The organism is Burkholderia pulmonis, from assembly GCF_984667975.1.
In genome coordinates this window covers 56602-114109 of record NZ_OZ480186.1, presented here as the reverse complement: position 1 = coordinate 114109, position 57508 = coordinate 56602, and the positions used below count along the sequence as shown (strand labels likewise).

Genomic DNA, 57508 nt, shown 5'->3' with positions numbered 1-57508 from the left:
GACCGTGATGCCGAGCTGCTTCGCACGCCACACGGCGAGGTCGCGCGCCGAATAGCGCAACCCTTCCTGCTGCTTGTACGCGGGCTCGTGCTCCTCGTCGACGACGATCAGCGCGAGTGTCGGCATCGACGCGAGCACCGCGAGGCGCGTGCCGAGCACGATCCGCGCGCGGCCCGTGTGCGCGGCGAGCCAGTTGCGCGCCCGCTCGCCCTCGGCGAGCCCGCTGTGCAGCGTGACGATCCCGTCGTCGGCGAGCGCGCCCGCGAAGCGCGCACGAAATGCGGCCTCGAACTGCGGTGTCAGGTTGATTTCCGGAACGAGCACGAGCGCCTGCGCGTCCGGCCGCGCGTCGAGCAGCGACGCGAGCGCATGCAGGTAGACCTCGGTCTTGCCGCTGCCCGTCACGCCGTGCAGCAGGAACGGCGCGAAGCCCTGCGCGGCGCGGATCGCGTCGAGCGCCTCGGCCTGCTGGTCCGTCAGCGCCGGCGGCACAGCTCGTCCACTGCTTGTCGACAGGTTATCCACAGCTTTGGCCACAGGCGCATCGGCCCAGCCGATCTCCTCGACGTCGACCCAGCCGCGCGCCGCCCAGTCGTCGAGCGTCGCGGCCGCCTTCGGATGCAGCGCGCGCGCATCGGGCAGCGTCAGCGACCCGGTGTCGACGAGCGCCTGCGCGAGCCGCCGCAGCGCGGCGCCGCGCGCGGGCAATGCATCGGGCAATGCCGCGCGGCCGGCTTCCGTCGGCTGATAACGCACTTCGGGGGCGAGCAGCCGCCCCCAGCGTCCGGCATCGCGCAGCGCCTGCGGCAAGGCCGGCAACGCGACCTCGCCACGCCCGCGCTGATAATAATCCGCCGCGAACGACACGAGCGCGAGCCAGTCGGTCGACAGCGGCGGCAGGTCGGCGCAGATCGCGTCGACCGCGCGCAGCCGCGACGGCGGCACGTCGGTGTGAGTCGTTACTTCGCAAACGAGCCCGACGGCCTGGCGCTTGCCGAACGGCACCTGCACGAGCGTGCCCGGCACGGGTGTCGGCTGCGCGTCGCAGCGGTAGTCGAACAGGGTGGCGAGCGGATGGTCGAGCGCGACGCGCAGGTAGGTGCCGCTCATCGCGGCGCTCCGGCAGCAGCGTCCCGCACCGGACGGACGGCTTGCATCCGCGCCCGCATCGCGGCGGCGAACTTAAAGTAAAACGTCAGATTCGGCGCTAAGTTTTGGATTCGCATTAGGAATCGCCGTATACCCTGGCCAGCCTGTGGATAACTTTGTTGAGAACTCGCCGCCCAATGGCCGCAACGCGCGCGGGGCCGTGCTTTCCGCTGTTTTTCGCCGCTTGCTGCGGTGCCCCGCGGAGCCTTATTCCATAAGGCTGCTATTCAAATTACCAAACCATAGCGAGACAATTTGACCGATACGGGGCTCTACCGCGCTGCAACGTGGAAAATGTGTATAAGTCAAGTCTTGACAAGCACCGAATCGGCAACCGGTGCGGGGTTGCGCCCTGTTTAGTGCGCGCAACGAAACGCTGTCACCCCGCAATGCAGCATGACAGCGCTTGCGTTCAGCCTGCGGCTCCGCTACGGATCGCGCGGCTGTGACTATGCACTTCGTCGACGAGTTCGGCGACGTGATCGGGCGACGTGAACTGCGAGATGCCGTGTCCGAGGTTGAACACGTGGCCCGGATGGTTGCCATAGCTGTCGAGCACCGCACGCGCCTGTTCGCGCACCGCGGCCGGCGGTGCGAACAGGATCGTCGGGTCGAGGTTGCCCTGCAGCGCGACGCGCCCCGCGACGCGCTCGCGCGCGGCGCCGAGGTTGACCGTCCAGTCGAGCCCGACCGCGTCGACGCCCGTCGCTGCGATCTCTTCGAGCCACAGCCCGCCGCCCTTCGTGAACGTGATCACCGGCACGCGCTCGCCGTCGTGCTCGCGCTTGAGCTGCGACACCACGCGGCGGATGTAGTCGAGCGAGAAGCGCTGGTACGCGCCGTCGGCCAGTGCGCCGCCCCACGTATCGAAGATCATCACGGCCTGCGCGCCCGCTTCGATCTGCGCGTTCAGGTACGCCGCCACCGACTGCGCGTTCACGTCGAGGATCCGGTGCATCAGGTCGGGGCGCGAATACGCCATCGACTTCACCGTGCGGAAATCGTCCGACCCGCCGCCTTCGACCATGTAGCACGCAAGCGTCCAAGGGCTGCCCGAGAAGCCGATCAGCGGCACGCGCTGGCGGCCCTCGCCGTCGGTGAGCGCGCGGCGGATCTCGCGCACGGCGCCCGTCACGTAGCCGAGCGTCTCCTCGATGTCCGGCACCGCGAGCTTCGCGACGTCGGCCTCGGTGCGCACCGGATGCGCGAACTTCGGCCCTTCGCCGACCTGGAAGTCGAGGCCGAGCCCCATCGCGTCCGGAATCGTCAGGATGTCGGAAAACAGGATCGCGGCGTCGAGCGGGAAACGCTCGAGCGGCTGCAGCGTCACCTCGGTCGCGTAGTCGGGATTCTTCGCGAGACCGAGGAAGCTGCCGGCACGCGCGCGCGTCGCGTTGTATTCGGGCAGGTAGCGGCCGGCCTGGCGCATCAGCCAGATCGGCGTGTAGTCGGTCGGCTCGCGCAGGAGCGCACGCAGGAAGGTGTCGTTGAGCAGGTTATGGGCCACGGTAGGAGCGACGATGCGAAGGCAAAGCGGCATTTTACCGGACAGCCGCGATCGGGCTGCGCATACCGACGCGATGGCGGCCATATGACGCGCGCGATGGCTCCGTTATGATCGGACGCTCATATCGAACGAAACGAAGGAGGAGACCGATGAAGACACTCGCCACGCTCGCCGCGGCCGCGCTGCTCTGCTGCACCGCCGCGCACGCGCAGACCGCCACGGGCGCCGCCGCAACCGCGCCGGGCGCCGGCTCGCGCCTCGACGACGTGCTCGCGCGCGGCACGCTGCGCGTGTGCACGACGGGCGACTACAAGCCGTATTCGTACTACCGCGCGGACGGCCGTTTCGAGGGGATCGACATCGACATGGCCGAATCGCTCGCGAAGTCGCTCGGCGTGAAGACCGACTTCGTGAAGACGAGCTGGCCGAACCTGACCGCTGATTTCGTCGCGAAATGCGACATCGCGGTGGGCGGCGTGTCGACCACGCTCGAGCGCCAGAAGCGCGCGTTCTTCACGCAGCCGTACGTGGTCGACGGCAAGACGCCGATCGTGCGCTGCGCGCATACCGGCAAGTACCAGACCGTCGCGCAGATCGACCGGCCCGAGACGCGCGTGATCGTGAACCCGGGCGGCACCAACGAACGGTTCGCGAAGCAGTTCTTCACGCACGCGAACCTGACCGTCTACCCGGACAACGTGACGATCTTCAAGCAGATCCTCGCGGGCAAGGCCGACGTGATGGTGACGGATGCGTCCGAGACGCTGCTGCAGCAAAAGCTGAATCCGGGCCTGTGCTCGGTGCATCCGGACAAGCCGTTCCAGTTCGGCGAGAAGGCGTACATGGTGCCGCGCGGCGATGTGGTGTTCCAGCAGTACGTCGACCAGTGGCTGCATCTCGCGCTGTCGACCGGCGAATACCAGGCGATTTCGGACAAGTGGCTGAAGTAATCACACCCGCGCGCGGCGTCCGATAACGGGCACCGACCCCGTGGCGACTGCGCGCGAAAACCGTGTCGTGACGACGGCAATCATGCCCCCGTTACATGTCGCCATCGCGCCGCCGCGCCCGTCACCGGCGCAAAACCGCCCGGATCGGCCCAACGGCCGACTTCCTCGCGCACCAATCACGTTTCAAAATCTTTCCGACGAATGGATCGTCATGCGCGGTATCGGTCGCGCCGCGCACTTTCTCGCGTGAAAATCGGCAATTCATCGCGCCTGATACGCATGAAAAACGCATCGTGCGCATCCCCTGAAAACGCTGCGGAAAGTATGAGTAAAAATGACCTTTTTCAGGATCCCGAAAACAGCAAAAAATCCCGGAAAGCCTTATCCGGCGGGCGTTACAACCTGAAACACTTTGTTACCGCGACGGGTCATTAATTCGCCCACAATGGCCTCAACGGTTTCAACACGGATGCGGTCTCGTGTGCCAAGTGTGAGCGGACGCGAAGCGCTGCGAGCCAGTCGGTCACGTACCGAAGCCCTTCCGAGGGGCATCCTTGTTGGAGTCGTTTCCGGCCCCCCGCCGGACTCGGTTTCATCTTTGGTCTCCTCGCGCTAACCCCGTAGCGTGTGGTTTTTAGCGGGCTAATAAGCCCGCTTTTTTTCGTCCATCGAAAACGCAACGGCCCGCAGGCCGCCACGTTTTTCCGCCGCCGCGCCGCCTGGGCCGCTTTATGCGGTCCTCTGCACGTCGAGCTTCAGCTCCTCGATCATCCGGTCGCGCATCACGAACTTCTGCACCTTGCCCGTCACCGTCATCGGCAGCTCGTCGACGAAGCGGATGTAGCGCGGAATCTTGTAGTGGGCAATCTGCCCGTTGCAGAACGCACGCACGTCGTCCTCGGTCATCTGCTCGTCCGCGCGCAGCACGATCCACGCGCACAGCTCCTCGCCGTACTTTGTATCGGGCACGCCGAATACCTGCGCGCTCTGGATCTTCGGATGCCGAAACAGGAATTCCTCGATCTCGCGCGGATAGACGTTCTCGCCGCCGCGAATCACCATGTCCTTCAGGCGGCCGACGATATTGCAGTAGCCGTCCGCGTCGAGCGTCGCGAGGTCGCCCGTATGCATCCAGCCGTCGGCCAGCACCTCGCGCGTCTTCGCGTCGTCGTCCCAGTAGCCGAGCATCACCGAATAGCCCTTCGTGCACAGCTCGCCCGTCGCGCCGACCGGCACGATGTCGCCGCTCGGGTCGACGATCTTCACCTCCAGATGCGGCTGGATGCGGCCGACCGTCGTCGTGCGCTTTTCGAGCGGATCGTCGGTCGAGCTCTGGAACGACACAGGGCTCGTCTCCGTCATCCCGTACGCGATCGTGATCTCCGACAGGTGCATCTGCGACACGACGCGCTTCATCGTCTCGATCGGGCACGGCGAGCCGGCCATGATCCCGGTGCGCAGCGTCGACAGGTCGAATGTCGCGAATGCGGGATGATCGAGCTCCGCGATGAACATCGTCGGCACACCGTGCAGCGCGGTGCAACGCTCGTCGGCCACCGCCGCGAGCGTCGCGACCGGGTCGAACGCTTCGCCGGGGAACACCATCGCGGCCCCCTTCGACACGCACGCGAGGACGGCCAGCACCATCCCGAAGCAGTGATAGAGCGGCACGGGGATGCAGAGCGAATCCTGTTCGGTGAAACGCATCGCCATCGCGATCGAGCGCGCGTTGTTGACGACGTTGCGGTGCGTGAGCGTCGCGCCCTTCGGGCTGCCGGTCGTGCCGCTCGTGAACTGGATGTTGATCGGGTCGTGGGCCGTGAGCGTCGCGCCGATCGCATCGAGCAGCGCGGAATCGACGGCCTGGCGGCCGCGCGCCATCACGTCCACGAAGCGGAACATGCCGGCCGGCGCGACGTCGCCCATCGACACGACCGTACGCAGGGTCGGCACGCGCGCCGCGTGCAGGTCGCCCGGCGTCGCGGTCGCAAGCTCCGGCGCGATCGTCTGCAGCATCTCGACGTACGCGGACGTCTTGAAGCGCTCGGCCGCGATCACGGCCTTGCAGCCGACCTTGTTCAGCGCGTATTCGAGTTCCGACAGCCGGTAGGCCGGATTGATGTTGACGAGCACTGCGCCGATCCGCGCGGTCGCGAACTGCGTGAGCAGCCATTCGCTGCGGTTCGGCGACCAGATGCCGACGCAGTCGCCCTTCACGATCCCGAGCGCGGCGAGCCCCGCCGCCAGCACGTCGACCTCGTTCGCGAACTCGCGCCAGGTCCAGCGCACCTGCTGCTCGCGGAACACGACGGCCGGGCGGTCGGGAAAGCGGCCGGCCGTGTCGAGCAGGAACCGGCCGATCGTCGCGTCGGATAGCGGCACGTCGGTCGCGCCGCGCACGTACGACAAGCCGTTCTCGGGCGCGATCAGCGCGCCCACGCCAAGGTCTGCTGCCATGAATGTCTCCGTCCTTTTGGTCTGATCGGCCCGCGCGCGCCTGCTGCGCCCGCCTCCGCCGCCTGAGTCGCGACGGACGGCCTCACCGCGGATGATGCCGCGCTCCGCTGACGACACTCTGACAGCAAATCGCGGCGGACGGATGAAATAGCACGACCGGACGGAATGATCCGGCCCGTAAAAACGCGGACGAAAAAAAAGCAGCCCGAAGGCTGCTTTCTTTCGCGGGATACGCGGCGCGGCTCAGTGCCGGCTGCGGATCTTCGCCAGACGCTGGATCGCTTCGAGCTGCGCCATCGCGGTCGCGAGCTCGGATTGCGCCTTTGCGAGGTCGAGATCCGACTTCGCGTTCTGCAGCGTTTCCTCGGCACGCTTGCGCGCTTCCTCGGCTTTCGCCGCATCGAGGTCCTTGCCGCGGATCGCGGTATCGGCGAGCACCGTCACGGTGCCCGGCTGCACTTCGAGAATGCCGCCTGCGACGAACACGAATTCGTCGTTGCCGCCCTCGACTTCGATGCGCACCGCACCCGGACGAATCCGCGTGATCAGCGGCGTGTGGCCCGGCAGAATACCCAGCTCACCCGTTTCGCCCGGCAGCGCGACGAATTTCGCCTGGCCCGAGAAGATCTGCTCTTCCGCGCTGACGACGTCTACTTTGATGGTTGCCATATCGAACTCCTGTCGGCGGGAGTGAGTGCTTTGGCACTTACTCCCGCCCCATGCCGCAGTTGGCGGGAGTTAGCGCTTCAGCACTTACTCCTGTCCTGCGGCGGTCGACGGGAGTAAGCGCTTCGGCGCTTACTCCGATCCCTTGATCCTTACGAGATCTTCTTGGCCTTTTCGAAGGCTTCGTCGATCGTGCCGACCATGTAGAACGCCTGTTCCGGCAGGTGGTCGCACTCGCCGTCGACGATCATCTTGAAGCCGCGGATCGTTTCCTTCAGCGGCACGTACTTGCCCGGCGAGCCCGTGAACACTTCAGCAACGTGGAACGGCTGCGACAGGAAACGCTGGATCTTACGCGCGCGCGCGACCGACAGCTTGTCTTCCGGCGACAGTTCGTCCATCCCCAGAATCGCGATGATGTCGCGCAGTTCCTTGTAGCGCTGCAGCGTCTGCTGAACACCACGGGTGATCGAGTAGTGCTCTTCACCGATCACGTTCGGGTCGATCTGGCGCGACGTCGAGTCGAGCGGGTCGACCGCCGGGTAGATACCCAGCGAAGCGATGTCACGCGACAGAACGACGGTTGCGTCCAAGTGGCCGAAGGTCGTAGCCGGCGATGGGTCGGTCAAGTCATCCGCAGGGACGTACACGGCCTGAACCGACGTAATCGAGCCCTTCTTGGTCGACGTGATGCGCTCTTGCAGCTTGCCCATTTCTTCAGCCAGCGTCGGCTGATAGCCCACTGCCGACGGCATACGGCCGAGCAGTGCCGACACTTCGGTACCGGCCAGCGTGAAACGGTAGATGTTGTCGACGAAGAACAGCACGTCGAGGCCTTCGTCACGGAAGTGCTCGGCCATCGTCAGGCCGGTCAGCGCGACGCGCAGACGGTTGCCCGGCGGCTCGTTCATCTGGCCGTACACCAGCGCGACCTTGTCGAGAACGTTCGAGTCCTTCATTTCGTGGTAGAAGTCGTTTCCTTCACGGGTACGCTCGCCCACGCCCGCGAACACGGAGTAACCGCCGTGTTCCTTCGCGATGTTGTTGATGAGCTCCATCATGTTGACGGTCTTGCCCACGCCAGCACCGCCGAACAGGCCAACCTTGCCGCCCTTTGCGAACGGGCAGATCAGGTCGATAACCTTGATACCCGTTTCGAGCAGTTCGGTCGACGGCGACAGTTCGTCGAACGCCGGAGCCTTCTGGTGGATCGAACGCGTCACGTCGCTCTCGATCGGACCGGCTTCGTCGATCGGACGGCCGAGCACGTCCATGATACGACCGAGGGTCGGCTTGCCGACCGGCACCGAAATCGGCTTGCTCGTGTTCTTCACGGTCAGGCCGCGGCGCAGGCCGTCGGATGCACCCAGACAGATGGTACGGACCACGCCGTCGCCCAGCTGCTGCTGGACTTCGAGCGTCAGTTCCGAGCCATCGAGAATGAGCGCGTCGTAGATCTTCGGCATGCTGTCGCGCGGGAATTCCACGTCGATAACGGCGCCGATGCACTGTACGATCTTGCCTTCTACCAAAGCAGCAGTACTCATCGCTTTTCCTTTAAATACCTGATTCTTTACTCGCGCAAAGGCGCAGTTGTCGTCCCGGGCGCGCGCTTAAACAGCGGCTGCGCCGCCGACGATCTCCGACAGTTCTTTCGTAATCGCGGCCTGACGGCTCTTGTTGTACACGAGCTGCAGTTCGCTGATCACCGTCTTCGCGTTGTCGGACGCGGCCTTCATCGCGACCATGCGCGCCGATTGCTCGGACGCCATGTTTTCGGCGACGGCCTGGTACACCAGCGCTTCGACGTAACGCACGAGCAGTTCGTCAACGACTGCCTGCGCGTCCGGCTCGTAGATGTAATCCCACGACGTAGCCGGCGTACCGTCATCGGCTTCGAAGTGTTCCGACGACAGCGGCAACAGCTGCTCGATTACGGCTTCCTGCTTCATCGTGTTGACGAAGCGCGTGTAAGCGATATAAACCGCCGACAGCTTGCCTTCCGAGTACAGATCGAGCTGCGTCTTCACGGCGCCGATCAGCTTGTCCAGATGCGGGGTGTCGCCGAGGTGCACGACCTGCGACATCACCTTCGCGCCGAAGCGGTTCAGGAACCCGAGGCCCTTGCTACCGATCGCGGTGGCTTCGACCTTCTGGCCCTTCTCGTTCAGCTCCTTGAACTTCTGCACCGTCGCACGCAGCACGTTGGTGTTCAGACCGCCGCACAGCCCCTTGTCCGTCGTGACGAGGATGATGCCGGCCGTCTTCGCGCCGTCGTTCGCCACCATGAACGGGTGGCGGTACTCCGGGTTCGCACGGCTCATGTGCGCGGCGATGGCACGGACCTTGTCTGCATACGGACGAGCGGCGCGCATGCGTTCCTGCGCGCGACGCATCTTCGATGCAGCCACCATCTCCATCGCCTTCGTGATCTTGCGCGTGTTCTGCACGCTCTTGATCTTGCCGCGAATTTCCTTCATTCCAGCCATAGCTTGCTCCTTGACCGAAGCGGCGCGGGCGCATCAGCACCCGCGCGGCCTCAGTGTGTCACTCGCGGATCAATAGGCACCGGACTTCTTGAAGGCTTCGATCGCCGAGCGCAGTGCGCCTTCGTCGTCCTTCGAGAGATCCTTGGTGTCTTCGATGCGCTTGATGAGGTCAGCGTGGCTGGTCTTCAGGTTGTCGCGCAGGCCCTTCTCGAACGCGAGCACTTGCTTGACGTCGAGGTCGTCGAGGTAGCCGTTGTTCGCGGCGTACAGCGACACGGCCAGTTCCCAGACCTGCAGCGGCTGGTACTGCGGCTGCTTCAGCAGTTCCGTCACGCGGCGGCCGCGCTCGAGCTGCTTGCGGGTCGCTTCGTCGAGGTCCGATGCGAACTGCGCGAATGCGGCCAGTTCACGGTACTGTGCGAGGTCGGTACGGATACCGCCCGACAGCTTCTTCACGACCTTCGTCTGAGCGGCGCCACCGACGCGCGACACCGACACGCCGGCGTTGATTGCCGGGCGGATGCCTGCGTTGAACAGGTCGGTTTCCAGGAAGATCTGGCCGTCGGTAATCGAGATCACGTTCGTCGGAACGAACGCGGTCACGTCGCCAGCCTGCGTTTCGATGACCGGCAGTGCCGTCAGCGAACCGCTCTTGCCCTTGACTTCACCGTTCGTGAACTTCTCGACGTAATCTTCCGACACGCGAGCAGCACGCTCCAGCAGACGCGAGTGCAGATAGAACACGTCGCCCGGGTACGCTTCACGGCCCGGCGGGCGGCGCAGCAGCAGCGAGATCTGACGGTATGCCCAAGCCTGCTTGGTCAAGTCATCATAAATGATCAGCGCGTCTTGGCCGCGGTCGCGGAAGTATTCGCCCATCGTGCAGCCGGCGTACGGTGCGAGGTACTGCATCGCAGCCGAATCCGATGCCGAAGCGGCGACGACGATCGTGTATTCCATCGCGCCCGTTTCTTCGAGCTTGCGAACCACGTTCATGATCGACGAAGCCTTCTGGCCGATCGCGACGTAGATACAGATCAGGTCCTTGCCCTTCTGGTTGATGATCGCATCGAGCGCCACTGCGGTCTTGCCGCACTGACGGTCGCCGATGATCAGCTCACGCTGGCCACGGCCGATCGGCACCATCGCGTCGATCGACTTGATGCCCGTCTGCACCGGCTGCGACACCGACTTACGCCAGATCACGCCCGGGGCGATCTTTTCGATCGCGTCGGTCAGCTTCGCGTTGACCGGGCCCTTGCCGTCGATCGGGTTGCCGAGCGCATCGACCACGCGGCCGACGAGTTCCGGACCCACCGGGACTTCGAGAATGCGGCCCGTCGTCTTGACGATGTCGCCTTCCGAGATGTGTTCGTATTCGCCGAGAATCACCGCGCCGACCGAGTCGCGCTCGAGGTTCAGCGCGAGACCGAACGTGTTGCCCGGAAACTCGAGCATTTCGCCCTGCATCACGTCCGACAGGCCGTGGATACGCACGATACCGTCGGTCACGGAGATCACGGTGCCCTGGTTGCGAACGTCTGCGCTCGCTTCAAGGCCCTGGATCCGGCTCTTGATCAGCTCGCTGATCTCAGAGGGATTGAGTTGCATTATTCGCTCCTGATAGTCAATTCTGTTGCCTGCCGGCGGCCTGGGCGCTCAAGCGCTCAAGGCCGTCTGCATGCTGACGAGCCGCGCGCGGACCGAGGTATCGAGCACTTCGTCGCCGACCGTCACGCGCACGCCGCCGATCAGCGACGCATCGGTCTGGACCGTCGGCTTCAGCTTGCGCTTGAACTTGCGTTCGAGGCTGGCGAGGAGTTCGGTGAGCTGTGCGCCTTCGAGCGGAAACGCGCTGACGATCTGCACGTCTGCCGCGCCTTCGCGCGCATTCTTCAACTCGTCGAACTGCGCGGAGATTTCCGGCAGCAGTGCGATACGGTGATTTTCGACCAGCATCTGCACGAAGTTCTTCGCTTCCGCACTGGTCGCGAGCGGCGATTTCACCGCGGCGAGCAGCAACTCGTTGACCTGCGCGCGGCCCACTTTCGGGTTCGACGCGATCGACAGCACTTCGGGCAGTTGCGCAACCTGAGCCAGCTCTTGCACGAGCGTGGACCAGGCGGCGATATCACCACCCTCGGCCACGCGGAACAGCGCTTCTGCGTAAGGGCGGGCGATGGTTGCAAGTTCGGCCATGATCAGAGCTCGGCTTTCAGTTGATTCAGCAGTTCGGCGTGGGCCGTTTGATCGACTTCGCGCTTCAGGATCTGCTCGGCGCCCTTGACCGCCAGCGTGGCGACTTCGCCGCGCAGCGTTTCACGCGCCTTCACGATTTGCTGATCCGCGTCCGCCTTCGCCTGAGCGATGATGCGGGCGGCTTCGGCATGGGCTTGAGCCTTGATTTCTTCGGCCACCGACTGCGCGCGCTTTTCAGCGTCGGCAATGCGTTGTTGACCGTCGTTACGGGCCTGCGCGAGTTCCTGGTCGACGCGCTTGTGCGCCGCTGCGAGTTCCGCCTGACCCTTTTCCGCGGCCGAGAGGCCATCGGCAATTTTCTTCGAGCGCTCGTCGAGGGCGTTGATCAACGGCGGCCACACGAATTTCATCGTGAACCACGCGAGGATCAGGAACACGACCATTTGCGCAAACAGGGTTGCGTTGAGATTCACGGTGTTTCCTTATCTGCAATTCCGGAAATTGAAACGAGGAGGAGCGCGTCGAAAATGAATTCGATTGGCGCTCGTCATCCGTTCCACCCTGCGCCTGCGATCGCCGGCGCAAATCTTCCGAGGAACCTTAGCCTGCGAGCTTCGACAGGAGCGGGTTCGCGAATGCAAACAGCATTGCCACACCAACGCCGATCAGGAATGCCGCATCGATCAGACCAGCCAGCAGGAACATCTTCGTTTGCAGCGGGTTGATCAGCTCAGGCTGACGTGCGCATGCTTCGATGTACTTGCCACCCATCAGACCGATACCGATACAGGCGCCGATCGCACCCAGGCCGATGATGATACCGATACCGATAGCGGTCAGACCCTGGATGTTGGCGATGAAAGCTTGCATGATCACTCCTTTGTGAAAAGACTTGGAACTGGAATTAAAAGAAAACTAAAAACAAACCTGCTTGATTGTCCGGCTGCTTAGTGCGATTCGTGAGCCTGGCCGAGGTACACCAGCGTGAGCATCATGAAAATGAACGCTTGCAGCAAAACAATCAGGATGTGGAAGATCGCCCAGATGCTACCCGCGAGGATATGGCCGATGAAGCCGAGCACCGATGCGTCCGCACCGAAACCCCACATGCTGCCGAGCAACGCGATCAGCAGGAACAGCAGTTCGCCTGCGTACATGTTGCCGAACAGTCGCATGCCGAGCGAAACGGTCTTGGCAACGTATTCAACGATGTTCAGGCCCAGGTTCGGGATCCACAGCAGCGGATGCGCACCGAACGGAGCCGACACGAGTTCGTGCACGAAGCCGCCCGCGCCCTTGATCTTGATGCTGTAGTAGATCATCAGCACGAAAACGCCAAGTGCGATGCCGAGCGTGCCGTTAAGGTCGGCCGTCGGGACGATGCGATGATGCGGGATGACTTCCGACAGGCCCAGCCAGCCGATCACGCGGCCCGGCAGGTCGACGGGGAGGAAGTCGAGCGAGTTCATCAGCGCGACCCAGATGAACACGGTCAGCGCGAGCGGCGCAATGAAGGTACGATTGCCGTGGACCACCGCCTTCGACTGGTCTTCGACCATCTCGACGATCATCTCGATCATGCACTGGAAACGACCCGGTACGCCCGGCGTGGCCTTGCGGGCAGCCATGTACAGAATCAGGATCGTGGCGAGACCGCAGACGATCGACCAGAACAGCGTGTCGAGATTCCAGACGTGGATATCGAAAATCGACGTCTGATGCGCGGTGGAGAAGTTCTGCAAGTGGTGCGCAATGTACTCGGACGGATCCAGAGCACGCGAGCCTTCGCTGGTTGCCATATCGTTAGTGCCACCCAAATTGTCGAAAATCGGTCTTCCGCTTCACCGCAACACTCTATTGCGGGAACGCGCCTGCGCATGTTCGTGTCGAACCGCGCAAGGTCTCACAGCCTATCGCCAGGCCAGCGCAATCCAGTACGTTTTCAGCACGAGCAAGTACGTAATGAGCAAGGGCACCCAGTGCACACCGGGGTACCACACGGCGATCGCGACAAACAGCGCGATCGTCGCACCCATCTTGAGTACTTCGCCGGTCACCCATCCCATCACGGTGTCGGCACCGCCCCACTTCAAACGCACCGCGAACAATGCACTCGGCGCCCAGCCAATCGCTCCGCCCAGAAATGCGGATTGCGCAGCGGCGCCCGGCGGCTTCGAAGAAAACAGCCACCACGCCAGCGTTGCAACCAAGGACAAAGCCACTTGCGCAATCACGACCCGATAGGGCGTGACCCGCGAGGGTCGGCTTACATCCGGCCCGAACAGCGTTTCCGCTTCGGCCCGCGTAAGCGGAACGATTGTTGTGTCGTCTTGCTGCCCGGCATCCCAGTCGTCGTCGGCTGCGTGCCGCCGCTCGACGGTCGGTTCGGTACTGCGGCTTGCGCTGTGCTTGTCGTGTCCGTTGATCGGCTCGTCCTGACCCGCCATCGCAATTTCCCGCAAAATCCGTATCCGCCCCGAAGAAACTTTCTGAAAGCTTTCGGGGGTGCCTAGCTAACAAATCCGGGCGATTGTAAGCGATAGTTGCAGGTGATTCAAGGCTTTAGACGCGACAAAAATCTGCGTAAAACGCCACCCCATCATGTGAAAAACCGCCCGATTCGACGACGTACGATGACAGTTGTAAGGTCGGTTTCTTGCGCCGGTATTTCTTGCTCGAAAAAATCCGGCGACGCGGATACCCGTGGAAACGACGCCCGATGCAGGCCTGGACGGTGCGGCATGGGCGCCGCCGGAGCTTCGCTGCAATGTCGTCGTCCGCAACCATTCGTTGCGGCGAGCCGGAACCGGCGGGACGCTGCGGCCGACCTGCCGAGCACAACGCGCGAAATTCGACCGGACGCTCGTGCACCGATATGTCCAATCAGTTGTCGCGCCGCCACAGAAGTTCGACTGTGGGTTGCGGGACTTATCAACAACCTTTAATCACCGCGAACGCTGTGCGCCCTGCCCGCCAATCCAGCGGCATGTCTGTGCCGCACGCAGCGGCCTCGTTCAACCACGCACCAGCAACCACGCGCCCAGTGCCGCGCTCGCGAGCGCGAACGGGATCGACACCAGGTGGAACGGCAGCCACATGCGCGGCTCCTTCGCGAGACGCACGGCGATCAGGTTCGCAAGCGAGCCGATCGCGAAACCGAAGCCGCCCACCGATACGCCGAATGCAAGCGCACGCCAGTCGTGCGTGAATTCCGACAGCAGGATCGCGGCCGGCACGTTGCTGATCGCCTGTGACAATACGGCACCGGCGGCATAGACGCGCAGCGGTGAATCGAGTTGCGCATTGGCAATCGTGTCGTGCACGACAGGCAGCGCAGCCGCGCTGCGCAGCACGACGAACATCAGCACGAAGATCAGCAACAGCAGCCAGTCAATCTTTAGGACTGCGTCACGTTTGACGGCGAGCAGCACGATGGCGACACCGACGAGGCCCGGCAGCGGATGATGCGCATCGGCGAGCAGTACGAACGCGGCAAACAGCACCGCCGCGATCAGCGCGTGCATGCGTTGTACGGGAAACGCGGCGGCATCGCCGGACAGGTCGAGCGGCTTCGCGCGGAACATGAACGCAGTCACCACGAACAGCAGCACCATCAGCGCAAGCGCGAGCGGCCCGAGCGTCACCACGAAGCGGCCGAACGACACGCCGCTCAGTTGCCACAGGAAAAGATTCTGGGGATTGCCGAGCGGTGTCGCGACGGACCCCGCGTTGACGGCCAGCGCGACGACGATCACGAGCCGCCGGAACGGCAGCGGTGTCAGCGCGCGAAGCGACACCATCAACGGCACGACGACGAACAGCGCGACGTCGTTGGTGAGCCACATCGACAGCACTGCGGCGAACCCGACCAGCAGCATCGCGAGCCCGCGTTCGGAATGCACGTGATGGACGATGCGGTGCGCGAGCCACATCAGGCAGCCGGACAGCTCGAGCGCCTTGGTCAGCATCAGCAGGCCCGCGAGCGTCGCGACCGTCTGCCAGTCGACACGACCGGCGAGTACCGCAAATGATTGCGGACGCACCCATTGCAGCACGATCAGGCCAAGCGCAAGCACCGACAGAACCGGTTCCTGCGCAAGCCAGCCGAGCCACCGGCGCGGCGCCGGTGCGCCCGTCTCCTCCATGGGCCGCCCGTTACTCTTCGGTCGCGACGTTGCCGCGCAGCCGCACGAGAATGCCCTCGAGGGCGTCGAGGTTGCCGAAATCGATCGTCACCTGCCCGCGCCCGCGGCGGCCAAGCTTGATCTTCACCGTCGACGCGAGCAGGTCGGACAGTTCCTCTTCGAGACGACGCGTATCGCGGCCGCCGTCGTCTTTCGCGCGCGCCTTCACAGCCGGCGCTTCCTTCGTCGTGTGGGTGACGAGTTTCTCGGTCTCGCGCACCGACATGCGCTTGTTGACGACCTGATGCGCGAGCGTGATCTGCGTGGCCGCATCGACGGCGAGCAGCGCACGTGCGTGCCCCATGTCGAGATCGCCGGCCAGCAGCATCGTCTGCACCGGCGACGCGAGGTTCAGCAGGCGCAGCAGGTTCGACACCGCGCTGCGCGAACGGCCGACCGATTCGGCCGCCTGTTCGTGCGTGAAACCGAACTCGTCGAGCAGGCGCTGGATACCGTGCGCCTCTTCAAGCGGATTCAGATCCTCTCGCTGGATGTTCTCGATCAGCGCCATCGCGGCGGCAGCCTGATCGGACACGTCCTTCACGAGCACCGGCACTTCATCGAGACCGGCCAGGCGCGCCGCGCGGAAGCGCCGCTCACCCGCGATGATCTCGTATTTGTCTGATGAAATGGGCCGTACCAGGATCGGCTGCATCACGCCCTGTGCGCGAATGCTGGCCGCGAGCTCCTGCAGGCTGCCCTCGTCCATCCGCGTCCGCGGCTGGTACTTGCCGGCCTGCAGCTTGCCGAGCGCGAGCGTGTTCGGTGCCCCTTCGATCTTCACCGCTTCGGTGATATCGGCACTGCCGCCGAGCAGCGCTTCGAGGCCACGTCCCAAGCCCTTCTTCTTTGGTACCGCGTTCATGTCTTTCTTCCTCGCTTCGCTCATGTCCGGATCACGACACCTCGAACGCGCGCACGCGTTCGATCATCTCGGCGCCGAACTGGAGATACGCTTGCGCACCACGCGAGCTGCGGTCGAACACGACGCCCGGCAGCCCGTAACTCGGCGCTTCCGCCAGGCGCACGTTGCGCGGAATCACCGCGTCGAACACCTTGTCGCCGAAGTGCGCTTTCAGTTGATCGGAAACTTGCTGCTGCAGCGTGATGCGCGGATCGAACATCACGCGCAGCAAGCCGATGATCTTCAGGTCGCGATTCATGTTCGCGTGAACCTGCTTGATCGTGTTGACGAGGTCCGACAACCCTTCCAGTGCGAAGTACTCGCACTGCATCGGAATCACGACGCCATGCGCGGCACACAGCCCGTTCAGCGTCAGCAGTGACAGCGTCGGCGGGCAATCGATCAGCACGAAATCGTAGTCGTCGGCCACGTGCTCGAGCGCGGCCTTCAGTCGGCGTTCGCGATTGTCGATGCTGATCAGTTCGATCTCGGCACCGGACAACTCGCGGTTCGCGGGCAGCACGTCATAGGTGACGCCGTCCGGGCGGATGCGCGCGTCGGTCACCGACACGCCGTCGATCAGCACTTCGTACACGGTCGCTTCGCAGGAGGCTTTGTCGATCCCGCTGCCCATCGTCGCGTTGCCCTGCGGGTCGAGATCGATCAGCAGGACTCGTTGCTCCTGCGCTGCAAGGCTTGCGGCGAGATTGACCGATGTCGTCGTCTTGCCGACGCCCCCCTTCTGGTTCGCAACGCAGAAGATCTTTGCCATCGTTGGTGTGTTCCCTTTACCTTCAAACAAACGGCGCGCTACCGCGCGCCTTCAATTCGCCTCGTCGACGGCCACTTCGAACAGATGCCGTTCGGCATCGAGCAGCGGTACCGCCAGCCGGATCGTCTGCTTCACGCGACTGCCTTCCGGCAATCGCGCAATCTCGTCGTCCGGGTGAACGCCCTTCATCGCCCAGATCGATCCGCCCGGCGCGACCAGATGTCGAGCAAGTTTAACGAAGTCGGACAGATCCGCGAAAGCGCGGGATACGATCATGTCGAATTTTTTCGGCACTTCGACACCCGGCTGCAGCGATTCGACGCGCCCGGTGACGACCGACAGGTTCGCGAGCTTCAGCTCCGCGCGCATCTGCGTCTGGAATGCAGACTTCTTCTGCACGATATCGTTCAGCGTGATCTGCCATTCCGGCTCGACGATTGCGAGCACGATACCGGGCAATCCGCCGCCCGAGCCGACATCGAGCACGCGCGCCGATGTACGGCCGCGCAGATGCGGGACGATGGAGAGCGAATCCAGGATGTGCTGGATCAGCATCTGCTTCGGGTCGCGGATCGCCGTCAGGTTGTAGACCGCGTTCCACTTGCCGAGCAACCCGACGTAGTCGAGCAGCTGGTCGCGTTGTGCATCCGTCAGTGCGAGGTCGAGCGCCGTCGTGCCTTCGACAAGCATCCCTTCCAGTACATCCCGATTAACCGCCGGCGCGCGACGCGCCGTCATTGTTGCGTCGGGACGGTGCCGTCCCCCTGCTCCGTTGCCTCTGCGGCCGTGCCATTCCGGCGCCCCAGGCCGCGGCGCTTCAGGTGCACCATCAGCAGCGAGATCGCCGCCGGCGTGACGCCCGAGATACGCGACGCTTGCCCGATCGTTTCCGGCCGGAACTCGTTGAGCTTCTGGCTCACCTCGAACGACAGGCCACGGACTTCGCGGTAATCGATACCGTCCGGCAGGCGCGTGTTCTCGTTCGCGTCATTGCGTTCGATCTCGGATGCCTGGCGCTCGATATAGCCCTGGTACTTGATGCCGATCTCGACCTGCTCCTTGATCTGCTCGAGCAGCACCGGATCGTCGGCCAACGGCTCCGCCGGGCCGCATTCGCCCCCCTTCAGTCCACACACGCCGTCGTAACTGATGCCCGGGCGGCGCAGCAGCTCGGCGAGGCTGTATTCGTGATCGATCGCCTTGCCGAGCAACGCGGTCGCCTCTTCCGGCGGCAGCGTCTTCGGCGTGACCCACGTAGATTTCAGGCGTTCGGTTTCACGTGAAACAGCGTCGCGCTTCCGGCTGAATGCGTCCCAACGCGCGTCGTCGACCAGCCCCAGCTCGCGGCCGACTTCGGTCAGACGCATGTCGGCGTTGTCTTCGCGCAGGCTCAGGCGATACTCGGCACGGCTCGTGAACATCCGGTACGGCTCGGCCACACCACGCGTCACGAGATCGTCGACCAGCACGCCCAGATAGGCCTGATCGCGACGCGGGCACCATGCATCCTTCTCCTGCACGTAGCGGCCCGCATTGAGGCCGGCCAGCAGGCCCTGCGCGGCAGCCTCTTCGTAGCCGGTCGTGCCGTTGATCTGGCCCGCAAAGAACAACCCGTTGATCGCCTTCGTCTCGAGCGACGCCTTCAGCGCGCGCGGGTCGAAGTAGTCGTACTCGATCGCATAGCCGGGGCGCAGGATATGCGCGTTCTCGAGGCCGCGCATCGAATGCACGAGCTCGAGCTGGACGTCGAACGGCAGGCTCGTCGAGATCCCGTTCGGGTAGAACTCGTTGGTCGTCAGCCCTTCCGGCTCAAGGAAGATCTGGTGCGACTCTTTCGACGCGAACCGGTGGATCTTGTCCTCGATCGACGGGCAATAGCGCGGGCCGACGCCTTCGATCACGCCTGTATACATAGGCGAACGATCGAGACCGCCACGAATGATGTCGTGCGTGCGCTCGTTCGTGTGCGTGACCCAGCACGGCAGCTGCTGCGGATGCTGCTCCGCGCGGCCCAGGAACGAGAATACGGGGATCGGATCGAAGTCGCCCGGCTGCTCGTCGAGCTTCGAGAAGTCGATCGTGCGACCGTCGATACGCGGCGGCGTACCGGTCTTCAGGCGCCCCTGCGGCAGCTTCAGCTCCTTCAGGCGCGACGACAGCGACACGGCCGCCGGATCGCCTGCGCGACCGCCCGTGTAGTTGTTCAGGCCGACGTGGATCTTGCCGTCGAGGAACGTACCGGCGGTCAGCACGACTGCACGGGCGCGGAAACGGATGCCGATCTGCGTGACGGCGCCCACCACGCGGTCGCCTTCGACCATCAGGTCGTCGACAGCCTGCTGGAACAGCCACAGGTTCGGCTGGTTCTCGAGCCGGTGACGGATCGCCGCCTTGTACAGGATGCGGTCGGCCTGCGCACGCGTCGCCCGCACGGCCGGGCCCTTCGACGAATTGAGGATCCGGAACTGAATACCGCTCTCGTCCGTCGCCGCGGCCATTGCGCCGCCCAGCGCGTCGACTTCCTTGACCAGATGGCCCTTGCCAATGCCGCCGATCGACGGATTGCAGCTCATCTGCCCGAGCGTTTCGATGTTGTGAGTCAGCAGCAGTGTCTTCGCGCCCATACGGGCGGACGCCAGCGCGGCTTCCGTGCCGGCATGACCGCCACCGACGACGATGACGTCAAATTCTGTGGGAAAAAGCATGGTGGATTCCGCACGCAGAGCTGCGCACGAACCTATCAGAGAAATGTATGGGCCGAATTATAGCGGGTTCGCTTTTCACCCGAATGCCGTCCGAATGGTAGGGTCTGTGCATTTCGTCGATTTTTTAGCTGTGGAGGGGTGAATCCCGGGTGCCGAGCCTGTGCCGGCATGCATCGAACGGCCCGCCGCACATCATCGCGCCTGTGCAAAAACCGGCTGTCCGGGAGCCGCATGCGGCACACATAACCCGTTCGATGCCTGTGACCTGTGCGACAACCGGGACACGACACCCTGTGCCCATCCGCGTGCTCACAGCATTTCCGGCGGTTGCCCGGACACTTATCCACTGAGATACGGCCACCTTGTCGGCCGGTGAAGCACGCCACCACCCGATTCATCTGCATGCTGTGGATAGCTTATTCACCGTCCCTGCACAGGGTTTGAGATGCTTCCCCCGCCACTTATCCCACGCCGCCCGGCCATCAAGCCCTGCCGCTCAAACAAAAACGGCGTGTTTCACGTGAAACACGCCGTTCGTTTCCCGCCATCTGCCCGACTATCAAGCCGTCTTCTTCGCCAACCCGAGGTACGTTTCGATCACACGCGGATTCTGCGCAAGTTCGGCAGCCGGCCCTTCCAGGGCAAACTCACCCGTCTCCAGCACATAGCCGTAGTCGGAGATCTGCAACGCCGCCCGTGCGTTCTGCTCGATCAGCAGCGTCGCCACTCCCGTACTGCGTAACGCGCTGATGATGTGAAAGATCTCCTTCACGATCAGCGGCGCGAGCCCGAGGCTCGGCTCGTCGAGCATCAGCAGGTCGGGCTTGCCCATTAGCGCGCGGCCGACCGCGAGCATCTGCCGCTCACCGCCGGACAGCGTGCCGGCCGCCTGCTTGCGGCGCTCCTTCAGCCGCGGGAACAGCGCGAACACGTGGTCGAGCTGGTCGAGGAAGTTCGATTCCCCCGCCCGCTTGCGCCGATACGCACCCAGCACGAGGTTGTCTTCGACCGTCATCGTGCTGAACAGCTCGCGCTTTTCCGGTACGAGGCACATCCCGCGCGCGACGCGCTGCTCGACCGGCAGCGCACCCACGTCGTTGCCGCGATACAGGACCGCGCCTGATGCGTGCCCGGTTACCGGCAGCGCACCCATGATCGCGTTCAGCAGCGTCGACTTACCGGCGCCGTTCGGTCCGATCACGCTGACGATCTGTCCGGCGCCAACCTTGATCGCCGCGCCGTGCAGCGCCTCCACCTTCCCGTACCGGACTGCCAGCCCGCGCACTTCGAGAATCGGCATCGTCGTGTCCGTCATCACTCCACCCCGCCCAGATACGCTTCGAGCACCGCCGGGTTCTGCTGCACGTCCTGCGGCAGCCCTTCCGCGATCCGCGTGCCGAACTCCATCACCACCAGCCGGTCGGTGAGATTCATCACGAAATCCATGTCATGTTCCACGAGCAACACGCTCATGCCTTCGGCCTTCAATCGCCGCAGCAGATCGGCGAGTTGCTGCTTTTCCTGGTAACGCAACCCGGCAGCCGGCTCGTCGAGCAGCAGCAGCGTCGGGTCGCAGCACAGCGCCCGTGCGATTTCGAGAATCCGCTGCTGGCCGAGCGCGAGGCTGCCCGCTTCGTCGTACATGTGCTTCTCGAGCCCGACGCGGCGGATCTGGCGTGCGGCCTCGGCGAGCAGCTGCGCTTCCTCGTGTGCGTTGAGCCGCGCGATGCTGCGCCAGACGCCTGTATGGCCGCGCAGATGCGCGCCGATCGCGACGTTCTCGAGCACCGTCATCGCCGGCAACAGCTTCACGTGCTGGAACGTGCGGCCGATGCCGCGGCGGACGATCTGTCGCGACGTCAGCCCGTCGATACGCTCGCCGCGGAACGTGATCGTGCCGCCCGTCGGCTTCAGCACGCCCGTCACGAGGTTGAACGTGGTCGACTTGCCGGCACCGTTCGGGCCGATCAACCCGATGATCTGCCCCGCCTTCACGTCGAAGCTGACGTCGTTGACGGCCACGAGCCCGCCAAACTGCTTGCGTGCGTTGTCGACGACGAGCAGCGGCTCGCCGGCCGTCGGCTTCGCACGCTGGGGCAACGGATCGGCCTGCTCGGGCACATGTGCGCGCGGCCCGCGCGGGAACAGCCTCGCGACGAATGGCCATACGCCCTGGCGCGCGTACTGCAGCAGCAGCACCATCAGCACGCCGAACACGATGATCTCGAAGTTGCCTTCCGAGCCGAGCAGCTTCGGCAGCAACGTCTGCAGGTAGTCCTGCAGCACGGTGAGGATCGCCGCGCCGAGCACCGCGCCCCAGACATGCGACACGCCGCCGACCACAGCCATGAACAGGAATTCGATCCCGTGGTTCAGCCCGAACGGGGTCGGGTTCACCGCACGCTGCAGGTGCGCATACAGGAAGCCCGACACGGCCGCGAGCACGGCCGCGTAGACGAAGATCACGACGCGCATCCACGCGGTGTTCACGCCCATCGCCTCGGCCATCACGCCGCCACCGCGCAGCGCGCGGATCGCGCGGCCCGGGCGGCTGTTCAGCAGGTTCTGCACCGACACGATCGCGGCCAGCACCACCGCCCAGATCAGGAAGTACAGGCTGCGGCCGCTTTCGAGCTCGATGCCGAACAGGCTCAGCGCCGGAATCCCGTTGATCCCGTCGTACTTGCCGAGCATGTCGAGGTTGCCGAACAGGTAGAACAGCGCGAGCCCCCACGCGATCGTGCCGAGCGGCAGGAAGTGCCCGGACAGCCGCATCGTCACGGCGCCGAGCACGAGCGCGACGAGCGCCGTCAGCACGACGCCGACGATCAACGCGAGCCATGGCGAAACGCCGTATTGCGTCGTCAGGAATGCGGTCGCATACGCACCGATCCCGACGAACGCGGCCTGCCCGAAGCTCGTCATCCCGCCAACGCCCGTCAGCAGCACGAGCCCGATCGCGACGATCGCATAAAGGCCGATGTAATTCAGCAGCGTGATCCAGTACTCGGGCACCTGCAGCGCGCCGGGCAGCACCGGCAGCGAGAACAGCACCACGAGAAACACCCAGAAGGTCTTGTTGCGTACCATCGTCTTCATCGCGTCACTCCTCTTCCTCTTCCGCGTGCGGCGTCACGAAGCTCCGCCACAGCAGCACCGGAATGATCAGCGTGAACACGATCACCTCCTTGTAGGCGCTCGCCCAGAACGACGAATACGATTCGAGCACGCCGACGAGCAGCGAGCCGGCGGCCGCGAGCGGATAGCTGACGAGCCCGCCGATGATCGCGCCGACGAAGCCCTTCAGGCCGATCAGGAAGCCCGAGTCGTAGTAGATCGTCGTCAGCGGGCCGACGAGGATCCCGGACAACACGCCGAGCCCCGCCGCGAACGTGAACGCGAGCCGCCCCGCTTCCGTCGTGCCGATGCCGACGAGCTGCGCGCCGAGCCGGTTCACCGACGTCGCGCGCAGCGCCTTGCCGGCGATCGTGCGGCCGAAGTACACGTAGAGCGCACCGATCAGCACGAACGCGGTGACGACGACCAGGATGCTCTGCACCGATACCGTCATGCTGCCGATCGCGACCGATGCGTCCGAGAATCCGTTGGTACGCGAGCCTTCCGCGCCGAACATCACGAGCCCGAGGCCGACCATCGCGAAGTGGACGGCAACCGACACGATCAGAAGCAGCAGCGTCGTGCCTTCGGCGATCGGCTGGTACACGAGCCGGTAGACGAACGGCCCCATCGGCACGACGATCGCGAGCGTCAGCGCGATCTGCGCGAGCATCGGCATCGGCTGTGCGGCAAAGCTGCGCGTGATCACGAACACCGCGAGCGGCAGCAGGATGTAGCGGCTGCCGAGCGTCGCGAGCGTGCGGCCGAGCTGATGGCGACGTTCGCGATGCCGGATCAGCCCGCCGACATCGAGCAGGAAGCACGCGATGCCCATCACGAACAACAGCCAGCAGGTGGCGGGAAATTTCTGCGCCTGCAACGCGGCCAGCGTCAGCGCACCGTAGGCGACGAATTCGCCCTGGGGAATGAAGATCACCCGCGTGACGGAAAACACCAGTACGAGCGCCAGGGACAGCAGTGCATAAATGGCGCCGGTCGTGATGCCGTCTTGCGCGAGGATCGCCGCAATCGAGAGATCCATACGTTTCGTGTATCGAGAGTGCTGCGAAGAAACGAAAGACGGGAACAACCGGGGTACGGACGACACGAGGCGCATCAGGCGCCGCGCGGCGGGCCCCGGCGGTTCCAGGCGGCACGGGCGCGGCCCGTCAGGCCCGGCGCCCTGCCGACGGCGGGCACGGCGCCGTTCGCGCCGCCCACGCCGGTTTCACGTGATGCTTACTCGGCCAGCAGCTTCCACTTGCCGTCGACGATCTGCACCATCACGCGCGCACGCGTGTCGAAGCCGTTGTGATCGGTCGCCGTCATGTTGATCACGCCGTGCGACACGGGCAGATCCTTCACGCTTTCGAGCGACGCGCGCAGCGCCTCGCGGAATGCCTCGGTGCCCGGCTGCCCCTTCTTCAGCGCTTCCGGAATCGCACGCTGCAGCAGCAGGCCCGCATCCCACGCATGGCCGCCGAACGTCGCCAGCGAACCCGCGCCGTAGGCCTTCTCGTACGCAGCCTTGTAGCCGAGCGCCGGTTTCTTCACCGGGTTCGAATCGGGCAGCTGGTCGGTCACGAGCACCGGGCCGGCCGGCAGGATCTCGCCCTCGCAATCCTTGCCGCACACGCGCAGGAAGTCGTTGTTCGCGACGCCGTGGGTCTGGTACACCTTACCCTTGTAGCCGCGCTCCTTCAGCGTCTTGGCCGGCAGCGCCGCCGGCGTGCCGGAGCCCGCGATCAGCACCGCATCCGGGTTCGAGCCCATCAGCTTCAGCACCTGCCCCATCACCGACGCGTCGGTACGGTTGAAGCGCTCGTTCGACACGACCTTCAGGCCGTTCTTCGCGGCCGCCGCGTTGAACGTGTTGTACCAGCTGTCGCCGTACGCATCGGCGAAGCCGATGAAGCCGACCGTCTTCACGCCATGCTTCGCCATGTAGCCGGCAATCGCGTCCGCCATCAGCTGGTCGTTCTGCGGCACCTTGAACATCCACGCGCGCTTCGCGTCCATCGGCGCGATGATCTGCGCGCTCGCCGCGAGCGAGATCGTCGGCGTCTTGCCCTGCGACACGGGGTCGAGCATCGCGAGCGAGTTCGGCGTGACGGACGAGCCGATGATCGCGTCGACGTGATCCTCGTCGATCAGCTTGCGCACGTTCTGCACCGCACGGCTCGTGTCGGACGCATCATCCAGCACGATGTACTGCACGCTCTTGCCCGCGATTTCCTTCGGCAGCAGCGCGATCGTGTTCTTTTCCGGGATCCCGAGCGATGCGGCCGGCCCGGTGGCCGACAGCGTCACGCCGATCTTCACCTGCGCCGACGCCGTTGCCGCCGCGCACACGAGGCCCGCGGCAAGCACGGCCTCCATCCATCGATTCATCTTCATTTACGTTGTCTCCAAACGCTGCTCGAAAAAGCCACGGGTCGCTCGGGCGGCTCCCGGTCCCCAAAACAGTTAATATCTTAATTATCTCGCTCGGCCGCGCCCATGCTCGTTTTCCCGCGAGGCGCCGCACCCATGCGCCGCATGCCGGCCGAAACGGTCGTTCGACCGTCACGATGCGCAACGGCAATGTCGTCAGGATGAAGGGGGCGAAGAAATGCGGGATCCTGCGGGAGATCGATGCGTGCGCAACGATAGCGGGAACGCATGCCGATCCGGCCTGATAAGGCCCGGCGGACAAACGGTGAAACGTCGGAAAGCCGGCGGCTCATGAGGATGTCGATACGGATGCGAGCACAACGACCCGCGACGGCGCCGGAACGCGCATACAGCCCGCACAACGGCTCGGGAAGGCCGCGACGACCCACGGCGCACCCCACGACGAACGAACGGCGCCAGCCGCCCTTCCTGCCCCGATCCATCGTCCCGCGCTGCTCATCCAACCGTACTCCCTCTTCTGCATTCTGCTTGTAGGAGAACTGCCGACCGATTTTCCCGACCGCCCGGTCGGCGAAAGCCGAGTGTAACGGACGCATTTTGCGCACGCCAACCGGGTAAGCCCGGACAGCCTGCGCATGCATGCGCGCCGTCGGCGAACGGATTGCGGGAAAGGGAAAGACGGGGGGACGCGGCGACGCGCGGAAGAGATGCGGTGCGAGTGCAGGCGCGGCATACGACGATCGCGCAGGCCGATGCACCACCGGTGGAAATCCGTGCACGCAAATGAAAAAGCGCTGTTGGATTCCGTCCAACAGCGCTTTGGGGTCCGGGCACTTTGTGCCTCGATTGTCTCCTCGTTCTCCACCTGCAAATTCGTTTCGCGGTGCATCAGAACTAGGACGAAGATTAAAGGACCTTTCACACTGCGACAACTTAGCATTTACCCCTATGGTGCATCGCCGCACGAAAATGGGGCACCAGCCTGCCGCGCGGCGCCGGCCCGAGCCCGCTGCGACGCCCTTTTGGAGCATGCCGGATGGTGCTCCGCATCAACGCCCGGTGACGCGCGGCGCATGCTCAGGACGATGCCCTGAGCGGCTTGACCCGCGCGACGATCTCGCCGACGATGCCGCGCCGGAACGCCAGCACGCATGCGATGAAAATCAGCCCCGTGACGATGGTCGCCGATTCGCCGAGCGAATGGAACCACGCGACGCCCGTCGTCGACGCGAGCCATTCGCCGATGTCCCCGAGCCGGTCTTCCAGCGCAACGATCAGCGCGGCGCCCAGGAGCGGCCCGAACAGCGTGCCCATCCCGCCGACCAGCGTCATCAGCACGACGAGGCCCGACATCGTCCAGTACGCGTCGGACAGCGTCTCGAAGCCGAGCACGAGCACCTTCAGCGAGCCGGCCAGCCCCGCGAGCCCGGCCGACAGGACGAACGCGAGCAGCTTGAAGCGGTCGGTGTCGTAGCCGAGCGAGATCGCACGCGCTTCGTTCTCCTTGATGGCGACGAGCACCTGGCCGAACGGCGAATGGACGACCCGCACGATGAACGCGCATGCGGCGACGACCACCGCGAGCACGACGTAGTACAGCGTGACGTCGTTCGACAGGTCGAGCAGCCCGAACAGGTGGCCGCGCGGCACGCCCTGCAGGCCGTCCTCGCCGTGCGTGAACGGCGCCTGCAGGTAGATGAAGTAGACCATCTGCGCGAACGCGAGCGTGATCATCGCGAAGTAGATGCCCTGCCGGCGGATCGCGAACAGCCCGACGACGAGCCCGAGCATCGTCGCGGCGACGGTGCCGGCCAGCACGCCGAGCTCCGGCGTGAAACCGAGCGTCTGCATCGAATAGCCGGTCGCGTAGCCGGCCGTCGCGAGGAACATCGCATGGCCGAACGACAGCAGCCCCGTATAGCCGATCAGCAGGTTGAACGCGGCCGCGAACAGCGCGAACGTGAGCACCTTCATCACGAATAGCGGATACGCGCCGATGAACGGCGCGGCGAGCAGTGCGGCGAGCAGCGCGCCGTAGAGCACTTTTCTCTGCATCATTTTTCCTTGCCGAAGAGGCCCGCCGGGCGGAACAGCAGCACGATCGCCATGATCACGAACACGACGGTGGCCGACGCTTCGGGATAGAACACACGCGTGAAGCCCTCGATCACGCCGAGCAGCAGGCCCGTGACGATCGAACCGAGGATCGAGCCCATCCCGCCGATCACGACCACCGCGAACACGGTGATGATCATCGGCTGGCCCATCAGCGGCGACACCTGGATCACCGGCGCGGCCAGCACGCCCGCGAACGCGGCGAGCGCGACGCCGAAGCCGTAGGTGAGCGTGATCATCATCGGTACGTTCACGCCGAACGCCTCGACGAGCTTCGGGTTCTCGGTGCCCGCGCGCAGGTACGCGCCGAGGCGCGTCTTCTCGATCACGAACCACGTCGCGAGGCACACCGCGAGCGACGCGACAACGACCCATGCGCGATAGTTCGGCAGGAACATGAAGCCGAGGTTGGTCGCGCCCGACAGCTGCGAAGGCACGTCGTACGGCTGGCCCGACGATCCGTAGATCGACCGGAACACGCCTTCGACGACCAGCGTGAGGCCGAACGTCAGCAGCAGCCCGTACAGGTGATCGAGCTTGTACAGCCAGCGCAGCATCGAGCGCTCGATCACGATCCCGACCGCGCCGACCACCAGCGGCGCCAGCACGAGCATCGCCCAGTACGGCAGCCCGAAATACGACAGGCCCATCCACGCGAGCATCGCACCCAGCATGAACAGCGCGCCGTGCGCGAAGTTGATCACGTTGAGCAGCCCGAAGATCACCGCGAGCCCGAGGCTCAGGATCGCGTAGAACGAGCCGTTGACGAGCCCGAGCAGCAACTGGCTCAGCATCGCCGGCAACGGAATGCCAAAGATTTCCATCGACTTAGCCGTCAGAATGAGTTTCGTTGCGTACACAACCTTCATGCGAGGCATACGCGGGCGGCGCAGCGGGCACATCGCTGCAGCCGCCACCGTGCGGCGCGCCCGCGCGCGCCGCTACGCCCTGCTTACTTCCACAACGCGCAGCGCGATTCCTGCTTGGTCGCGAACGCCTGCTCGCCCGGAATCGTCGCGAGCACCTTGTAGTAATCCCACGGCTCCTTCGATTCCGACGGCTTCTTCACTTCCATCAGGTACATGTCGTGGATCATGCTGCCGTCCTGGCGGATGTAGCCCTTCGCGTAGAAGTCGTTGATCTTGATCTTCTTCAGCTCGGCCATCACCTTGTCGGAGTCGGTCGTGCCGGCGGCCTGCACGGCCTTCAGGTACGTCGTCACCGACGAGTAGTCGGCCGCCTGCAGGCTCGACGGCATCTTCTTCATCTTGCCGAAGTAGCGCTGCGCCCACTGGCGCGAAGCCGCATCGCGATTCCAGTACCAGCTGTCGGTCAGCACGAGGCCCTGCGTCGTCTCGAGGCCGAGGCTGTGCACGTCGTCGATGAACATCAGCAGCGCGGCGAGCTTCATCGTCTTCGTGATGCCGAATTCCTTCGCGGCCTTGATCGAGTTGATCGTGTCGCCGCCCGCATTCGCGAGGCCGAGGATCTGCGCCTTCGACGCCTGCGCCTGCAGCAGGAACGACGAGAAGTCCGATGCGGACAGCGGGTGGCGCACCGCGCCGAGCACCTGGCCGCCGTTCGCCTTCACGACGTCCGACGTGTTCTTCTCGAGCGCCTTGCCGAACGCGTAGTCGGCCGTCAGGAAGAACCACGTCTTGCCGCCCTGCTTCACCACCGCCGAACCGGTGCCCTTCGCGAGCGCCATCGTGTCGTATGCGTAGTGGACCGTGTACGGCGTGCACTGCTCGTTGGTCAGCGTGTCGGCGCCTGCGCCGATGTTGATGTAGACCTTCTTCTTCTCGGCCGCGACCTGGTTCATCGACAGCGCGGTGGCCGAGTTCGTGCCGCCGACCAGCAGGTCGAGCCCGCCGCGGTCCATCCATTCGCGCGCCTTCGACGCGGCGATGTCGGCCTTGTTCTGGTGATCGGCGTAAACGACCTCGATCGGTTTGCCGAGCACCTTGCCGCCGAAGTCGGCGACCGCCATGCGGATCGCCTCGAGACCGCCCTGCCCGTCGATATCCGCGTAAAGCCCCGACATGTCGGTGATGAAGCCGATCTTCACGGTATCCGCCGCGTGTGCGGCGCCAGCGGTGAACGCGGCGGTCGCGAGCGCGAGACAGGCCTGTGCGAGGGTCTTCATTTTCATTGACGTCTCCTGTTGTTCTGATGCGTTGTGGTTGTTCGAGGGCCGCCACGGCTAGCGGCAAGGGAAACGGGGCGGCGTCACACCCCGAGCAGGTCGTGCAGCGTCGGCATCTTGCTTTCCAGTTCGGCTGCCTGGAAATGCTCGACGATGCTGCCGTGCTCCATCACGTAGAAGCGGTCGGCGAGCGGCGCGGCGAAGCGGAAGTTCTGTTCGACCATCACGATCGTGTAGCCGCGTGACTTCAGCGCGACGATCATTCGCGCGAGCGACTGCACGATCACCGGTGCGAGGCCTTCGGAAATCTCGTCGAGCAGCAGCAGGTTCGCGCCGGTACGCAGGATCCGCGCGACCGCGAGCATCTGCTGCTCGCCGCCGGACAGCCGCGTGCCCTGGCTCTGCCGGCGCGACGCGAGGTTCGGGAACATCGCGTAGATCTCGTCGAGCGACATCGCGTGCTCGCGCGGCCCGATCAGCGGCGGCAGCATCAGGTTCTCCTCGCACGACAGGCTCGAGAAGATCCCGCGCTCCTCCGGGCAGTAACCGATGCCGAAATGCGCGATGCGATGCGTCGCGAGGCCGATCGTCTCGTTGCCCGCGACCTTGATCGACCCGCTGCGGCGGCCCGTGAGGCCCATGATCGCTCGCAGCGTCGTCGTGCGGCCCGCGCCGTTGCGGCCGAGCAGCGTGACGACTTCGCCGCGATGCACCGTCAGGTCGACACCGTGCAATATGTGGGATTCCCCGTACCAGGCTTCCAGGCCCGTGATCTCCAGCGCGGGCGTACCGCTTTCGACGCCGCTCAATTCGCGTTCCTCCCGTTCGCTGTGCTTCATGCGTGCGCCCCCGCGAGCGCCGCATCGGCACTGCCCATGTAGGCCTCGATGACGAGCGGATTCTTCGATACCTCCGCATACGAGCCTTCGGCCAGCACCTCGCCGCGTTGCAGGACGGTAATCGTGTCGGAGATGCCCGCGATCACGTTCATGTTGTGCTCCACCATCAGGATGGTGCGACCGCTCGCGACCTTCTTGATCAGCGCGGTCACGCGGTCGACGTCCTCGTGGCCCATCCCCTGCGTGGGCTCGTCGAGCAGCATCAGTTCGGGCTCCATCGCGAGCGTCGTCGCGATCTCCAGCGCACGCTTGCGGCCATAGGCGAGCTCGACGGTCGGCACGTGCGCGAAATCGGTGAGGCCGACCTGCGTGAGCAGGTCCATCGCGCGATCGTCGAGCCGTTTCAGCGTGCGTTCGCTGCGCCAGAAATGGAATTCGGTGCCGAGCGCGCGCTGCAGGCCGATGCGCACGTTCTGCAGCGCGGTCAGGTGCGGGAACACGGCCGAGATCTGGAACGAGCGGATGATGCCGCGCCGCGCGACCTGCGCGGGCCGCTCGTCGGTGATGTCGATGCCGTTGAAGACGATCTGGCCGGCCGTCGGCGTCAGGAACTTGGTGAGGAGGTTGAAGCAGGTGGTCTTGCCCGCGCCGTTGGGCCCGATCAGCGCATGGATCGCGCCGCGGCGCACACGCAGGTTGACGCCGTTCACGGCGGTGAAGCCCCTGAATTCTTTTGTCAGTCCGCGTGTTTCCAGAATCGTGTCGCCGAGAATCATGTTCCCTTCCGTACGAAGTCAGGCGGAGCACCGGGAAGCCTGGCGCAAGCGGCCGCGAACAGGTCAGCGGATCAGCGGGCTGCCCCCGGGCGCCGTGGTACGCCTCGAGGGTTGGTCTCCCGCGCCGACGCGTATGCACATTGCGCAACATTGTCGCGCCGTTGGTGCAGTGCAATCATCGGGATTTGCACTTATAGGGCCGACCGCCATATCGCACGCGGCTGTGCACGGCTTTTCACGCCGCTTTTTTGACACGTGCATCATCGCGCGTTGACCTTCCGCGGGGCCCCGCCCGCGCGCAATGAAAAAGCCGCGCAGCTGCGCGGCCCGCATGGATCGTGCCGTTCAAACGGAAGCGGCAACAGCTTGTTTCGCATAGCGAATCAGCGGGTGTCGTCATGACGGCCCGCTGTCGAATGTGTCAGCGTTCCGTCACGCGGCCGTCACCGCCGCCTCCGTTCGCGCCGGCGTCGCTTCGCGCGCCGCGCGGCGGTCGGCACGGATCATGTCGCTCGCGCGCTCGGCGATCATCAGCGTCGGCGAATTGGTGTTGCCCGACGTGATGAACGGCATCACCGACGCATCGACGATCCGCAGCCCGGCAACGCCGCGCACGCGCAGCCGGCTGTCGACCACCGCGCGCTCGTCATCCGCACGCCCCATCCGGCAGGTGCCGACCGGATGGAAGATCGTCGTGCCGACGGCGCCGGCCGCGTCGATCAGCTCGGCTTCGCTCTGGTATTGCGTGCCCGGCAGGATTTCCGCGGGACGATAGCGCGCGAGCGCCGGCGCGGAGGCAATCCTGCGCGTCAGGCGCAGCGCGTTCGCGGCGACCTGCCGATCGTGGTCGGTCGACAGGTAGTTCGGCGCGATCGCCGGCGCGGTGCCCGGATCGGCGCTCGTGACGTGCACGCTGCCGCGCGACGTCGGCCGCAGATGGCACACCGACGCGGTAAATGCGTTGAAGCTGTGCAGCGGCTCGCCGAAGCGTTCGAGCGACAGCGGCTGCACGTGATATTCGAGATCGGGGCGCGTCAGCGCGGGATCGTCCGGATCCGATTTCGCGAATGCGCCGAGCTGCGACGGCGCCATCGACATCGGCCCGCGCTGCAGCAACGCATATTCGGCGCCGATCATCAGCTTGCCCCACCAGTGCGCGGACAGCGTGTTGAGCGTGCGCACGCCTTCGACGCGATACGCCATGCGCAACTGCAGGTGATCCTGCAGGTTTTCGCCGACGCCCGGCAGATCCTGCACGACGTCGATCCCGAGCGCCTGCAGCCGCCGGCCGTCGCCGACGCCCGACAGCTCGAGCAGTTGGGGCGAATTCACGGCGCCCGACGTCAGCAGCACTTCCGAGCGCGCCCGCGCCACGTAATCGGTGCCGCCGCCGTGATACTCGACGCCGACCGCGCGCCGCCCGTCGAAAATTACGCGCTGCGCCTGCGCGCCGGTGATCACCGTCAGGTTCGATCGCGCCATCGCGGGCCGCAGGAACGCCTTCGACGTATTCCAGCGCACGCCGCGTTTCTGGTTCACCTCGAAATAGCCGACCCCGGCGTTGTCGCCGCGGTTGAAATCGTCGGTGGCCGGGATGCCCGTCTGCTGCGCAGCCTGCGCGAACGATTCGAGGATCTCCCAGCGCAGCCGCTGCTTCTCGACGCGCCAGTAGCCGCCCGCGCCGTGCGCATCGCTCGCGCCCGCATGGTGATCCTCGCTGCGCTTGAAGATCGGCAGCACGCTGTCCCACGACCAGCCGGCGTCGCCGGTGGCCTCCGCCCAGCTGTCGTAATCCTCGCGCTGGCCGCGCATGTAGATCATCCCGTTGATCGACGAGCAGCCGCCGAGCACGCGGCCCCGCGGATACGACAGCGCTCGGCCGTTGAGCGCCGCTTCGGGCTGCGTCTTGTACAGCCAGTCGGTGCGCGGGTTGCCGATGCAATACAGATAGCCGACCGGGATATGAATCCAGTGATAGTCGTCCTTGCCGCCTGCTTCGAGCAGCAGGACGCGGATGTCGGGATCCTCGGTCAGGCGGTTCGCGAGCACGCAGCCTGCGGTGCCCGCGCCGACGATCACGTAGTCGAATTCGCCTTCGAGCGTGCGTGGAGTACTCACGGCGTGTCCCCTTCCTCGTTGTTGTGCGCCGCGCGGCGCGATGCCGCGCGCATTTTCAGCATAGTGCGTCGCGGGCCGCACAGGCAGCCGCGCGCGCCACGATCCGGTGAAGCGTACTCCCGCCGCCGTCCGCCGATCCAATGAGTTATGCTGAACTGCGTTATAAGCCGCGCTCATATCACGACGATGGATCTCACCCTGCTCCGCGCGTTCGCGACGGTCGCGCGCGAAGGCAACCTGACGCGCGCCGCCGCGCAGCTGCACCTGACGCAGCCGGCCGTCAGCCTGCAGATCAAGCATCTGCAGGAAACGCTCGGCGTCACGCTGTTCACGCGCACGTCACGCGGGCTCGCGCTCACCCGCGACGGCCAGACGCTGCTGCCGCATGCGGAACGCGCGCTCGCCGCGGCCGCCGATGTGCAGCGCGCCGCTGCTGCGCTGCGGCACGAGGTGCGCGGCCGGCTGCGGATCGGCACGATCCTCGATCCCGGTTTCCTGCGGCTCGGCGGCTTCCTGCGCGCGCTGGTCGAATCCCATCCGCAGATCGAAACGGCGCTGCGGCACGGGATGTCGGGCTGGGTGATCGAACAGGTACGCGCGCAGGCGCTCGACGTCGGTTACTACATCGGCCGGCCGGGCGAGGACGATCCGCTCGACGGCGCACTGTTCCACACCGTCACGCTCACGCATTTCCAGTATCGCGTGCTCGCGCCGGCCGGCTGGAAGGAGCGCGTGCAGCGCGCGCACGATTGGCGCGCGCTCGCCGCGCTGCCGTGGATCTGGACGCCGCCGGCGTCCGCGCACCACCGACTGCTGTCGCGGCGTTTCGCGGACGCCGGCGCGCAGCCGGTGAAGGTCGCCGAGGTCGACCAGGAGCAGTCGATGCTCGACCTCGTCAAATCGGGAATCGGATTGACGCTCGCGCGCGACTCGACCGCGCTGGCCGAAGCGCACGCGCATGCGCTGACGATCGTCGAACGCGTGACGGTGCCGACCGAACTGACGTTCGTGACGCTCGCCGAGCGGCGCGACGAACCGGCGATCGCGGCTGCGCTGCGGCTGATCGACGCGCAGTGGGCGATATGAGCCGTGCTGATGAAGGTGCCGCCCGGCCGGCACGCGTCATCTCGCCACGCCTGCCGTCACGCCACCGTCTCCGCGTTTTTGCTAGATTGTGCGTTCGCACACCGCGAGACCCCGATTGAAGGAGACCCGCATGGCCCGCAACATCGAGATCAAAGCCCGCGCCCGCGAATTCGACCGGCTGCGCGAACAGGCGGCCCAGCTCGCGACCGAAGCACCGCTGTTCTACCGCCAGCAGGATTTCTTCTACGACGTGCCGCGCGGCCGGCTGAAGCTGCGCCGCTTCGAGGACGGCACGCCGGCCGAGCTGATCTTCTACCAGCGCGACGACCGCGACGGCCCGAAGGCGTCGTACTACACGCGCAGCCCGGTGACGAACCCCGACGCGATGCATTCGCTGCTCGCGACCGCGCTGACCACGCGCGGGATCGTGACGAAGGAACGGCACGTGTACCTGGCAGGCCGCACGCGCATCCACCTCGACCGCGTCGACGGCCTCGGCGATTTCATCGAACTGGAAGTCTTGCTCGGCCCGGACGACGACGAGGCCGGCGGCGAAGCCGAAGCGCACGACGTGTTCGCGAAGCTCGGCGTGTCGCAGGACGATCTCGTCGCGGTCGCATACGTCGACCTGCTGAACGCCGACACGCAGCACGAACCGGCCTGATCCGGCCCCACCGGCGGCCGCGCAGTGCGTGCCGCCGTCAGCCCTGCCGCCGCCCGGTCACGGCTTCATGCGGCGCCGGGCGCCAGGTGCGCGAGCGGCAGCGCGCCGTTGCGCTTGAAGGTCGTCAGCACGATATTCGAGCGCACGCTGTCGACGCCCGGCACGCGCATCAGCTTCTTCATCACGAATTGCGACAGCGCGTTCAGGTCGGGCGCGACGATCCGCAGCAGGTAATCGGCATCGCCCACCACCGCGTGGCATTCAAGCACCTCGGGCAGCACGTCGATCTGCTGCTGGAACTGCTCGATGATCGAATCGCCGTGGTGCTTGAGCTTCAGGCTCGTGAACGCGGTGACGCCGAGCCCGAGCTTTTCGGGCCGCAGCATCACGCGATAGCCTTCGATCACACCGGCCGCCTCGAGCCGCTGCAGCCGCCGGCCGATCTGCGACGGCGACAGCGGCACCTCCTCGCCGAGCTGCTGATGCGTCGCGCGGCCGAAGCGCTGCAGCACGTCCAGCAGCGCGAGATCGAAGTGATCAAGTTCCAGCATGGGCATTCTCCGCATTGATTCGTGATTTGATGCGCGATTATCGCATCAACAGGCAAATCAACGCCAACTATGCGCCCAATCCGCGCGCAGCCCGCTCTACACTTGCATGGTCCCAACCACAGCGTACAGAGCCTGATCATGTCCACCGTCGTCACCGCGAAACTGCAGGAGCAGTTCGACGCGGGCCTCGAAACCCGCGCCGATTTCACCATCGACCAGCCGCTGCAGCGCTACGGCCAGGTCGACCACGCGGTGTGGAAGCAGCTCTATGCCCGCCAGTCGGCGCTGCTGCGCGGGCGCGCCTGCGCCGCGTTCGTCGCGGGGCTCGGCAAGATCGACCTGCCGGCCGACCGCGTGCCGTCGTTCGCCGACGTGAACCGCCAGCTGAAGCCCGCGACGGGCTGGGAGATCGTCGCGGTGCCGGGCCTCGTGCCCGACCGCGTGTTCTTCGAGCACCTCGCGAACCGGCGGTTTCCGGTCACCTGGTGGATGCGCCGTCCCGACCAGCTCGACTACCTGCAGGAACCCGACTGCTTCCACGACCTGTTCGGCCACGTGCCGCTGCTGATCGATCCGGTGTTTGCCGACTATATGCAGGCGTACGGCCGCACCGCGCTCGCGGTCGCCGACGACGAAGCGGCGCTGGCGCGGCTCGCGCGCCTCTACTGGTATACGGTGGAATTCGGGCTGATCCGCGATCCGCGCGGCACCGACGGGCTGTCGATCTACGGCGCCGGGATCGTGTCGAGCAAGGGCGAAAGCCTGTACAGCCTCGAAAGCGCGGCGCCAAACCGGCTCGGTTTCGATCTCGAGCGCGTGATGCGCACGAAGTACCGGATCGACACGTTCCAGAAGACCTATTTCGTGATCGACGATTTCGCGCAGCTGTTCGCGCTCGCCGACGTCGACGGCCGCGCACTGGCCGACCGGCTCGCGGCACTGCCCGAATTCGCGGCCGGCGCGGTGCGCGATACCGATCGCGTGCTGCACCGCGGCACGGGCGAAGGCTGGCCCGACGACGCCGACGCGTGACGCGCCGGGGCGCCGAGGCCGGCCGCCGGCCGCCCGTCGCCCTTTCCGCAACTATGAAACAATGACCGGTGCCGGCTTCGCCGCGCGGCACGACCGCGCGCGGGTACCGTTACCGAACGAGAGGTGCAAGATGATCCACAAGCTCACATCAGAAGAACGCAAGACCCGGCTCGAAGGCCTGCCGCTCTGGACGGCCGTGCCGGGCCGCGACGCGATCCAGCGCAGCCTGCGCTTCGCCGATTTCAACGAGGCGTTCGGCTTCATGACGCGCGTCGCGATCAAGGCGCAGGAAATGAACCACCATCCGGAATGGTTCAACGTGTACAACCGCGTCGACGTCACGCTGTCGACCCACGACGCCGACGGCCTGACCGAACGCGACATCGAACTCGCGCTGTTCATCGACCGCGCCGGCGCCCACGCGCAACCGGCCGCCTGAGTCCCGCCTCTACCGTCGCGCATCTTTCGATGCGCGACGCGTCAACTTTTCATTTCGATGAACGTTTTCTAGGATGTAGTGAGCGAAAGCCTTCAGCTTTCCAAGCCATCCTTAAGGCGCACGTAAGTCTCGTATGCTTTCCGTGCCTTGGGGTCTAAACCTTCCAGTTGCAGCGCGCTTTCGCGCTGTACAATCAGCAGCGCATACGGCTTGGAAAGCGCGCTGGCCTCTTCGCAGAGTTTGAGTTCGTCGCCGCTCGACGGCGAGCGGGCGCGCCAGAAATTGATCGCGGCTTCTAGGTCGTGGATCGAAATATCGGACATGATTGGATTTAATCGTTCGCTGGCCGCCATGCTTGATGTCAGGCGAAGCGGCGCCCCTGTGGAAACGGCGTCGTGCTGTCCGCGTGCCTGAACCGCCAACCCATTGTACTTGAGCGAACTTCATGCGACTCCTTCTGATCGAAGACGACCGCCCCATCGCACGCGGTATCCAGAGCAGCCTCGAGCAGGCTGGCTTCACCGTCGACATGGTGCATGACGGCATTTTTGCCGAACAGGCGCTGGCACAGAACCGCCACGAACTCGTGATCCTCGACCTCGGCTTGCCGGGCATCGACGGGATGACGCTGCTCACGCGCTTCCGCCAGACCAACCGCCACACGCCCGTGATCGTGCTGACCGCACGTGACGAGCTGAACGACCGGATCCAGGGCCTGAACTCCGGCGCCGACGACTACATGCTCAAGCCGTTCGAGCCGGCCGAGCTCGAAGCGCGCATCCGCGCGGTGATGCGCCGCAGCGGCCCGCACAGCGACATGCCGCGTCCGGAAGTGTCGCTCGGCGGCGTCCGCCTGTCGGGCGTCGACCGCCGCATCTTCAACGACGACAAGCCGCTCGAACTGTCGCCGCGTGAATTCGCGGTGCTCGAGATGCTGCTGCTGCGTCACGGCCGCGTCGTCAGCAAGGCCCAGCTGCAGGATCACCTCACGCACTTCGGCGGCGATCTCGGCGACACCGCGATCGAAGTCTACGTGCACCGCGTGCGCAAGAAACTCGAGCAGTGCCGTGTCGAAATCGTCACGGTGCGCGGCTTCGGCTACCTGCTGCAGGAAATCCGCCAGACGGCGAGCGTCTGAGCGGTGCAGTGCGCCGGCCGGCCGCGTGCCGCCGGCGTGTGCGCCCCGCTCCGCGTCGCCGCCCGGCGCACGACCGCGCCGCTCCCCGTGAGCGGCGCTTATCCATTTGCCCGTCGAAATGTCTCCTGATCCGGCTGTGACCACCAGCCTGCGCCGCTCGCTGCTCCGGCGCCTCGCGGCCCCGCTGTCGATGCTCGCGCTGATGAGCGGCCTGATCGCCTACTGGCTCGCGTGGCAATACACGCAGCACGTGATCGACCGCTCGCTCGCCGATCTCGCGACCGCCATCTCCAAACAGATCCAGATCGCCGGCCCCGACGCGCAATTCACGGTGCCGCCGCTCGCGCAGGCGATGTTCTCCGATCCCGCCGAAGCGCTGATCTACCGGATCAGCGACGGCGAGCAGGAACTCGCCGGCGATCCGAAGCTGCCGCTGCAGGGCATCAACGTACGCCGCATGCATCACGCGTACGTGTTCGAGGCCGAGTACGACAACCGCGCGGTGCGGGTCGCGCAGGTGCGCGTCGACGATGTCGACGGCGGCAAGCCGATGGTCGTCGAAGTCGCGCAGCCGGTACGGCACCGCTACCGGATCGCGGCCGAATTCCTCGTCGCGATCATGATGCCGCTGCTGCTGCTGCTGCTCGCGGGCTGGGGCATCGTGTGGCGCGTCGTGAACCAGCAGCTCGGCCCGCTCACTCATCTCGCCGATTCGCTGAACCGGCAGACCCACACGTCGCTGGAGCCGGTCGACGAAACCGACGTGCCGCTGGAAATCCGCCCGCTGACGAGCGCGATGAACGCGCTGCTCGGCCGCCTGAAGACCGCGCTCGACGCACAGCGCAAGTTCATCGCCGATGCCGCGCACCAGCTGCGCACGCCGCTCACCGCCGTGAAGCTGCATGCCGAGCAGGCCGCCGTCGCGCGCGATCCGCACCAGACCTTCACCGCGGTGCGCGAACTGCGCGCGGCCGCCGACCGCGCGGTGCGGCTGTCCAACCAGCTGCTGTCGCTTGCTCGTGCGGAACCGGGCGAACAGGCCGCGCGCTTCGTCAATGTCGACCTCGCCGCGATGGCGTTCGAGACGGGTGCCGAATGGGTGCCGCGCGCGCTCGCGTCGCACGTCGACCTCGGCTTCCAGCGTACCGACGACCCGGGCGACGACGGAAAACTGACCGTGCGCGGCAACCCCGTGCTGCTGCGGGAAGTGATCGCGAACCTGCTCGACAATGCGCTGAAATACGTGCCGCTCGCGCGGCCGGACGGCGCGCGGATCACCGTGAACGTCGCGCGCGGTGCGCTCGAAGACGGCCAGCCGGCCGCCGAGATCGTCGTCGAAGACAACGGCCCCGGCGTGCCCGCGAACCAGCAGGCCGACCTGTTCAAGCGGTTCTTCCGCGGCGATGCGCAAAGCGGCAACGGTGTCGAGACGGGTGCCGGGCTCGGGCTCGCGATCGTGCACGACATCATCGCGATACACGGCGGCACCGTGTCGTACGAGGATGCATCGGAAGGCGGCTCGCGCTTCGTGGTGAGGGTGCCGCTCGTCACTCAAACGGAAAAGCCGGCCAGCGAAACGCCGGCAGCGGCGCCGACGCACTGAACGATTCGCGGCGGGCAACCGCCGGCCCGTTGGCCGGACCGCCCGCCGGATCAGGAAGCAGGATGGACGATCGCGACACGGCAACCGTCCGCCAAAACGACAGCGGCGGCGCATGGTGCGCCGCCGCCGGTCTTACTTCTTGCTCTTCTTGTCTTTCGACCGGGACTCGGACTTGCCGTCCTTCTTGTCCTTCTTCTTTTTCTTCTTCCCGCCTTCATCCGACGTCGCGAGCAGCGTGCCGCGACACGACGGCGCGCCGCAATGGCATGCGTATTCGCGCTTGAGCGTCTTCGTCAGCTTCGCATCGATCACGAGGCCGTAGTCGTAGAACAGCTCCTCTTCCGGCCCGATATCGCGCAGCGCGTGGATGAACACGCGGCCTTTGACTTCCTCGGCTTCGCAGTTCGGCGCGCACGAATGGTTGATCCAGCGTGCGCTGTTGCCGTCGATCTTGCCGTCGATCACGCCGCCTTCGTCCAGTGCGAAGTAGAACGTATGGTTCGGCTCGCTCGGGTCGTGCGGATGGCGGCGCAGCGCTTCCTTCCACGAAATTCGTTCGCCCTTGTATTCCACTACGCGCTCGCCGGCCTTGATCGGCGCCACGGCGAATACGCCCTTGCCGTGTACTCCCGAGCGGCGCACCGCGATCCTGCGTGAACTCATCGAACGAATCCTTGTGAAGACGACTTGAATGGAAGCGGCCGCGATGACGGCCTGGCGTCGCGCCAAACGAAAACGCGGCACCGGTCGGTGCCGCGTCGGGGCATGCGGCGAATCACCCGCATCCTACACGTTCACGATTGCTTCGTTCAACATCGCGCGCAATATTGCACGCACGACGCTCAACGCTGGCCGAATGCGACGTCGCCGAACAACGCCTTGTGCTCGCGCGGCTGCGAACGCCAGTATTGCGGCGGCGCCGTCACCTGCGCGCCGAGCTCGGCCGCCGCGTGCCACGGCCAGCGCGGGTCGTACAGTATCGCGCGCGCCATCGCGACGAAATCGGCATCGCCGGATTCGATCAGCCGGTTCGCATGCGCGGGCTCGTTGATCAGGCCGACCGCCATCGTCGGCATGCCGACCGCGCGCTTCACGGCCTGCGCGAACGGCACCTGGTAGCCGGGCGACAGCGGAATCTTCTGCAGCGGCGACACGCCGCCGGACGACACGTCGATCCAGTCGCAGCCGCGGCGCTTCAGTTCATGCGCGAACGCGATCGTATCGTCGAGCTCCCAGCCGCCTTCGACCCAGTCGGTCGCCGACACGCGCACGCCGACCGGCCGGTCCGCGGGGAAGGCCGCACGGACGGTCTCGAAGATCTCGAGCGGAAAGCGCATCCGGTTTTCGAGCGAGCCGCCGTATTCGTCGGTGCGCTGGTTCGCGAGCGGCGACAGGAACTGGTGCAGCAGGTAGCCGTGCGCCGCATGCACTTCGAGCGCATCGATGCCGAGCCGCGCGGCACGCTTCGCCGATGCGGCGAACGCTTCGCGGATGCGGTTCAGGCCCGCGGCATCGAGCGCGAGCGGCGGCGTCTCGCCGTCCTTGTGCGGCACGGCCGACGGCCCGTGCGGCAGCCAGCCGCCGTCGGCGACCGACACGAGCTGGCCGCCCTCCCAGGGCACGGCGCTCGACGCCTTGCGCCCCGCATGCGACAGCTGCATCGCGATGCGGACCGGCGAATGCTTGCGGATCGCGGCCAGCACCGGCTTCAGCGCGGCTTCGGTCACGTCGTCCCACAGTCCGAGATCGCCGTGCGTGATACGCCCGTCGGGTTCCACCGCGGTGGCCTCGATGCAAAGCAGCCCCGCACCCGACAGTGCGAGATGGCCGAGGTGAATCATGTGCCAGTCGGTCGCTTCACCGCGTTCGGCCGAGTACTGGCACATCGGGGAAATCACGATCCGGTTCGGAAGGGTCACGCCGCGCAGCGTGAACGGAGAAAACAGCGCAGTCATGGAAGCCGCTCGCCAGGAAAGGGGAAGAGCCGACGAGCGTAGCACGCAGGCTTGAAGCGTGCAGACGGCGCAACCGACAGCAAGCGGATGGTCAGGTACGGCCGGCGGCGACGTGCCGGCGAAGCGGAAAATGCGTGGCGTACAGCAATGCGCCGGCCTGCAACGGATACAGGCCGGGCCAAACCTTCGCGGCGGGCAGGGTCGCCCGCGGCGCTATAGCCCGACGCTGCCGAGCCACTCCGAGAACATCCGTCGCGCGGCCGTTTCGAGCGCGGGGCCGTGCTGCACGGTATCGGCGCGCAACTGGCGCGCGTCGATGCCCGGCGTCGCCGCGATTTCGCCGGCGTTCGCGATCAGCCAGGGTTCGAAGCGGTCGGTGCGGATTTCCGGATGGCATTGCAGCGCCAGCACGTGCTGCCCCCAGGCGAATGCCTGATGGCGGCAGGCCGGCGTGGACGCGAGATGGATCGCCCCGCCCGGCAGGTCGAACGTGTCGCCATGCCAGTGCAGCATCGACGTCGCCGCGCCATCGAGATGGCGCAGCGGCGACGCGCGGCCGGCGTCGGTGAGCGTCAGCGGCGCCCAGCCGAGTTCGTGCTGCGCAGCCGGATACACGCGTGCGCCGAGGGCACGGGCGATGAACTGCGAGCCAAGGCAGATGCCGAGGATCGGCAGCCCCGCGTCGATGCGCTGGCGCACGAGCGCCAGCAGCGGTGCAATCGTCGGGTACTGCGCGTCGTCATACACGCTGAGCGGCCCGCCGAGCACGACGAACAGCGACGGCTCGAGTACGTCGAGCACCTCGATCCGCGACGATCCGACATCGACATAGCGCACCCGTCGACCGCGTTCGCCGAGCACCTGCTCGAAGCTCCCGAGATCCTCGAAATGCACGTGGCGGATCGCCACGACTTCAGCGTTCATCATCGGCCTCCCGGTCGATCGACGGACGTCAGCCTGCGAAAATCTTCCAGGTCTTCTTCTGCGTCGCCGCGTCGGCTTCTTCCTGCACCGAGCAGTCGAGACGCAGATCGCTGTCCGACATCGAGATGTCGAGCGCCGCGCAGTGATGCACGGTCTTCTTCGACAGCTTGCCCGGCTGGAAGTGGGCGCACGTCACGCACATGCGCTGCGGCGGCGTCGCACCGGCCACCTGCAGCTCGCGCAGCGTCTTCAGCAGCGCGCGATACAGCGCGCCCTGCTCGTCCGCGCCGAGCTTGCCGACCGCTTTCGTCAGGAATTCAGGCCATTGCAGCGCCTTCTTCGCGGCCGTACGGCCACGCGCCGACAGACGCACGGCCAGCGCACGGCCGTCGTCCAGCGCACGGCGCTTCTCGACGAGCCCCTTCGTCTCGAGCGTGCTGACCGCATCGCTCGTGGTTGCCGCGGTGAGCTGCGTCTCGCGCGCGATCTCGCCGAGCCGCATCGGGCCCTTGCGCTGCAGCAGCAGCACGAGGATCTCGCCCTGCGTCGGCGTGAGGCCGGCGCCTTCCGCCCAATCCCATGCCTGGCTTCGCATGGCCGTACTCAACCGCAGCAGGCTGTGGGTCACACGACCCGAAGCCTGGTTCCCGTAAACGCCTTCGCTCATAGTCTTTTCGCTTTGCCGCCGCCCGGGTTGCCGAGCGGCCGTAGTGTGGAGATCGAATGTCTATCTCAAAACAAACGCGCTCTCTCGAGTGCGTCAGCACGGCCGTCGCGAGGCACACGCGGCGGTCGCGTTCGCGGCGACCGGAGAGACACGCGTCGTTCCGGTGTCCGCAAAGCCGACATTCTAAGCGAGAGCGGAAAATCGCACAGCTAAGTTATCCCCTGCATTCTGTGGAAAATCGCTGGATAACTGAAATTTTTCGTTGTGCCTGCAATGCCGCGCGCCCGCGGAACGGGGCGCGCCTGCATTTTCCTGTTCGGATCGGCCATCGGCCGAACGGTAATGATCCACCGGGTTATCCCGCGCACAGATCGTTGACTTTGCAGCGGAATATCGGGTTATCCACAGATTTTCAGGACGACTGGCAACGATTTCGGTCCGATATGACGCCGATCGCCATTCAGCGAATCGCGACGCGGTCGAGCCTGCAATCTGCAAAACATTTTTTCATTCGCGCCAACGTAAGCACTGCTGCCGGACCGTCTCGTTCAGCGATTTTTCCTGTTTGAAAACGGTTCTCAACCACGAGGCATCGTTCACGCGCGCCTTCGCGAGCGCGCCGATCTCGTCGAGCGCCGCGCGCGAGCCGAGCGCGGCCGCGTGCGGCGCGATCCGGTCGAGCGTATCGAGGATGTCTTCCGCGATCGTGCGGCGCTCACCCGTCTGAGGATTCACGCAGGTACCCTCGAGCCCGAAGCGGCACGCTTCGAACCGGTTGAACGTGTAGACGAGGTAATCGTCTTCCGACAGCTTCAGCGGCCGGTCGGTCAGCAGGTAGCGTGCGAGCGTCTGGATGTAGCACGCGATCGCCGCCGCGCGGTCGACCGACAGCGGCGTGTCCATCACGCGCACCTCGATCGTGCCGTAGCCGGGCTTCGGGCGGATGTCCCAGTAGAAATCCTTCATCGAGTTGACGACGCCCGTGTTCACCATCTTCGTGAAGTACTCCTCGAAGCTGTCCCAGGTCAGCACGAACGGCGCGCGGCCCGACAGCGGGAATGCGAACACCGAATTCAGGCGTGCCGAATGGAAGCCCGTATCGACGTTCTGCACGAACGGCGACGACGCGGACAGCGCGATAAAGTGCGGAATGAAGCGCGACATCGAGTGCAGCAGGAACAGCGCGCTGTCCGGATCGGGACAGCCGATGTGCACGTGCTGGCCGAATACGGTGAACTGCTTCGCGAGATAGCCGTACAGCTCGGAGATGTACTGAAAGCGCGGCGCGTCGTAGATCTGCCGGTCGCTCCATTGCTGGAACGCGTGCGTGCCCCCGCCGGCCAGCCCGACGTTGAGCTGGTCGGCTGCCTTCACGAGCACGTCGCGAATCGCATGCAGCTCGCTGACGGCCTGCTCGTGCGAATGGCAGATGCCGGTCGACAGCTCGATCATGCTCTCGGTGATTTCCGGCGTGATGTTGCCCGGAAAGGTCTCGCCCTGGATCAGGCGCATCAGGTCGGACGCCGCTTTGGTCAGGTCGTAGTTGTGCGTGTTGACGACCTGGATCTCCAGCTCGACGCCGAACGTGAACGGTTCGGAATTGACGAAGGTTTCGAGTGCCATGGCAGTTTCCGGAATCAGTTGCTGTCGCTGCGTTCGCCGACCGCCGACAGGCAGCGGTAGACGACGAACGGGCTGACGAGCTGCAGGACCACGATCGAGCACATCACGATCGCGCGCAGGTGCGGGTCGAAATTCGGGTAGAGCTGGTAGGTATCGTCGACGAGCAGGTACGACAGCGCGGACATCGGCGTGAGCGCGATGCCGAGCGCGATGCCCTGCTTCATCCCGAGGCCGCTCGGCTTCGCGAACGCGACGACGCCGGCCAGCTTCGCGACGAGCCGCGTGACGATCAGCACGATCGCGAGCAACCCGCCGAGCGCGATGTCGCCCCACGTGAACGACGTGAGCGCCAGCACGAACAGGATCACCGTCAGCAGCCAGCCGGCCGTGCCGAAGTGCTCGGGCCACAGCTGCGGCCGCGCTTCGAGGTTCTTCACGATGATGCCGGCGAGCAGCAGCGTGAGCAGCGTCGACAGCTTCAATGCCTGGGCCACCGCGATCGCGAGCATCACGAGCCCAAACAGCGCAACGAACGAATGCTCGTCGCGCATCGTCGAGGTCATGTGGCGGAACAGGTAGTTGCACGAACGCGCGACCAGATACGCGACGACGAACGAACCGACGATCAGGTACAGCGGCTGCAGGATCGTCGCGAAAACGTTGCCGTACGCTTCCTGATGGAGCCAGCTCGTCACAAGCTTGGTCAGCACGATCGCATACACGCTGTTGAGCGCGGTCAGCGTGATGAGGCGTTGCGACACTTGCCCTTCCGCGCGCAGTTCGGTCTTCAGCTGGATCACCATCGACGGCGACGTCGCGATCGCGATCGCCGACAGCACGAGCGCGACCATGCCCGACACGCCGAGCGCGAGCATCACGAACAGCACCAGCACGAACGTCAGCGTCGCTTCCGCGAGGCTCGATGCGATCAACCACGGATTGCGGCGAATCCATTTCAGGTCGAGACGGCTGCCGAGCTCGAACAGCAGCAAGCCGAGCGCGACATTCATCAGCAGCCGCGACGTTTCGTCGGTACTGGCATCGATCACGCCGAATCCGAACGACCCGGCGATCAGGCCGATCACTGCATAGCCTGTGATGCGCGGCAGGCGCCACGCGCGATAGCACAGCTCGCCACACAGGCCGGCCGCAAACAACGCGAGCCCGGCCCAGAACACGGCATCCGGCGTGAGCGGCCAGTTGGGCAGGAATGAGAACGCCGACTTCATCGTGGTGACTTCTCCTTTGGAAGCAACCGCCAGCGACGCGGGGTCAAGCGTCAGGAATGAATGCGCGCCGGCTGGGTGTCGCCCCGAATGTGATTGTTGTGGTCGACGACGGCGGTACATGGGATCCGCCTGTTCCGCCACAGGGCGGAACGTCGTTCAGGTTGCCGATCTGGATTGTCGGCCTGGTGTGTGAACGGACAGCGCAGTCTCGAAGATTCAGATCCGAAAACGTGCGAACCGTTCCATTGAAGCATGTCCGGCGCCTGGCCGAACGAACGCGAAGGAAACCGATTGTGCCACAGCTTTTTCGCTCTGGAACCGATTGAATCGACTCGCGGCGCTGTGCGGCATCGCAGGTCTTTGGTTTCAAAGGTTTACTTGTATATATACATAGTAGAAGTTAACAAAGGACGCACAGTTCTGTGGATAACTTCTGTTTACGCTGACAGATCAATGCCTTGGCGAAACCATAACCGGTTGCACAGGCTGTTCGTGCACAGACATTTGAGTTGAGCAACTTTTGGGCCGCTTCACAGCTGTGCCGAGTTGCCCAGTTTACGTCCACTGTGATTGCACACGAAGTGCGCGCGGATTCCGCGCGGTTATCCACAGCATCGAGTGGATAACCTTGCACAGAAAAATCGGGAAACTGTGAGTCGGCCGAGCGACCGGTCAGCCGGTTGAACCGACGCGGCGTGCGCGCAGTGCGCGGATCAGGAAGCGTGCGGGGTCGACCGCGTCGGCGAGTTCGCGCTCGAGCGGCCACGGCTCGCCTTCGAGTTGCGATGCGATCAGTTCGGCGCCGAGCGCGGCCCACACGAGGCCGCGCGAACCGAAGCCGAATGCGCCGTAGAGGCCGGGCATGCGCGGCAGGTCGCGCGCTTGCGCACCGCCCAGCGCGCGCGCATTCGCGACGGCATGTGCTTCATCGGCGAGCGGACCCAGCAGCGGCAGGCGGTCGCCGACGACCCAGCGGAACGCCACGCGTCCGGGCAGCGCCGCGGGATCCGGCAGGTCGCCGATCAGGCCGGGCAGCAGGTGCCGCACGCGATCGAGGTTTTCGACGTGGCCGGCCGCGCGCATCGCGGGATCGACGTCGTCGGGTTCGAACGTGGCGCCGATCAGCAGCGTGCCGTCGTCGAGCGGCACCGCGTAACCGTCGCCGATCGTCGGGCACGGCAGTGGCGCGGTGCTGCCGGGCGGCAGCAGCGTCAGCTGGCCGCGCACCGGTTGCAGCGCGACATGCTGCAGCCCGGCAAGACGTGCGGCGTCGCCCGCGTTCGCGAGCACGACGACGGGCGCATCGGCCAGCGTGGCGCCCGTATCGTCGAGCGCATGCCATGTGTCGCCTCGCCGCTCGAGCCGCGCGACGTGGGTGGACGCCAGCAGGCGCACGCGTTCACCGGCCGCCGCATATTGCGCGGCACACAGCCCGGCCGGCCAGACGGCGCCGCCGTGCGGAAACAGCAGGCCGCCCTGCGCGACCGGCAGGTTCAGATGCGCACGTGCGGCATCGGCATCGAGCAGCGTCGCATAGTCCGGCGGTGGGCCGAACGCCTCGAATGCGTCGCGCATCCGCGCGAAGTCGTCGGCCGATTCGGCGAGATGAATCATCCCGTGCGTGCTGCGTGCGAATGCATGCCCTGCGCGTTCGAGTGCGCGCCAGCGTGCGATCGCGTGCAGGAAGCCGCCGCGCGTGAGCCGGCTCGCGACGTTGTCGTCACGTGTCATCAACGGATGAAACACGCCCGCCGGATTGCCCGATGCTTCGCTCGCGATTCGTTCGTGTCGCTCGATCAGCGTCACGTCCCAGCCGCGCGCGGCAAGACGTTCGACGACGGCGCAGCCGGCGAGGCCGGCGCCGATCACGATCGCGCGGCGCGTCGCAACGGGCAGTGCACGCGGCGGCTCGTGCCGGCGTGCGCGCCAGCGCGGCGCGTATTCGCCGACGAGACGATCGTCGGCTTCGCGGCAGGTGAAACCGGCTTCGCCGAGCGCGTGTTTCACGACGTCGGACGTTGCATGCGTCGCAAACGTCGCGTGTTCACCGGCGATCTTCGCGAGCGCGCGAATCATGTCGGCCGGGCTCGGATTCGCGTCGTTCGCCGACGCGAGGCCATCGATGCAGAACGCATCGGCGCGCGCGACGAGCTTCTTCGACATGTCGAGCGCATCGCCGAACGCGAGCGTGAGCACGACGCGCCCTTCGTCGAATTCGAGCCGATGCAGGCCCGGCACGAGCATCGGCCACGCGTCGATCAAGGCATCGACATCCGCCGAGATGGTTGTGTTAGCAACCATATGCGAAATCGCCCGGCGCAGGTCATCGCGCGAGAACGGGTGCGGTTCGATCGCGACGACATGCAGTCGCTCGCAGCGCGCGGGATCGTCGCGCCACGCGGCCCATGCGGCGAGGAAGCCGGCGCCCGTGCCGAATGCCGTCGACACGATCGTGAACGTGCGGCGGCGCTGCCAGCGTGCGGGCAGCCCGTTGCCCGCGACGAACGTGCGATGCGCGAGCGCGAGCGTGCCGGACGCGCCGTGATGAAGCTCGCCGAATTCGGGCGAGACGAGCGTGCCGTCGTCGCGAAGGGCGAGCGAGGCGGGAACAAGTCGGTCGGGCATGCGAAACAAAAAACGTGGCAGCCAAGCCTGGTAAGGGATTGCGCGGAGCCGTCCAAACGGCCGTTGGAAAAGGGCAACGGCGCGGCGCGCGGGCGGACGGCGCTGCGTATCCTGTCTGGTTGGCGCTGGTCAAAAAACGGGCAATCATCGATTCATTCGGCGAAATACCGATGAAAATCTTTGAAACCCTTGTCGTTATTGGGTTTGCGCTGCGCTATCATAGCAACGCCGTACCGCGGGGTGGCCGCCGGCAAGCCGGAGGGCGCGTCGCGCGGGCCAGGATTCGGCGCTGTGTCGTCGGAGTCTGACTCTCGACGGCACGGTTCGCGCACGTATAATCGGCGCGTTCGCGCTGTTCGTGTCAACCTAACCTGATAAAGGAACCTTAATGAACAAACAGGAACTGATCGACGCCGTCGCCGCCCAAACGGGCGCCAGCAAGGCTCAAACCGGCGAAACGCTGGACACGCTGCTCGAAGTCATCAAGAAGGCCGTGTCGAAGGGTGATGCGGTTCAGCTGATCGGCTTCGGCAGCTTCGGTTCGGGCAAGCGCGCAGCACGTACGGGCCGCAACCCGAAGACGGGCGAAACCATCAAGATCCCGGCAGCCAAGACGGTCAAGTTCACGGCTGGCAAGGCGTTCAAGGACGCCGTCAACAAGCGTTAAACCAGCGCCTGTTCCAAGAAAAACCCGCCGTTCGGCGGGTTTTTTGTTGGGCGCGCGCGGCATTTTCGCCACAGTCCGCGCCGCTCTTGCAAAAGTTAACGGTTACTTTTACAAGTCGTTACCACGCCATCACGCGTGCACGATCTGCGTGTCGCCGTGATCGTCGTCGTCGTGCGAATCGACATCCCACGCCGGGAACGGATCGTCGAACGCGGCCCACCCCGCCGCACCGAGTGCGAATTCCGCATCGGTCAGCAGGCATGCATCGAGTTTCGCGCGCCACGCATCGGCATCGAGCGCGATGCCGATCAGCACGAGTTCCTGGCGGCGATCGCCGACCGTGCGATCGTCGATGTCGCCGAGCCATTCGGCGCGGATTTCAGCAAGCAGCTCGTCGTCGTCCGGCCATTCCGCGCGATCCTGCGCCGCCCACCACAGACCCGCCGGGCCATGCCGGCATACGCCGCCCGCCTGCGACAGCGAACCCGCGATGTCGTTGCGCGTCGCGAGCCAGAAGAAGCCCTTGCTGCGCAGCACGCCCGGCCACTCCTGATGCAGCAGCGCCCAGAGTCGTGCCGGGTGAAACGGCCGGCGCGCGCGGTAAACAAAATTGCCGATCCCGAATTCGTCGGCTTCGCCGTGCACGTGCGCATGATGCGCATCATGGCAGTCGGGATCGTCGCAATGCGTGTGATCGTGATCGAGCGACGCGAGCCAGCCCGGCGCGTTCGCGGCTTCGTCGAAATCGAAGCGGCCGGTGTTCAGCACTTCGTCGAGCGGCACGTTGCCGAACGTCGACACGACCTGGTGCGCGCGCGGATTGAGCCGCGCGAGGATGTGCTGCAGGCGCGCGAGATCGTCCGCGCCGACGAGGTCGGCCTTGTTGATCACCAGCACGTCGCAGAATTCGATCTGCTCGATCAGCAGTTCGACGAGCGTGCGGTCGTCGTCTTCCGACGCGGCGATGCCGCGCGTCGCGAGTGCGTCGTCGGAGCCGTAGTCGCGCAGGAAGTTGTACGCGTCGACCACGGTAACGAGCGTATCGAGCCGCGCGAGGGTCGACAGCGACGTGCCGTCGTCGTCGACGAACGTGAAGGTCTCGGCGATCGGCATCGGCTCCGCGATACCGGTCGATTCGATCATGATCGCGTCGAAGCGGCCTTCGGCCGCGAGGTTGCGGATCTCGACGAGCAGGTCGTCGCGCAGCGTGCAGCAGATGCAGCCGTTCGACATTTCGACGAGGCGCTCCTCGACGTGCGACAGCGCCTGCGCATCGCGCACGAGCGACGCGTCGATGTTGACCGCCGCGAGGTCGTTGACGATCACGGCGACTTTCAGGCCCGCGCGGTTCGCGAGGACGTGGTTGAGCAGCGTGGTCTTGCCGGCGCCGAGGAAGCCGGACAGCACGGTGACGGGCAACGGCTGGTTCATTGCCGGATTCATGATGATATGCACCAACGGAAAAGATGAAAAAGCGGCCGCGGCGCCCTTCCGGGGCGCGATCGGCCCGCGGACGGGCGAAGTTGCGGCGCGAGATCCGCATTGTGCATCAAACGCGCGCCGGCCGGCCGGCACGGCGTCAGGACGGGGCGTGGCGCCGTGTCACATCACGTCACGGCGCGGGCGGCAGCAGCTTCCATTGCGTCAGGATGCCGGCGATCTGCCGCGCGTACTTGTCGCGCAGCGACGGCGTTTCCGAATGATAGGCGCCGACGGCCTGCCACGTGTTGCCGTAGCGGTTCATCTTCTGCTTCAGATGCCACGCGGCGATGTACACGTTCTTGCACGGTTCCATCAGCGTGTCGCGGCCGATTCCGTAGCGTGACAGCGCCGGCAGGTGGATCGAATTGATCTGCATCAGGCCGTAGTCGACCGAGCCGTTCGTATTCTTGTTCAGCGCATCGGGCCGGTTGCGCGACTCCTGCCACGCGATCGCGCGCAGGATCAGCGGATTGACCTGCTGGTATCTGGCCGCTTCGTCGAAACAGTCCGCGCGTGCGTTTGCACTGGCGAAACAGACGCCGGCGACAATCAACGCAATCGAAACGAACCGTCTGTTCATCGTGCGGAAACGAAAAGGAATTTCGCGAAGCTCGGGAAAACCCGTGGCTGTTATTAGTGCGACGAGAAACGCGCCGCCCGTATCATACCGGCAGACCGTCAGATTGCGACATGCAGGAATACGGCAGCCCGGTTATATCGCATTGATGTGTCGGTTCATCGTGATACGAGGGCGATGGCCGGCATGCGGAGGGCAATGCCGATCCTTACATATTGCATACGATTCGCCGGACACATGTCGTATGTGAGACAGTCCTCGGATCAATGTGATATTTCGGACATGAAAAACTGCTAATGTCGCCTCTTTCGGACTTGGATCCCAGCACTACCGCCGGAAGTGGCCTGAGCCGGCATCGACCCATTTATCCATGACAAGAAATCGCTTCGTTATGCGGCGCGTTGCCACGACCCTGCTCGTCGCCGGCATCATCGTCTCGCAGGCCGCCTACGCTCAGGTCACGCTCAACTTCGTGAATGCGGATATCGACCAGGTCGCGAAAGCGATCGGCGCCGCGACTGGCAAGACCATCATCGTCGACCCTCGTGTGAAGGGGCAGCTCAACCTCGTGGCCGAACGGCCGGTGCCGGAAGACCAGGCGTTGAAGACGCTGCAGTCGGCACTGCGCATGCAGGGCTTCGCACTCGTGCAGGATCACGGCGTGCTGAAGGTCGTGCCGGAAGCCGACGCGAAGCTGCAGGGCGTGCCGACCTATGTCGGCAATGCGCCGCAGGCACGCGGCGACCAGGTGATCACGCAGGTGTTCGAGCTGCACAATGAATCGGCGAACAACCTGCTGCCGGTGTTGCGGCCGCTGATCTCGCCGAACAACACGGTGACGGCCTACCCGGCGAACAACACGATCGTCGTGACCGACTATGCGGACAACGTGCGTCGCATCGCGCAGATCATCGCGGGCGTCGACAGCGCCGCGGGTTCGCAGGTGCAGGTCGTGACGCTGCGCAACGCGAACGCGATCGACCTCGCCGCGCAGATGCAGAAGATGCTCGACCCCGGTGCGATCGGCAACAGCGATGCGACGCTGAAGGTGTCGGTCACCGCCGACCCGCGTACCAACTCGCTGCTGCTGCGCGCGTCGAACGGTTCGCGCCTCGCGGCGGCGAAACGCCTCGCGCAGCAGCTCGACGCACCGAGCGCGGTGCCCGGCAACATGCACGTGGTGCCGCTGCGCAACGCCGATGCGGTGAAGCTCGCGAAGACGCTGCGCGGGATGCTCGGCAAGGGCGGCAACGACAGCGGCTCGTCGGCGTCGTCCAACGATGCGAACAGCTTCAACCAGAGCGGCGGCGGCTCGTCGTCGAGCGGCAACTTCTCGACCGGCTCGTCCGGCACCCCGCCGCTGCCGTCGGGCGGCCTCGGCGGTTCGTCTTCGTCGTCGTCTTCGTACGGCGGTTCGTCGAGCGGTGGCGGGCTCGGGACGGCCGGCCTGCTCGGCGGCGACAAGGACAAGGGCGACGACAACCAGCCGGGCGGGATGATCCAGGCCGACGCGGCGACCAACTCGCTGATCATCACCGCGTCCGATCCGGTTTACCGCAACCTGCGCTCGGTGATCGACCAGCTCGATGCGCGGCGTGCGCAGGTCTATATCGAAGCGCTGATCGTCGAGCTGAACTCGACGTCGCAGGGCAACCTCGGTATCCAGTGGCAGGTGGCGAGCGGCCAGTTTCTCGGCGGCACGAACCTGAACCCCGGGTTGGGCCTGGGCAACAGCATCATCAACCTGACGGCGGGTGGTGTGGCCAACGCTGCCGGCGGGATCACCAGCGGCGGGCTCAACTCCAATCTCGGACAGTTGGCCCAAGGGCTGAACATCGGCTGGCTGCACAACATGTTCGGCGTGCAGGGGCTCGGCGCACTGCTGCAGTATTTCGCGGGCGTGAGCGACGCGAACGTGCTGTCGACACCGAACCTGATCACGCTCGACAACGAGGAAGCGAAGATCGTCGTCGGCCAGAACGTGCCGATCGCGACCGGGTCGTATTCGAACCTGACGAGCGGCACGACGAGCAATGCATTCAATACCTACGACCGTCGCGACGTCGGCCTGACGCTGCACGTGAAGCCGCAGATCACCGATGGCGGGATCCTGAAGCTGCAGCTCTATACCGAGGATTCGGCGGTTGTCGCCGGCACGACCAGTGCGCAGACCGGCCCGACCTTCACGAAACGGTCGATCCAGTCGACGATCCTGGCCGACAACGGCGAGATCATCGTGCTCGGCGGCTTGATGCAGGACAACTACCAGGTAACGAACAGCAAGGTGCCGCTGCTCGGCGACATTCCGTGGATCGGCCAGCTGTTCCGTTCGGAATCGAAGGTGCGCGCGAAAACCAACCTGATGGTGTTCCTGCGCCCGGTGATCATCTCAGATCGCAACACCGCGCAGGAAGTCACGGCGAACCGTTACGACTACATCCAGGGCGTAACGGGCGCGTACAAGTCGGACAACAACGTGATGCGCGACAAGGACGACCCGATCGTCCCGCCGATGCCGATCGGCCCGAGCCAGGGTGGCACGGCCGCCGGCAACCTGTTCGATCTCGACAAGATGCGTCGCCAGCAGGTCCAGCGCCAGGTGATGCCGGTGCCGGCCCAGCCGTTGCCGGAGGCAACGCCCGCACAGCCGCAAAGCGTGCCGCAGCAGGCCGTGCCCCAACAGCCGCTGACCGCCACGCCGGGAGCGTCGCAGTGAGCGACGTGCTGGCGTCTCCTTCCCACGACGGCGCGCCGGGCGAACGCCAGCCGCCGTCGCCGCTTGCCGCGCGACTCTTGCCGTACGGTTTCGCGAAAAGCGGCCAGGTGCTGATCGCGCATCAGCTCGACGACACGCTCGAGGTGTGGATCAGCGAACGCACGAGCGATGCCGCGCTTGCGGAGATCGCGCGCAACTTCGGTTCGATCTCCGTGCATCACGTGCCGGCCGACGAGCTCGCGCAGGCGATCAACCATGCGTACGCACGCCAGGACGGCAGCGCCGCGCAGGTGGTTGGCGAGGTCGAAGGCGAAGTCGACCTGTCGCGGCTGATGCAGGACATCCCCGAAGTCGAGGATCTGCTCGAGTCGGAAGACGACGCGCCGATCATCCGGATGATCAACGCGCTGCTCACGCAAGCGGCGCGCGAACAGGCGTCGGACATTCACATCGAGCCGTTCGAGAATGCCTCGGTCGTGCGCTTTCGCGTCGACGGCACGCTGCGCGACGTCGTGCGGCCGAAGAAGGCGCTGCATGGCGCGCTGATCTCGCGGATCAAGATCATGGCGCAGCTCGACATCGCGGAAAAACGCCTGCCGCAGGACGGCCGCATCACGCTGCGCGTCGGCGGCCGGCCGGTCGACGTACGCGTGTCGACGCTGCCGACCGGGCACGGCGAACGCGCGGTGCTGCGTCTGCTGGAAAAGGATGCGAAGCGACTGAACCTCGAAGCGCTCGGGATGGGCCGCGACACGCTCGTCCAGTTCGACAAGCTGATCGCGCGTCCGCACGGCATCGTGCTCGTCACGGGCCCGACCGGTTCGGGCAAGACGACCACGCTGTATGCGTCGATGTCGCGGCTCGAAACCGCGACGACCAACATCATGACCGTCGAGGATCCGATCGAATACGACCTCGGCGGCATCGGCCAGACGCAGGTGAACGAGCGGATCGGGATGACCTTTGCCCGTGCGCTGCGCTCGATCCTGCGCCAGGATCCGGACGTGATCATGATCGGCGAAATCCGCGACCTCGAAACCGCGCAGATCGCGGTGCAGGCGTCGCTGACGGGCCACCTCGTGCTCGCGACGCTGCACACGAACGATGCGGCTTCCGCCGTCACGCGTCTGACCGACATGGGCGTCGAGCCCTACCTGCTCGCATCGTCGCTGCTCGGCGTGCTCGCGCAGCGCCTCGTGCGCCAGCTCTGCCCCGTCTGCAAGGAAGAGCGGCACGAGGACGGCCGCACCGTGTGGCATCCGGTGGGCTGCGACAAGTGCGGGCATTCGGGTTATGCGGGCCGGCGCGGCGTATACGAACTGCTGCTGGTCGACGAATCGATCCGCTCGCTGATCCACCGCAACGCGGCCGACGCCGAGATTCTGGCCGCCGGCCGCGCGGAAGGGATGCGCACGCTGCGCGACGATGCCGAGCGCTGGCTCGCGTCCGGCGCGACGTCGCTCGAGGAAGTGCTGCGCGTGACAGGAGGCGCATAGCGCGATGCCGGCATTCCGTTTCGAAGCAATCGATTCGGCGGGACGCGCGCAGAAAGGCGTCATCGATGCCGACAGCGCGCGTGCCGCCCGCGGCCAGCTGCGCACGCAGGGGCTCACGCCGCTCGTCGTCGAGCCGGCCGCCAGCGCAACGCGCGCGGGGCGTTCGCAACGGCTCGCGTTCGGCCGCAAGCTGTCGCAGCGCGAACAGGCGATCCTCACGCGCCAGCTCGCGAGCCTGCTGATCGCGGGGCTGCCGCTCGACGAGGCGCTCGGCGTGCTGACCGAGCAGTCCGAGCGCGACTACATCCGCGAACTGATGGCCGCGATCCGCGCCGAGGTGCTCGGCGGCCATTCGCTCGCGAATGCGCTGGGCCAGCATCCGCGCGATTTTCCGGAAATCTACCGCGCGCTCGTCGCGGCGGGCGAACACACCGGCAAGCTCGGCATCGTGCTGTCGCGTCTCGCCGACTACATCGAGCAGAGCAACGCGCTGAAGCAGAAGATCCTGCTGGCGTTCACGTATCCGGGCATCGTCACGCTGATCGCGTTCGGCATCGTCACGTTCCTGCTGAGCTACGTCGTGCCGCAGGTCGTCAACGTGTTCGCGAGTACGAAACAGCAGCTGCCGATCCTCACGGTCGTGATGATGGCGCTGTCGGAGTTCGTGCGGCACTGGTGGTGGGCGATCCTCATCGCCGTGGTGCTGCTCGTATGGTTCGTGAAGGCGACGCTGTCGCGCGACGGGCCCAGGCTCCGCTTCGACCGCTGGGTGCTGACCGCCCCGCTCGCGGGCAAGCTCGTGCGCGGCTACAACACGGTGCGCTTCGCGAGCACGCTCGGCATTCTCACCGCGGCCGGCGTGCCGATCCTGCGCGCGCTGCAGGCGGCCGGCGAGACGCTGTCGAACCGCGCGATGCGCGCGAACATCGACGACGCGATCGTGCGGGTGCGGGAAGGCTCCGCGCTGTCGCGCGCGCTGAACAACGTGAAGACGTTTCCGCCGGTGCTCGTGCACCTGATCCGTTCGGGCGAGGCGACGGGCGACGTGACGACGATGCTGGATCGCGCGGCCGAAGGCGAGGCGCGCGAGCTCGAGCGTCGCACGATGTTCCTGACGAGCCTGCTGGAGCCGCTCTTGATCCTCGCGATGGGCGGCATCGTGCTCGTGATCGTGCTGGCCGTGATGCTGCCGATCATCGAGCTGAACAACATGGTGCAGTGACGTGGCGGCCTGACGGTCAGGCCGCCGACGTTCAGCGCATGTAGATCGCGGGGGACGGCGTGTTTGCCGGCAGCTGGATTTCGGCGCGGGCGCCGTTGCGGTCGATGACGATCGAGCGCGGGCGGACTTCGGCGAGCTTCGCGCCCGACGTGACGTCCGCGCCGAGCGACACGGCGCGCGGCGGTTCGCCGCCGACGCCGACGATCGCGGCGGCGCCGTGGTCGAGCGACAGGATGCCGAACAGGTGGATGTCCTGGACGGGATTCTTGTCGAGCTGTCCGCCGAAGAGCGCCGCGGCGTCCTCGGTGCGGATCGGCAGCCGCGC

Annotated in this window: 51 protein-coding genes (2 of these 51 running past the window's edge); 11 read left to right on the top strand and 40 right to left on the bottom strand. The window is 65.5% G+C overall.

Going from position 1 to position 57508, the window contains the following annotated elements; translation table 11 throughout:
- A protein-coding gene (locus tag AC5LXK_RS00525; protein ID WP_493389884.1) for a primosomal protein N' crosses the window boundary here: on the bottom strand, positions 1–1110 show its 5' end (the start). 1152 nt of this gene lie to the left of the window's left edge; 1110 of the gene's 2262 nt are visible here — the first part of the coding sequence; it begins with the start codon at positions 1108–1110; its stop codon lies beyond the left edge, outside the window.
- 451 nt (positions 1111–1561) lie between these two features.
- Positions 1562–2656, bottom strand: a complete 1095-nt coding sequence (hemE, locus tag AC5LXK_RS00520; protein WP_493389883.1) for a uroporphyrinogen decarboxylase — start codon at positions 2654–2656, stop codon at positions 1562–1564.
- Positions 2657–2805: 149 nt separating this feature from the next.
- Here hemE and AC5LXK_RS00515 point away from each other — a divergent pair, with 149 nt between their 5' ends.
- Complete coding sequence (locus AC5LXK_RS00515; protein ID WP_493389882.1) at positions 2806–3606, top strand: transporter substrate-binding domain-containing protein; 801 nt, start codon at positions 2806–2808, stop codon at positions 3604–3606.
- Positions 3607–4335: 729 nt separating this feature from the next.
- Here the strand turns inward: AC5LXK_RS00515 and AC5LXK_RS00510 are convergent.
- The 26 genes from AC5LXK_RS00510 to AC5LXK_RS00385 form a co-directional block, all read right to left on the bottom strand.
- Positions 4336–6063, bottom strand: coding sequence for an AMP-binding protein (locus AC5LXK_RS00510; protein WP_493389881.1), 1728 nt, complete (start codon positions 6061–6063; stop codon positions 4336–4338).
- A 243-nt stretch (positions 6064–6306) separates the two neighbouring features.
- Entirely contained in the window at positions 6307–6732 is a 426-nt protein-coding gene (locus AC5LXK_RS00505) for a F0F1 ATP synthase subunit epsilon (protein ID WP_493389880.1), read from the bottom strand.
- A gap of 149 nt (positions 6733–6881) precedes the next feature.
- Positions 6882–8276, bottom strand: coding sequence for a F0F1 ATP synthase subunit beta (atpD, locus tag AC5LXK_RS00500; RefSeq protein ID WP_493389879.1), 1395 nt, complete (start codon positions 8274–8276; stop codon positions 6882–6884).
- 66 nt (positions 8277–8342) lie between these two features.
- Positions 8343–9218, bottom strand: a complete 876-nt coding sequence (atpG, locus tag AC5LXK_RS00495; protein ID WP_493389878.1) for a F0F1 ATP synthase subunit gamma — start codon at positions 9216–9218, stop codon at positions 8343–8345.
- Positions 9219–9287: 69 nt separating this feature from the next.
- Positions 9288–10829 (bottom strand): F0F1 ATP synthase subunit alpha, encoded by a 1542-nt coding sequence (atpA, locus tag AC5LXK_RS00490; RefSeq protein ID WP_493389877.1) that lies wholly within the window; start codon positions 10827–10829, stop codon positions 9288–9290.
- 48 nt (positions 10830–10877) lie between these two features.
- Positions 10878–11417: a F0F1 ATP synthase subunit delta gene (locus AC5LXK_RS00485; protein WP_493389876.1), complete on the bottom strand. Its 540-nt coding sequence runs from the start codon at positions 11415–11417 to the stop codon at positions 10878–10880.
- Between the two features lie 2 nt (positions 11418–11419).
- Positions 11420–11890 (bottom strand): F0F1 ATP synthase subunit B, encoded by a 471-nt coding sequence (locus AC5LXK_RS00480; RefSeq protein ID WP_493389875.1) that lies wholly within the window; start codon positions 11888–11890, stop codon positions 11420–11422.
- 127 nt (positions 11891–12017) lie between these two features.
- Positions 12018–12287: a F0F1 ATP synthase subunit C gene (gene atpE, locus AC5LXK_RS00475; protein ID WP_025990054.1), complete on the bottom strand. Its 270-nt coding sequence runs from the start codon at positions 12285–12287 to the stop codon at positions 12018–12020.
- 77 nt (positions 12288–12364) lie between these two features.
- Positions 12365–13216: a F0F1 ATP synthase subunit A gene (atpB, locus tag AC5LXK_RS00470; RefSeq protein ID WP_174953318.1), complete on the bottom strand. Its 852-nt coding sequence runs from the start codon at positions 13214–13216 to the stop codon at positions 12365–12367.
- Positions 13217–13327: 111 nt separating this feature from the next.
- A complete protein-coding gene (locus tag AC5LXK_RS00465) occupies positions 13328–13864 on the bottom strand; it encodes an ATP synthase subunit I (RefSeq protein ID WP_493389874.1) in 537 nt (178 codons plus the stop codon).
- Positions 13865–14431: 567 nt separating this feature from the next.
- Positions 14432–15562 (bottom strand): SLC13 family permease, encoded by a 1131-nt coding sequence (locus AC5LXK_RS00460; RefSeq protein ID WP_493389873.1) that lies wholly within the window; start codon positions 15560–15562, stop codon positions 14432–14434.
- 10 nt (positions 15563–15572) lie between these two features.
- Complete coding sequence (locus tag AC5LXK_RS00455; RefSeq protein WP_027788713.1) at positions 15573–16466, bottom strand: ParB/RepB/Spo0J family partition protein; 894 nt, start codon at positions 16464–16466, stop codon at positions 15573–15575.
- Between the two features lie 31 nt (positions 16467–16497).
- Positions 16498–17277, bottom strand: a complete 780-nt coding sequence (locus tag AC5LXK_RS00450; protein WP_493389872.1) for a ParA family protein — start codon at positions 17275–17277, stop codon at positions 16498–16500.
- 51 nt (positions 17278–17328) lie between these two features.
- The gene (gene rsmG / locus AC5LXK_RS00445; protein WP_493389871.1) at positions 17329–18015 is read right to left on the bottom strand and encodes a 16S rRNA (guanine(527)-N(7))-methyltransferase RsmG; all 687 of its coding nucleotides are present in this window, start codon (positions 18013–18015) and stop codon (positions 17329–17331) included.
- The gene (mnmG, locus tag AC5LXK_RS00440; protein ID WP_493389870.1) at positions 18012–19982 is read right to left on the bottom strand and encodes a tRNA uridine-5-carboxymethylaminomethyl(34) synthesis enzyme MnmG; all 1971 of its coding nucleotides are present in this window, start codon (positions 19980–19982) and stop codon (positions 18012–18014) included. The genes rsmG and mnmG overlap by 4 nt, the downstream gene beginning before the upstream one ends.
- Positions 19983–20541: 559 nt before the next feature.
- Complete coding sequence (locus tag AC5LXK_RS00435; protein ID WP_493389869.1) at positions 20542–21297, bottom strand: ABC transporter ATP-binding protein; 756 nt, start codon at positions 21295–21297, stop codon at positions 20542–20544.
- On the bottom strand, positions 21297–23081 hold the full coding sequence (locus AC5LXK_RS00430) for a branched-chain amino acid ABC transporter ATP-binding protein/permease (RefSeq protein WP_493389868.1): 1785 nt from the start codon (positions 23079–23081) through the stop codon (positions 21297–21299). Before AC5LXK_RS00430 ends, AC5LXK_RS00435 begins: the two co-directional genes overlap by 1 nt.
- 4 nt (positions 23082–23085) lie before the next feature.
- Positions 23086–24141 carry a branched-chain amino acid ABC transporter permease gene (locus AC5LXK_RS00425; RefSeq protein ID WP_493389867.1) on the bottom strand — a complete coding sequence of 352 codons (1056 nt, stop codon included), beginning with the start codon at positions 24139–24141 and terminating at the stop codon, positions 23086–23088.
- A gap of 197 nt (positions 24142–24338) precedes the next feature.
- Positions 24339–25496: an ABC transporter substrate-binding protein gene (locus AC5LXK_RS00420; protein WP_493389866.1), complete on the bottom strand. Its 1158-nt coding sequence runs from the start codon at positions 25494–25496 to the stop codon at positions 24339–24341.
- A gap of 77 nt (positions 25497–25573) precedes the next feature.
- Positions 25574–26134 carry a hypothetical protein gene (locus AC5LXK_RS00415; protein WP_493389865.1) on the bottom strand — a complete coding sequence of 187 codons (561 nt, stop codon included), beginning with the start codon at positions 26132–26134 and terminating at the stop codon, positions 25574–25576.
- A 436-nt stretch (positions 26135–26570) separates the two neighbouring features.
- Entirely contained in the window at positions 26571–27548 is a 978-nt protein-coding gene (locus AC5LXK_RS00410; RefSeq protein WP_493389864.1) for a branched-chain amino acid ABC transporter permease, read from the bottom strand.
- Positions 27548–28432, bottom strand: a complete 885-nt coding sequence (locus AC5LXK_RS00405) for a branched-chain amino acid ABC transporter permease (protein ID WP_493389863.1) — start codon at positions 28430–28432, stop codon at positions 27548–27550. The genes AC5LXK_RS00410 and AC5LXK_RS00405 overlap by 1 nt, the downstream gene beginning before the upstream one ends.
- A 128-nt stretch (positions 28433–28560) precedes the next feature.
- Entirely contained in the window at positions 28561–29760 is a 1200-nt protein-coding gene (locus AC5LXK_RS00400) for an ABC transporter substrate-binding protein (RefSeq protein ID WP_493389862.1), read from the bottom strand.
- 77 nt (positions 29761–29837) lie between these two features.
- Positions 29838–30593, bottom strand: a complete 756-nt coding sequence (locus tag AC5LXK_RS00395; RefSeq protein WP_493389861.1) for an ABC transporter ATP-binding protein — start codon at positions 30591–30593, stop codon at positions 29838–29840.
- Positions 30590–31369 carry an ABC transporter ATP-binding protein gene (locus tag AC5LXK_RS00390; RefSeq protein ID WP_006477266.1) on the bottom strand — a complete coding sequence of 260 codons (780 nt, stop codon included), beginning with the start codon at positions 31367–31369 and terminating at the stop codon, positions 30590–30592. The genes AC5LXK_RS00395 and AC5LXK_RS00390 overlap by 4 nt, the downstream gene beginning before the upstream one ends.
- 432 nt (positions 31370–31801) lie before the next feature.
- Entirely contained in the window at positions 31802–33487 is a 1686-nt protein-coding gene (locus AC5LXK_RS00385; RefSeq protein WP_493389860.1) for a GMC family oxidoreductase, read from the bottom strand.
- Between the two features lie 186 nt (positions 33488–33673).
- On the opposite strand from AC5LXK_RS00385, the gene AC5LXK_RS00380 reads away from it, so the two are divergent.
- Together AC5LXK_RS00380 and AC5LXK_RS00375 are read left to right on the top strand one after the other, a co-directional pair.
- The gene (locus tag AC5LXK_RS00380) at positions 33674–34573 is read left to right on the top strand and encodes a LysR family transcriptional regulator (protein WP_493389859.1); all 900 of its coding nucleotides are present in this window, start codon (positions 33674–33676) and stop codon (positions 34571–34573) included.
- Between the two features lie 130 nt (positions 34574–34703).
- Positions 34704–35237, top strand: coding sequence for a class IV adenylate cyclase (locus AC5LXK_RS00375; protein WP_493389858.1), 534 nt, complete (start codon positions 34704–34706; stop codon positions 35235–35237).
- Between the two features lie 65 nt (positions 35238–35302).
- Here AC5LXK_RS00375 and AC5LXK_RS00370 read toward each other — a convergent pair whose 3' ends face one another.
- A complete protein-coding gene (locus AC5LXK_RS00370; RefSeq protein WP_006408082.1) occupies positions 35303–35788 on the bottom strand; it encodes an Lrp/AsnC family transcriptional regulator in 486 nt (161 codons plus the stop codon).
- Between the two features lie 138 nt (positions 35789–35926).
- Between AC5LXK_RS00370 and phhA the strand changes: the two genes are divergently transcribed.
- On the top strand, positions 35927–36820 hold the full coding sequence (phhA, locus tag AC5LXK_RS00365; RefSeq protein ID WP_493389857.1) for a phenylalanine 4-monooxygenase: 894 nt from the start codon (positions 35927–35929) through the stop codon (positions 36818–36820).
- Between the two features lie 130 nt (positions 36821–36950).
- Complete coding sequence (locus AC5LXK_RS00360; RefSeq protein WP_039352208.1) at positions 36951–37259, top strand: 4a-hydroxytetrahydrobiopterin dehydratase; 309 nt, start codon at positions 36951–36953, stop codon at positions 37257–37259.
- A gap of 92 nt (positions 37260–37351) precedes the next feature.
- Here AC5LXK_RS00360 and AC5LXK_RS00355 read toward each other — a convergent pair whose 3' ends face one another.
- Positions 37352–37582 (bottom strand): DUF3717 domain-containing protein, encoded by a 231-nt coding sequence (locus AC5LXK_RS00355; protein WP_006401493.1) that lies wholly within the window; start codon positions 37580–37582, stop codon positions 37352–37354.
- A gap of 122 nt (positions 37583–37704) precedes the next feature.
- On the opposite strand from AC5LXK_RS00355, the gene AC5LXK_RS00350 reads away from it, so the two are divergent.
- Both AC5LXK_RS00350 and AC5LXK_RS00345 read left to right on the top strand, forming a co-directional pair.
- Positions 37705–38397 carry a response regulator gene (locus AC5LXK_RS00350; RefSeq protein WP_006401494.1) on the top strand — a complete coding sequence of 231 codons (693 nt, stop codon included), beginning with the start codon at positions 37705–37707 and terminating at the stop codon, positions 38395–38397.
- A gap of 118 nt (positions 38398–38515) precedes the next feature.
- Positions 38516–40000, top strand: coding sequence for a sensor histidine kinase (locus AC5LXK_RS00345; RefSeq protein WP_493389856.1), 1485 nt, complete (start codon positions 38516–38518; stop codon positions 39998–40000).
- Positions 40001–40132: 132 nt separating this feature from the next.
- Here the strand turns inward: AC5LXK_RS00345 and AC5LXK_RS00340 are convergent, their stop codons facing one another.
- From AC5LXK_RS00340 to mnmC, 7 genes are all read right to left on the bottom strand, one after another.
- Positions 40133–40663, bottom strand: coding sequence for an SET domain-containing protein (locus AC5LXK_RS00340; protein WP_124454593.1), 531 nt, complete (start codon positions 40661–40663; stop codon positions 40133–40135).
- A 179-nt stretch (positions 40664–40842) separates the two neighbouring features.
- The gene (locus tag AC5LXK_RS00335) at positions 40843–41955 is read right to left on the bottom strand and encodes an NADH:flavin oxidoreductase/NADH oxidase (RefSeq protein WP_493389855.1); all 1113 of its coding nucleotides are present in this window, start codon (positions 41953–41955) and stop codon (positions 40843–40845) included.
- A gap of 213 nt (positions 41956–42168) precedes the next feature.
- A complete protein-coding gene (locus AC5LXK_RS00330; protein WP_493389854.1) occupies positions 42169–42879 on the bottom strand; it encodes a glutamine amidotransferase in 711 nt (236 codons plus the stop codon).
- A 28-nt stretch (positions 42880–42907) separates the two neighbouring features.
- Complete coding sequence (locus AC5LXK_RS00325; protein ID WP_043184842.1) at positions 42908–43546, bottom strand: MarR family winged helix-turn-helix transcriptional regulator; 639 nt, start codon at positions 43544–43546, stop codon at positions 42908–42910.
- Between the two features lie 507 nt (positions 43547–44053).
- The gene (locus AC5LXK_RS00320) at positions 44054–45169 is read right to left on the bottom strand and encodes a YbdK family carboxylate-amine ligase (RefSeq protein WP_006490006.1); all 1116 of its coding nucleotides are present in this window, start codon (positions 45167–45169) and stop codon (positions 44054–44056) included.
- Between the two features lie 14 nt (positions 45170–45183).
- Complete coding sequence (locus AC5LXK_RS00315; RefSeq protein ID WP_493389853.1) at positions 45184–46398, bottom strand: cation:proton antiporter; 1215 nt, start codon at positions 46396–46398, stop codon at positions 45184–45186.
- A 672-nt stretch (positions 46399–47070) separates the two neighbouring features.
- Positions 47071–49023: a bifunctional tRNA (5-methylaminomethyl-2-thiouridine)(34)-methyltransferase MnmC2/FAD-dependent 5-carboxymethylaminomethyl-2-thiouridine(34) oxidoreductase MnmC1 gene (gene mnmC, locus AC5LXK_RS00310; protein ID WP_493389852.1), complete on the bottom strand. Its 1953-nt coding sequence runs from the start codon at positions 49021–49023 to the stop codon at positions 47071–47073.
- 388 nt (positions 49024–49411) lie between these two features.
- Between mnmC and AC5LXK_RS00305 the strand changes: the two genes are divergently transcribed.
- Positions 49412–49690, top strand: coding sequence for an HU family DNA-binding protein (locus tag AC5LXK_RS00305; protein ID WP_006401505.1), 279 nt, complete (start codon positions 49412–49414; stop codon positions 49688–49690).
- A gap of 129 nt (positions 49691–49819) precedes the next feature.
- Here AC5LXK_RS00305 and AC5LXK_RS00300 read toward each other — a convergent pair whose 3' ends face one another.
- Both AC5LXK_RS00300 and AC5LXK_RS00295 read right to left on the bottom strand, forming a co-directional pair.
- Positions 49820–51133, bottom strand: a complete 1314-nt coding sequence (locus AC5LXK_RS00300) for a GTP-binding protein (RefSeq protein WP_493389851.1) — start codon at positions 51131–51133, stop codon at positions 49820–49822.
- A gap of 169 nt (positions 51134–51302) precedes the next feature.
- A complete protein-coding gene (locus AC5LXK_RS00295; RefSeq protein WP_493389850.1) occupies positions 51303–51752 on the bottom strand; it encodes a lytic transglycosylase domain-containing protein in 450 nt (149 codons plus the stop codon).
- Between the two features lie 367 nt (positions 51753–52119).
- On the opposite strand from AC5LXK_RS00295, the gene gspD reads away from it, so the two are divergent.
- Genes gspD through gspF form a run of 3 tightly spaced genes read left to right on the top strand, consistent with a single transcriptional unit; the run spans position 52120 to position 57183 of the window.
- A complete protein-coding gene (gene gspD / locus AC5LXK_RS00290; RefSeq protein ID WP_493389849.1) occupies positions 52120–54465 on the top strand; it encodes a type II secretion system secretin GspD in 2346 nt (781 codons plus the stop codon).
- Complete coding sequence (gene gspE / locus AC5LXK_RS00285; protein ID WP_493389848.1) at positions 54462–55961, top strand: type II secretion system ATPase GspE; 1500 nt, start codon at positions 54462–54464, stop codon at positions 55959–55961. The genes gspD and gspE overlap by 4 nt, the downstream gene beginning before the upstream one ends.
- Positions 55962–55965: 4 nt before the next feature.
- Entirely contained in the window at positions 55966–57183 is a 1218-nt protein-coding gene (gspF, locus tag AC5LXK_RS00280; protein ID WP_493389847.1) for a type II secretion system inner membrane protein GspF, read from the top strand.
- Between the two features lie 31 nt (positions 57184–57214).
- Here gspF and AC5LXK_RS00275 read toward each other — a convergent pair whose 3' ends face one another.
- A protein-coding gene (locus AC5LXK_RS00275; protein ID WP_493389846.1) for a type II secretion system protein N crosses the window boundary here: on the bottom strand, positions 57215–57508 show its 3' portion. The gene runs 117 nt beyond the window's last position; 294 of the gene's 411 nt are visible here — the last part of the coding sequence; its start codon lies beyond the right edge, outside the window — the gene reads right to left on this strand; its stop codon occupies positions 57215–57217.

Bases quoted from the DNA above. Each gene is read 5' to 3' on its own strand.
- AC5LXK_RS00515 (WP_493389882.1), top strand. From the start codon at position 2,806: ATGAAGACACTCGCCACGCTCGCCGCGGCCGCGCTGCTCTGCTGCACC.
- AC5LXK_RS00510 (WP_493389881.1), bottom strand. From the start codon at position 6,063: ATGGCAGCAGACCTTGGCGTGGGCGCGCTGATCGCGCCCGAGAACGGC.
- AC5LXK_RS00505 (WP_493389880.1), bottom strand. From the start codon at position 6,732: ATGGCAACCATCAAAGTAGACGTCGTCAGCGCGGAAGAGCAGATCTTC.
- atpD (WP_493389879.1), bottom strand. From the start codon at position 8,276: ATGAGTACTGCTGCTTTGGTAGAAGGCAAGATCGTACAGTGCATCGGC.
- atpG (WP_493389878.1), bottom strand. From the start codon at position 9,218: ATGGCTGGAATGAAGGAAATTCGCGGCAAGATCAAGAGCGTGCAGAAC.
- atpA (WP_493389877.1), bottom strand. From the start codon at position 10,829: ATGCAACTCAATCCCTCTGAGATCAGCGAGCTGATCAAGAGCCGGATC.
- AC5LXK_RS00485 (WP_493389876.1), bottom strand. From the start codon at position 11,417: ATGGCCGAACTTGCAACCATCGCCCGCCCTTACGCAGAAGCGCTGTTC.
- atpE (WP_025990054.1), bottom strand. From the start codon at position 12,287: ATGCAAGCTTTCATCGCCAACATCCAGGGTCTGACCGCTATCGGTATC.
- atpB (WP_174953318.1), bottom strand. From the start codon at position 13,216: ATGGCAACCAGCGAAGGCTCGCGTGCTCTGGATCCGTCCGAGTACATT.
- AC5LXK_RS00465 (WP_493389874.1), bottom strand. From the start codon at position 13,864: ATGGCGGGTCAGGACGAGCCGATCAACGGACACGACAAGCACAGCGCA.
- AC5LXK_RS00460 (WP_493389873.1), bottom strand. From the start codon at position 15,562: ATGGAGGAGACGGGCGCACCGGCGCCGCGCCGGTGGCTCGGCTGGCTT.
- AC5LXK_RS00455 (WP_027788713.1), bottom strand. From the start codon at position 16,466: ATGAACGCGGTACCAAAGAAGAAGGGCTTGGGACGTGGCCTCGAAGCG.
- AC5LXK_RS00450 (WP_493389872.1), bottom strand. From the start codon at position 17,277: ATGGCAAAGATCTTCTGCGTTGCGAACCAGAAGGGGGGCGTCGGCAAG.
- rsmG (WP_493389871.1), bottom strand. From the start codon at position 18,015: ATGACGGCGCGTCGCGCGCCGGCGGTTAATCGGGATGTACTGGAAGGG.
- mnmG (WP_493389870.1), bottom strand. From the start codon at position 19,982: ATGCTTTTTCCCACAGAATTTGACGTCATCGTCGTCGGTGGCGGTCAT.
- AC5LXK_RS00435 (WP_493389869.1), bottom strand. From the start codon at position 21,297: ATGACGGACACGACGATGCCGATTCTCGAAGTGCGCGGGCTGGCAGTC.
- AC5LXK_RS00430 (WP_493389868.1), bottom strand. From the start codon at position 23,081: ATGAAGACGATGGTACGCAACAAGACCTTCTGGGTGTTTCTCGTGGTG.
- AC5LXK_RS00425 (WP_493389867.1), bottom strand. From the start codon at position 24,141: ATGGATCTCTCGATTGCGGCGATCCTCGCGCAAGACGGCATCACGACC.
- AC5LXK_RS00420 (WP_493389866.1), bottom strand. From the start codon at position 25,496: ATGAAGATGAATCGATGGATGGAGGCCGTGCTTGCCGCGGGCCTCGTG.
- AC5LXK_RS00415 (WP_493389865.1), bottom strand. From the start codon at position 26,134: ATGCATGCGCAGGCTGTCCGGGCTTACCCGGTTGGCGTGCGCAAAATG.
- AC5LXK_RS00410 (WP_493389864.1), bottom strand. From the start codon at position 27,548: ATGCAGAGAAAAGTGCTCTACGGCGCGCTGCTCGCCGCACTGCTCGCC.
- AC5LXK_RS00405 (WP_493389863.1), bottom strand. From the start codon at position 28,432: ATGGAAATCTTTGGCATTCCGTTGCCGGCGATGCTGAGCCAGTTGCTG.
- AC5LXK_RS00400 (WP_493389862.1), bottom strand. From the start codon at position 29,760: ATGAAAATGAAGACCCTCGCACAGGCCTGTCTCGCGCTCGCGACCGCC.
- AC5LXK_RS00395 (WP_493389861.1), bottom strand. From the start codon at position 30,593: ATGAAGCACAGCGAACGGGAGGAACGCGAATTGAGCGGCGTCGAAAGC.
- AC5LXK_RS00390 (WP_006477266.1), bottom strand. From the start codon at position 31,369: ATGATTCTCGGCGACACGATTCTGGAAACACGCGGACTGACAAAAGAA.
- AC5LXK_RS00380 (WP_493389859.1), top strand. From the start codon at position 33,674: ATGGATCTCACCCTGCTCCGCGCGTTCGCGACGGTCGCGCGCGAAGGC.
- AC5LXK_RS00375 (WP_493389858.1), top strand. From the start codon at position 34,704: ATGGCCCGCAACATCGAGATCAAAGCCCGCGCCCGCGAATTCGACCGG.
- AC5LXK_RS00370 (WP_006408082.1), bottom strand. From the start codon at position 35,788: ATGCTGGAACTTGATCACTTCGATCTCGCGCTGCTGGACGTGCTGCAG.
- phhA (WP_493389857.1), top strand. From the start codon at position 35,927: ATGTCCACCGTCGTCACCGCGAAACTGCAGGAGCAGTTCGACGCGGGC.
- AC5LXK_RS00360 (WP_039352208.1), top strand. From the start codon at position 36,951: ATGATCCACAAGCTCACATCAGAAGAACGCAAGACCCGGCTCGAAGGC.
- AC5LXK_RS00355 (WP_006401493.1), bottom strand. From the start codon at position 37,582: ATGTCCGATATTTCGATCCACGACCTAGAAGCCGCGATCAATTTCTGG.
- AC5LXK_RS00350 (WP_006401494.1), top strand. From the start codon at position 37,705: ATGCGACTCCTTCTGATCGAAGACGACCGCCCCATCGCACGCGGTATC.
- AC5LXK_RS00345 (WP_493389856.1), top strand. From the start codon at position 38,516: ATGTCTCCTGATCCGGCTGTGACCACCAGCCTGCGCCGCTCGCTGCTC.
- AC5LXK_RS00340 (WP_124454593.1), bottom strand. From the start codon at position 40,663: ATGAGTTCACGCAGGATCGCGGTGCGCCGCTCGGGAGTACACGGCAAG.
- AC5LXK_RS00335 (WP_493389855.1), bottom strand. From the start codon at position 41,955: ATGACTGCGCTGTTTTCTCCGTTCACGCTGCGCGGCGTGACCCTTCCG.
- AC5LXK_RS00330 (WP_493389854.1), bottom strand. From the start codon at position 42,879: ATGAACGCTGAAGTCGTGGCGATCCGCCACGTGCATTTCGAGGATCTC.
- AC5LXK_RS00325 (WP_043184842.1), bottom strand. From the start codon at position 43,546: ATGAGCGAAGGCGTTTACGGGAACCAGGCTTCGGGTCGTGTGACCCAC.
- AC5LXK_RS00320 (WP_006490006.1), bottom strand. From the start codon at position 45,169: ATGGCACTCGAAACCTTCGTCAATTCCGAACCGTTCACGTTCGGCGTC.
- AC5LXK_RS00315 (WP_493389853.1), bottom strand. From the start codon at position 46,398: ATGAAGTCGGCGTTCTCATTCCTGCCCAACTGGCCGCTCACGCCGGAT.
- mnmC (WP_493389852.1), bottom strand. From the start codon at position 49,023: ATGCCCGACCGACTTGTTCCCGCCTCGCTCGCCCTTCGCGACGACGGC.
- AC5LXK_RS00305 (WP_006401505.1), top strand. From the start codon at position 49,412: ATGAACAAACAGGAACTGATCGACGCCGTCGCCGCCCAAACGGGCGCC.
- AC5LXK_RS00300 (WP_493389851.1), bottom strand. From the start codon at position 51,133: ATGAATCCGGCAATGAACCAGCCGTTGCCCGTCACCGTGCTGTCCGGC.
- AC5LXK_RS00295 (WP_493389850.1), bottom strand. From the start codon at position 51,752: ATGAACAGACGGTTCGTTTCGATTGCGTTGATTGTCGCCGGCGTCTGT.
- gspD (WP_493389849.1), top strand. From the start codon at position 52,120: ATGACAAGAAATCGCTTCGTTATGCGGCGCGTTGCCACGACCCTGCTC.
- gspF (WP_493389847.1), top strand. From the start codon at position 55,966: ATGCCGGCATTCCGTTTCGAAGCAATCGATTCGGCGGGACGCGCGCAG.